Source organism: Pseudomonas cavernicola, from assembly GCF_003596405.1.
GTDB classification, from domain to species: domain Bacteria; phylum Pseudomonadota; class Gammaproteobacteria; order Pseudomonadales; family Pseudomonadaceae; genus Aquipseudomonas; species Aquipseudomonas cavernicola.
This window is the reverse complement of sequence record NZ_QYUR01000008.1, coordinates 512,695-570,365: the sequence shown is the minus strand read 5'-3', so window position 1 is coordinate 570,365 and position 57,671 is coordinate 512,695. Positions and strand designations below refer to the sequence as shown.

At 59.4% G+C, this 57,671-nt stretch carries 43 protein-coding genes, 6 pseudogenes and 1 other annotated feature (1 of these 50 running past the window's edge); of the genes and pseudogenes, 27 read left to right on the top strand and 22 right to left on the bottom strand.

Going from position 1 to position 57,671, the window contains the following annotated elements; translation table 11 throughout:
* Window positions 1-84: the final stretch of an FAD-dependent oxidoreductase gene (locus tag D3879_RS26845; RefSeq protein ID WP_218567867.1), read on the top strand. It extends 402 nt beyond the left edge of the window; only the last 84 of its 486 coding nucleotides appear in the window; its start codon lies off the left edge, out of view; it ends in the stop codon at window positions 82-84.
* Window positions 85-127: 43 nt separating this feature from the next.
* Window positions 128-1,078 (top strand): flavin-containing monooxygenase, encoded by a 951-nt coding sequence (locus D3879_RS26840; protein WP_218567866.1) that lies wholly within the window; start codon window positions 128-130, stop codon window positions 1,076-1,078.
* A 760-nt stretch (window positions 1,079-1,838) separates the two neighbouring features.
* On the opposite strand, the gene D3879_RS24655 is transcribed toward D3879_RS26840, so the two are convergent.
* From D3879_RS24655 to D3879_RS27350, 3 genes are all read right to left on the bottom strand, one after another.
* The gene (locus D3879_RS24655) at window positions 1,839-2,621 is read right to left on the bottom strand and encodes a FadR/GntR family transcriptional regulator (protein ID WP_119956810.1); all 783 of its coding nucleotides are present in this window, start codon (window positions 2,619-2,621) and stop codon (window positions 1,839-1,841) included.
* 813 nt (window positions 2,622-3,434) lie between these two features.
* On the bottom strand, window positions 3,435-4,370 hold the full coding sequence (locus D3879_RS24650) for an alpha/beta hydrolase (protein WP_119956809.1): 936 nt from the start codon (window positions 4,368-4,370) through the stop codon (window positions 3,435-3,437).
* A gap of 73 nt (window positions 4,371-4,443) precedes the next feature.
* Entirely contained in the window at window positions 4,444-4,647 is a 204-nt protein-coding gene (locus D3879_RS27350; protein WP_238474319.1) for a hypothetical protein, read from the bottom strand.
* On the opposite strand from D3879_RS27350, the gene D3879_RS27980 reads away from it, so the two are divergent.
* The 5 genes from D3879_RS27980 to D3879_RS24625 all read left to right on the top strand — a co-directional run bounded on the left by D3879_RS27980 (window position 4,567) and on the right by D3879_RS24625 (window position 9,904).
* Window positions 4,567-4,806, top strand: a complete 240-nt coding sequence (locus D3879_RS27980) for a LysR substrate-binding domain-containing protein (RefSeq protein WP_420800957.1) — start codon at window positions 4,567-4,569, stop codon at window positions 4,804-4,806. The two genes, D3879_RS27350 and D3879_RS27980, sit on opposite strands and share 81 nt — an antisense overlap.
* 314 nt (window positions 4,807-5,120) lie before the next feature.
* Window positions 5,121-6,343, top strand: a protein-coding gene (locus D3879_RS24640; RefSeq protein ID WP_119953679.1) for an IS3 family transposase whose coding sequence is annotated in 2 segments (ribosomal slippage) — window positions 5,121-5,406 and window positions 5,406-6,343 — 1,224 coding nt in all. Because the reading frame shifts where the segments join, the coding sequence is not laid out codon by codon here.
* Window positions 5,399-5,515 (top strand) — a sequence feature (AL1L pseudoknot). (Overlaps the previous gene by 117 nt.)
* 137 nt (window positions 6,344-6,480) lie before the next feature.
* A complete protein-coding gene (locus tag D3879_RS24635; RefSeq protein WP_119956807.1) occupies window positions 6,481-6,852 on the top strand; it encodes a nuclear transport factor 2 family protein in 372 nt (123 codons plus the stop codon).
* A 1,732-nt stretch (window positions 6,853-8,584) separates the two neighbouring features.
* The gene (locus D3879_RS24630) at window positions 8,585-9,022 is read left to right on the top strand and encodes a T6SS immunity protein Tdi1 domain-containing protein (protein WP_119956806.1); all 438 of its coding nucleotides are present in this window, start codon (window positions 8,585-8,587) and stop codon (window positions 9,020-9,022) included.
* Window positions 9,023-9,433: 411 nt separating this feature from the next.
* Window positions 9,434-9,904 carry a GNAT family N-acetyltransferase gene (locus D3879_RS24625; RefSeq protein WP_119956805.1) on the top strand — a complete coding sequence of 157 codons (471 nt, stop codon included), beginning with the start codon at window positions 9,434-9,436 and terminating at the stop codon, window positions 9,902-9,904.
* 485 nt (window positions 9,905-10,389) lie between these two features.
* Here the strand turns inward: D3879_RS24625 and D3879_RS26420 are convergent, their stop codons facing one another.
* The 5 genes from D3879_RS26420 to D3879_RS24605 all read right to left on the bottom strand — a co-directional run bounded on the left by D3879_RS26420 (window position 10,390) and on the right by D3879_RS24605 (window position 15,271).
* Complete coding sequence (locus D3879_RS26420; RefSeq protein ID WP_147411230.1) at window positions 10,390-10,671, bottom strand: hypothetical protein; 282 nt, start codon at window positions 10,669-10,671, stop codon at window positions 10,390-10,392.
* Between the two features lie 275 nt (window positions 10,672-10,946).
* The gene (locus tag D3879_RS24620; RefSeq protein ID WP_119956804.1) at window positions 10,947-11,684 is read right to left on the bottom strand and encodes a sulfite exporter TauE/SafE family protein; all 738 of its coding nucleotides are present in this window, start codon (window positions 11,682-11,684) and stop codon (window positions 10,947-10,949) included.
* Between the two features lie 24 nt (window positions 11,685-11,708).
* Window positions 11,709-12,458, bottom strand: coding sequence for a DUF3726 domain-containing protein (locus D3879_RS24615; protein WP_119956803.1), 750 nt, complete (start codon window positions 12,456-12,458; stop codon window positions 11,709-11,711).
* Window positions 12,458-14,179, bottom strand: coding sequence for a hypothetical protein (locus tag D3879_RS24610; RefSeq protein WP_119956802.1), 1,722 nt, complete (start codon window positions 14,177-14,179; stop codon window positions 12,458-12,460). Before D3879_RS24610 ends, D3879_RS24615 begins: the two co-directional genes overlap by 1 nt.
* Window positions 14,180-14,368: 189 nt before the next feature.
* Entirely contained in the window at window positions 14,369-15,271 is a 903-nt protein-coding gene (locus tag D3879_RS24605) for a LysR family transcriptional regulator (RefSeq protein ID WP_119956801.1), read from the bottom strand.
* A 93-nt stretch (window positions 15,272-15,364) separates the two neighbouring features.
* Between D3879_RS24605 and D3879_RS24600 the strand changes: the two genes are divergently transcribed.
* The 5 genes and pseudogenes from D3879_RS24600 (at window position 15,365) to D3879_RS24580 (ending at window position 21,152) form a co-directional block, all read left to right on the top strand.
* A complete protein-coding gene (locus D3879_RS24600) occupies window positions 15,365-16,807 on the top strand; it encodes an aldehyde dehydrogenase family protein (RefSeq protein WP_119956800.1) in 1,443 nt (480 codons plus the stop codon).
* A 13-nt stretch (window positions 16,808-16,820) separates the two neighbouring features.
* Window positions 16,821-17,805, top strand: a pseudogene (locus D3879_RS24595) (dipeptidase).
* A gap of 259 nt (window positions 17,806-18,064) precedes the next feature.
* Window positions 18,065-19,615, top strand: coding sequence for a BCCT family transporter (locus D3879_RS24590; RefSeq protein ID WP_119956799.1), 1,551 nt, complete (start codon window positions 18,065-18,067; stop codon window positions 19,613-19,615).
* A 61-nt stretch (window positions 19,616-19,676) separates the two neighbouring features.
* Window positions 19,677-20,048: a RidA family protein gene (locus D3879_RS24585; RefSeq protein WP_119954121.1), complete on the top strand. Its 372-nt coding sequence runs from the start codon at window positions 19,677-19,679 to the stop codon at window positions 20,046-20,048.
* A gap of 216 nt (window positions 20,049-20,264) precedes the next feature.
* On the top strand, window positions 20,265-21,152 hold the full coding sequence (locus D3879_RS24580) for a glutathione S-transferase family protein (protein ID WP_218567865.1): 888 nt from the start codon (window positions 20,265-20,267) through the stop codon (window positions 21,150-21,152).
* Window positions 21,153-21,191: 39 nt separating this feature from the next.
* Here D3879_RS24580 and D3879_RS27345 read toward each other — a convergent pair.
* The 3 genes and pseudogenes from D3879_RS27345 to D3879_RS24565 form a co-directional block, all read right to left on the bottom strand.
* Window positions 21,192-21,534, bottom strand: a pseudogene (locus D3879_RS27345) (catalase family protein); the annotation flags it as partial.
* Between the two features lie 178 nt (window positions 21,535-21,712).
* Window positions 21,713-22,075: a histone-like nucleoid-structuring protein, MvaT/MvaU family gene (locus tag D3879_RS24570; protein ID WP_119954123.1), complete on the bottom strand. Its 363-nt coding sequence runs from the start codon at window positions 22,073-22,075 to the stop codon at window positions 21,713-21,715.
* A gap of 132 nt (window positions 22,076-22,207) precedes the next feature.
* Window positions 22,208-22,543: a transcriptional regulator gene (locus D3879_RS24565; RefSeq protein ID WP_119956798.1), complete on the bottom strand. Its 336-nt coding sequence runs from the start codon at window positions 22,541-22,543 to the stop codon at window positions 22,208-22,210.
* A gap of 302 nt (window positions 22,544-22,845) precedes the next feature.
* Here D3879_RS24565 and D3879_RS24560 point away from each other — a divergent pair.
* The 7 genes and pseudogenes from D3879_RS24560 to D3879_RS24525 form a co-directional block, all read left to right on the top strand.
* Window positions 22,846-23,133, top strand: a pseudogene (locus D3879_RS24560) (hypothetical protein); the annotation flags it as partial.
* An 885-nt stretch (window positions 23,134-24,018) separates the two neighbouring features.
* Window positions 24,019-25,359, top strand: coding sequence for an NAD(P)/FAD-dependent oxidoreductase (locus D3879_RS24555; RefSeq protein ID WP_119956797.1), 1,341 nt, complete (start codon window positions 24,019-24,021; stop codon window positions 25,357-25,359).
* A gap of 84 nt (window positions 25,360-25,443) precedes the next feature.
* Window positions 25,444-26,490 (top strand): ABC transporter substrate-binding protein, encoded by a 1,047-nt coding sequence (locus tag D3879_RS24550; RefSeq protein WP_218567864.1) that lies wholly within the window; start codon window positions 25,444-25,446, stop codon window positions 26,488-26,490.
* A gap of 42 nt (window positions 26,491-26,532) precedes the next feature.
* A complete protein-coding gene (locus D3879_RS24545) occupies window positions 26,533-28,038 on the top strand; it encodes a M81 family metallopeptidase (protein WP_119956795.1) in 1,506 nt (501 codons plus the stop codon).
* Window positions 28,035-28,799, top strand: coding sequence for a FadR/GntR family transcriptional regulator (locus D3879_RS24540; protein WP_119956794.1), 765 nt, complete (start codon window positions 28,035-28,037; stop codon window positions 28,797-28,799). Before D3879_RS24545 ends, D3879_RS24540 begins: the two co-directional genes overlap by 4 nt.
* Before the next feature lie 54 nt (window positions 28,800-28,853).
* Window positions 28,854-30,287, top strand: coding sequence for an aldehyde dehydrogenase family protein (locus D3879_RS24535; protein WP_119956793.1), 1,434 nt, complete (start codon window positions 28,854-28,856; stop codon window positions 30,285-30,287).
* A 272-nt stretch (window positions 30,288-30,559) separates the two neighbouring features.
* Window positions 30,560-30,796, top strand: a pseudogene (locus D3879_RS24525) (IS110 family transposase); the annotation flags it as partial.
* Window positions 30,797-30,837: 41 nt separating this feature from the next.
* Here D3879_RS24525 and D3879_RS24520 read toward each other — a convergent pair.
* From D3879_RS24520 to D3879_RS24505, 4 genes are all read right to left on the bottom strand, one after another.
* Window positions 30,838-32,463 (bottom strand): fatty acid--CoA ligase, encoded by a 1,626-nt coding sequence (locus tag D3879_RS24520; protein ID WP_238474337.1) that lies wholly within the window; start codon window positions 32,461-32,463, stop codon window positions 30,838-30,840.
* 258 nt (window positions 32,464-32,721) lie between these two features.
* Window positions 32,722-34,500: an acyl-CoA dehydrogenase C-terminal domain-containing protein gene (locus D3879_RS24515; RefSeq protein ID WP_119956792.1), complete on the bottom strand. Its 1,779-nt coding sequence runs from the start codon at window positions 34,498-34,500 to the stop codon at window positions 32,722-32,724.
* Between the two features lie 58 nt (window positions 34,501-34,558).
* A complete protein-coding gene (locus D3879_RS24510) occupies window positions 34,559-35,248 on the bottom strand; it encodes a TetR/AcrR family transcriptional regulator (protein WP_119956791.1) in 690 nt (229 codons plus the stop codon).
* A 124-nt stretch (window positions 35,249-35,372) separates the two neighbouring features.
* Window positions 35,373-36,557: an acetyl-CoA C-acyltransferase family protein gene (locus D3879_RS24505; RefSeq protein WP_119956790.1), complete on the bottom strand. Its 1,185-nt coding sequence runs from the start codon at window positions 36,555-36,557 to the stop codon at window positions 35,373-35,375.
* 189 nt (window positions 36,558-36,746) lie between these two features.
* Between D3879_RS24505 and D3879_RS24500 the strand changes: the two genes are divergently transcribed.
* The 8 genes and pseudogenes from D3879_RS24500 (at window position 36,747) to acnB (ending at window position 48,177) form a co-directional block, all read left to right on the top strand.
* Window positions 36,747-37,760, top strand: a complete 1,014-nt coding sequence (locus D3879_RS24500) for an AraC family transcriptional regulator (protein ID WP_119956789.1) — start codon at window positions 36,747-36,749, stop codon at window positions 37,758-37,760.
* Between the two features lie 531 nt (window positions 37,761-38,291).
* Complete coding sequence (locus D3879_RS24495; protein ID WP_119956788.1) at window positions 38,292-39,032, top strand: GntR family transcriptional regulator; 741 nt, start codon at window positions 38,292-38,294, stop codon at window positions 39,030-39,032.
* Window positions 39,029-39,931, top strand: coding sequence for a methylisocitrate lyase (prpB, locus tag D3879_RS24490; RefSeq protein WP_119956787.1), 903 nt, complete (start codon window positions 39,029-39,031; stop codon window positions 39,929-39,931). Before D3879_RS24495 ends, prpB begins: the two co-directional genes overlap by 4 nt.
* Window positions 39,932-39,991: 60 nt before the next feature.
* The gene (gene prpC / locus D3879_RS24485) at window positions 39,992-41,119 is read left to right on the top strand and encodes a bifunctional 2-methylcitrate synthase/citrate synthase (protein ID WP_119956786.1); all 1,128 of its coding nucleotides are present in this window, start codon (window positions 39,992-39,994) and stop codon (window positions 41,117-41,119) included.
* Between the two features lie 268 nt (window positions 41,120-41,387).
* Window positions 41,388-43,979, top strand: a complete 2,592-nt coding sequence (gene acnD / locus D3879_RS24480; RefSeq protein WP_119956785.1) for a Fe/S-dependent 2-methylisocitrate dehydratase AcnD — start codon at window positions 41,388-41,390, stop codon at window positions 43,977-43,979.
* A gap of 148 nt (window positions 43,980-44,127) precedes the next feature.
* On the top strand, window positions 44,128-45,330 hold the full coding sequence (gene prpF / locus D3879_RS24475; protein WP_119956784.1) for a 2-methylaconitate cis-trans isomerase PrpF: 1,203 nt from the start codon (window positions 44,128-44,130) through the stop codon (window positions 45,328-45,330).
* Between the two features lie 17 nt (window positions 45,331-45,347).
* Window positions 45,348-45,528, top strand: a pseudogene (prpD, locus tag D3879_RS24470) (2-methylcitrate dehydratase); the annotation flags it as partial.
* Between the two features lie 48 nt (window positions 45,529-45,576).
* Window positions 45,577-48,177: a bifunctional aconitate hydratase 2/2-methylisocitrate dehydratase gene (gene acnB, locus D3879_RS24465; RefSeq protein WP_119956783.1), complete on the top strand. Its 2,601-nt coding sequence runs from the start codon at window positions 45,577-45,579 to the stop codon at window positions 48,175-48,177.
* 374 nt (window positions 48,178-48,551) lie between these two features.
* Here the strand turns inward: acnB and D3879_RS24460 are convergent, their stop codons facing one another.
* The 7 genes and pseudogenes from D3879_RS24460 to D3879_RS24430 all read right to left on the bottom strand — a co-directional run.
* Complete coding sequence (locus D3879_RS24460; protein ID WP_147411228.1) at window positions 48,552-49,172, bottom strand: hypothetical protein; 621 nt, start codon at window positions 49,170-49,172, stop codon at window positions 48,552-48,554.
* Window positions 49,173-49,430: 258 nt separating this feature from the next.
* Window positions 49,431-51,971: an efflux RND transporter permease subunit gene (locus D3879_RS24455; protein WP_238474318.1), complete on the bottom strand. Its 2,541-nt coding sequence runs from the start codon at window positions 51,969-51,971 to the stop codon at window positions 49,431-49,433.
* Window positions 51,972-51,987: 16 nt separating this feature from the next.
* Window positions 51,988-53,076 (bottom strand): WD40/YVTN/BNR-like repeat-containing protein, encoded by a 1,089-nt coding sequence (locus D3879_RS24450; RefSeq protein ID WP_119956781.1) that lies wholly within the window; start codon window positions 53,074-53,076, stop codon window positions 51,988-51,990.
* A gap of 151 nt (window positions 53,077-53,227) precedes the next feature.
* On the bottom strand, window positions 53,228-54,586 hold the full coding sequence (locus D3879_RS24445; RefSeq protein ID WP_119956780.1) for a DUF1329 domain-containing protein: 1,359 nt from the start codon (window positions 54,584-54,586) through the stop codon (window positions 53,228-53,230).
* Window positions 54,587-54,624: 38 nt separating this feature from the next.
* A complete protein-coding gene (locus D3879_RS24440; RefSeq protein WP_119956779.1) occupies window positions 54,625-56,547 on the bottom strand; it encodes a DUF1302 domain-containing protein in 1,923 nt (640 codons plus the stop codon).
* Window positions 56,548-56,687: 140 nt separating this feature from the next.
* Complete coding sequence (locus tag D3879_RS24435) at window positions 56,688-57,254, bottom strand: RBBP9/YdeN family alpha/beta hydrolase (protein WP_119956778.1); 567 nt, start codon at window positions 57,252-57,254, stop codon at window positions 56,688-56,690.
* 176 nt (window positions 57,255-57,430) lie between these two features.
* A pseudogene (locus D3879_RS24430) lies at window positions 57,431-57,661 on the bottom strand (PAS domain-containing protein); the annotation flags it as partial.
* Window positions 57,662-57,671 lie beyond the last annotated feature (10 nt).

The following is a 57,671-nucleotide window of genomic DNA, read 5'->3' as shown; positions in this document are numbered from 1 at the left end:
CTTTTACGCACTCGGTTTCAGCGCATCGAAATTACCTCAATATCGCGCTGCTTCCCTTTTCGCCCGGAACACCAACGCATTTAAGGGCCCGCAATGCACACTTCGCGCTGGCCGGACGGGCTGGAGCATGGAAGGAAAAAATCGCATTCTGGGCACTGGCTCTTCCGCAGTTCAAGTAATCGAGGCCGCAGCTCGTGATGCAGCGGAAGTCAAGATCTTCCAGAAAGAACCCAACTGGCTACTGCCCAAGGAAGCCCGCGATTTCAGCCCTCTCGAGAGAGAGTTGCATAAGTTCGCACCGGTCTATTGGTGGAAACGCTTTAAACTGTACTTTGACTACAACAACCGTCAGTTCCGGGCGCAACATGCAAGAAGCGGTTTCAAAGTCCACCAGGATCGCGCAGCAAAGTCTAAGGCTTTCTTGGAAAAATCCCTTGCAGACCGACCTGATCTGCTCAAGCTTGCTACACCTGACTTCCCCATCGAGGCACGTCGCACTGTAATTAGTGATACCTATTACGACACAATTAAGAATCCCAAGGTTACCCTTCTGCCACAGGGTGCCAAGGATCTAACGGAAAAGGGAATTATTGATGACGCCGGTAACGAGCATGAAGTAGACATGATTGTCTATGCAACCGGCTTTGATGCTGCGAACTACCTTGCTGGCTTTAAGGTTAAAGGCATAAATGGAAAAGATCTTCACGAGACTTGGGCTGGCGAACCTGAAGCGCTGCTCGGCTTGATGGTTCCAAACTTCCCTAATTTTTTCATGATGTATGGCCCAAACACCAACGCAATTCCCCTGGTCACTTACTATGAAGCTCAGGCGAACTTCTGCGCCTCGCTGATTTCTAAAGCCGTTCGTAAGCGCAAGCAAGTCATTGAGGTTAAAGAAAAACCTTTCCGCCGCTTCAATGATCGTATCCAGCAGACCCTCTCCAAGACAGTCTGGGCATCGACCACAAACTACTTCCAAGCCGGAACTGGAAAGATCGTTTCGCAATGGCCGTTTACTCCCACTGAGTACTTGATTTCGTTGAAAATCGCACGCTTTACTGCAGTACGAATGAAGTAATGGCTAGGGCTTTATGATTCAGAATGAAGTGAAAAATCGGTATCCGTCACTCTGACTCATCGCTGCATAACCTTTGGCGTTGCCCTGATTTTGGGGCAGCGCTTTTTTTTGGAGAGTTTTATCGTGTCTACCGCCGCTTAATTTGATAACGAAGACACCACTGCCTCCGCAATCGATGGCGAAGACCGCGATGATCTAGATGTCGCGAATAATTAGCTTGAGTTAACCGAGTGCATAGACCAGTAATAATAACTGCTTTTATCATGGCCCTGAGATCGGAGAATTCATCGACGGCGGAGTCCGGCTTACCTTGATTAGCCATTGCCCTCTCATTCGACTCATCACGCCACCAGACATTTGGCGCACTCCAGGTAAAGTTGAAAAGCACAGGCATCAGTGCCTAGCGGCGCCATCATTTCGCACTGAAGTATCTGGGGCGAAAGCTCAGCAAATTAGCAGGATGCCTCCCGGCGTTGAACCAGAGCGCTTAGGTTGTTGTCCCCGCCCAGCCACACGACCTTGGTGCAAGGCCAAGCGATTGGATTCTAGCGAGCCGAAGTGGCTGAAGTTCGAAGTTCTTGGCAATACCAAGTAGGTGCCCGGAGCCTGTAGGGCGAAATGGTGCAAGTTGGAAAACCTGCAGAGGATCCTTCACGCTGGAGCGCATTAGTGAGGTTAACTTTGCCTGATGAGCCTCTTGCACCTGCTCTGATGCGGGGGTGCGCTGTCGGGAGCGATACCGACAGCCTTAAACCTTTAACTATTTTTTGCGACGAGCTTTCGGCACCAAGTCTGTCAGGCTTTCCCAAGTAGCCTCGAGGTGTTGTCGCATTTTTTCAGCCGCGAGGTCAGGATCCTTTGCTTCTATCGCTTGCAGGATCTCTTGATGATGTTCATTTGCACGATCTTCTAGGCGACTGAACACTTTACCGACAGGAAGGAACATCGCTGCCCGCGAGTCTTCTACCGCCTTCAGGAGATATTCGTTCATTGAGGCCTCGGCGATGGCGAGATGGAACTCAGAGTCCCAAGCACCGAAACGCGATATGTTGGTGAGAACGGATCGGCTCTCAGCAGAAGCGCAAATTGCATCCATCGCGTCAACTGCCTTACGCATTTTTTCAAGGTGCGCGTCTGTTCGCTTAACCGCCGCTAAACGTGCGGCAGCAGCTTCATTAGCAATGCGGAATTCGAATAGGCTGTCCAGCAGATCCATTTGGTACTCAATATAAATCTCCACTTCAGCCTGGGTTAGCTTATTTTGCTGGAGCACTGTAAGCCCGCCGCCGGCCCCACGCTTCGTAGAGACGAGCCCCTCCCCCTCGAGCACGCGGATAGCCTCGCGAATGGTGGTACGCGACACAAGCATCTGCTCAGCCAGGTCACGCTCTGGCGGCAATTTGTCACCAGGCATGAAACGCCCCAGAAAAATTGATTTTCTGATCTGCTCAACGACTAGCTCATAAGCCGCCGTGGCTCGAACAGAGCCAATCAATTGTTCAGGTTGGGGGAACTGACTGGGATTTGCTTCTACGGGATGCATTGGTTTAGCGCTCAGATGTATGAAGTCCTGTCACACGCCAACAATGGCCTAAAGGTCTACAAAAATCAATGTATTTTTGCCTACCTTTCGTTGAGGGTGACTGGCAAGCGAGGCCCTCCCAACTCTTCCGCCCGGCCATCCTAATGGCCGTCGTGCCTAGCTCTCCAATGACCTCAGCAAGTGACAGATCTGCCCGGCTCAGCCAGGAGGCTGTCTATACAGAAGAACAAGTAGATAACAAACGATGGAGTACTTGGTTGGCTCCATCGACGTTATAGCAAGATACCTAACCGTAGGTTATGTGGCGAAGCGCCATGACGGTGCTCTCAAGCTGATGAAGTACACTCAGCGTCTCTAGCCACCCCTCCGCGCTTTCAAGTTCCACAGGTGGCCAGTTAATACTGAGTGAACCATTAATAAAAACGCGGCGGAATACAACTAAAAGATCGAATCTATACCTATCCAACCTAGTAACATCGTTACATGAATGCAATCCTATGGCATAGCAACATGGTGAATTCTGTCTTTTTTTGATAACCACTTCTTTGGCGAAAAGGGCGAAAAGGGCGAAAACTCAATGTTGAGTTATTTCAATATAGCGCATATTACTGATATGCATTGCTTGGCGTGAACTAGCCAAAAACGCCCAGGATCGCAACGGCTCATTGGTATGAGGCGCCCATCCAAGCACGGGTACTGCAACACTCGAATTGTCCGACTTTGTTATCAAGACCTGTTAGCGAAAGTAGGCAAGACGGAGCTAAAATATCCGCCTCGCGCACTTAACTGCTTTCGCTACTTTCCTGTGCAGACTTATTTCAGGGCCGACGCAAGCTTCATGGCACACCCAATTAGAGCGCTGTCCGCTTCAGCCAGCAATCCTCGCAGCGAAACAAAGCCATGAATCATTTGCCCATAACACTTGTACTCGACAAGGGTGCCGTGCTCTGCAAGCCTCGACGCAAAATTCTCCCCTTCGTCGCGCAGTGGATCATAACCAGCTGTAATGATATAGGCAGGTGGGAGACCAGAAAGATCTTTAGCAAATACCGGGGATGCCAATTCGTCCTCGGAGTTACCGTCAGGCCCGAGATAACTAGCTATATAAAACGGCATGCTATTCAGTAAGTAACCTTCGGAGAACAGACGCTTAGACTCAGTCTCAGTTGCGAGATCAGTCACCGGATAAATGAGCAACTGTAATCGAATGTTTGGCCCGCCATTGCGTTTTGCTTGCAGGCAGGCAGCGATTGCCATGTTACCGCCAGCACTGTCACCGCCAACTGCGATACGCTCTGGATCTATGCCAAGGCGATCCGCATTTGCGCTGACGTACTGAACAACGTCATACGCATCCTGGGCTCCTGCTGGGAATCGATGCTCTGGGGCCAACCGGTATTCAGCGGAGATAACGACGCAGCCGGACGAGTTGGCCAGCACGCGGCAAACGGAGTCATGTGTTTCGATGTCACCACGGATGAAGCCGCCGCCATGGAAATACACCAACGCGGGATTGGCTTGTGAAGTGGCTATTAGAGGCACATATCGCCGAGCCATCAGTACTGCCGACTTCGTCTCAATGAAAAAATCGACCAGTTCTCGCATTCGTGGGGCAGGCGCATCGACCGCCGCCATATCAGCTTTCCACTCTTCTCGGGCATCGTCCGGGTCTTGAACCTCCACCGGCACCGCATTCGGGTTTTCGGGTTGGGCAAGGATGTCCTTCAGGATAGGGTGCAGATCGCTCATTTTTCCCCCTCAGTGTGTAAGGTGAAGCCGGGCCGCGAAGCGGCAGTTAGGGTTAGCAGCTCCGGCCATACTTTCACAACCAAAAGGTACTTTCAATAGACCATTGGATTTTCTGGTGATTTATTGCCTTCACTATCCCTCCTCCTCCTCCTACACCCCGATGCGCGTGGCGTTCTGGAGCAATAACGCGGAAACGCTGTATCAGGCCATCAAGGGCGGCGCTGGCTGGGGTTGCATGTCTCAGTTTCTTGCGCATCAAGACCTTCTTGATGGTCATCTGGAATGTCTGCTACCGCAATTACGACTACCGCCTTACAACTCCGTCTGCATCGTCTACAGCCAGCGGGAGCTGCCACTTCGGACGCAGCTCTTTCTTGACTTGTTGCATAGCGCCGTGACTGATGATTTATGGTCCCCTGCACACCGACTTACGTAACTATGCCCCTATGGCTTGCGCTACGACGAAAAACAAAAAAATGTCATTGTTGAAGAAGCCAAAAAAGTTCGTGAGGTCGGATTCTACCGGTCGCGACAGGCAACAATCGGCCAAAAGCAGACACTGGCCAGACACACAGTGCTGTAGTAGCGTTGTGCCCATGCCTTCGTCGAATACCACGACAAACGACCGGCCTCATGCGTGACGTATAACACCCTTGTACCTCCACCGAACCGCTGTAATGTGTAGCCTAGACAGGGATAGTGAATCGCCCCGGGTTTCGTGGAGGCCTCAACTCTTGAGAAGATGAGGCCATGAGAAAGACCACGACCTACTCCCCCGAAGTCCGTGAACGTGCTGTACGCATGGTTCTGGAGCACCTGAACGACTATCCGTCCGAGTGGGCGGCCATCGAGTCCATCGCCCCCAAGATTGGCTGTGCAGCGCAAACCCTACATGGCTGGGTGCGTCGTTATCAGACCAACACCGGGCAGCGGCCCGGTCAAACCACGGAAGAGCATGAGCGCATCAAGACGCTGGAGCGAGAAGTGCGAGAGCTGCGCAAGGCCAACGAGATCCTGCGCCTGGCCAGTGCGTATTTTGCCCAGGCGGAGCTCGACCGCCGCACCAAGTCCTGAGGGCGTTTGTTGACCAGCATCGTGACCGTCTTGGGGTCGAGTCGATCTGCCGCGTCTTGCGGATCGCCCCATCCGGTTACCGGAAGCATGCAGCCCGGCTTCGTAACCCCGCACTGCGCTCCTGTCGTGCTCGGCGTGACGAGGTGTTGATCGCGGAAATCCAGCGAGTGTGGAATGCCAACATGCAGTGCTATGGCGCGATGAAGGTCTGGAAGCAACTCAGGCGAGAGCGCGTCGATGTGGCCAGGTGCACCGTGGAGCGTTTGATGCGTCAGGTCGGATTACAGGGCATACGGCGTGGTCAGGTCGTGCGGACAACGGTATCGGGCGACCAAACCGTATGCCCGCTGGATCGTGTCCAGCGTCAGTTCCATGCCGACCGGCCTAACCAGCTGTGGGTGTCGGACTTCACCTACATTTCGACCTGGCAGGGATGGTTGTATGTGGCCTTCGTGATCGACGTATTTGCACGCCGTATCGTCGGCTGGCGAGTCAGTACCAGCATGAAGACCGACTTCGTACTGGATGCCTTGGACCAGGCCCTGTATGACCGCCAGTCCAGTCGTACGGGCGGCCTGATCCATCACAGCGACCGCGGCAGCCAGTACGTCTCGATTCGCTACACCGAACGCCTGGCCGAGGCCGGCATCGAGCCCTCGGTCGGCAGCAAAGGCGATAGCTATGACAATGCCCTGGCCGAAACCATCAACGGGCTGTACAAGGCAGAGCTGATTCACCGGCAATCATGGAAGAGCCGCGAGGCTGTCGAGCTGGCCACCCTGAAGTGGGTGCACTGGTACAACCACCAGCGTCTGCTGGGCTCAATCGGCTATATCCCGCCGGCGGAGGCTGAGACAAACTTCTACCGGCAACAAGCCAGTCAGGCCATTGCGGCCTGACTTAAACGAAACGGCCTCCACAATAGCCGGGGCGATTCATAGACGAGAGAGTGAGGAATGTTATCCACCACGCCCGCAAAAGCTTTATCGCACCATTTGGTGTCTATTTATAGTTAACCGACACAAGGAAAGTACGGGTGAATCAACAATTACTTAGAACGCGAGAAAAATGGTATTCGGCTTTCATTGCCGGAGACGTTGGCACAATGCATGAAATCGAAGCCGAGTCTTTTACTGTGATAAACGACTTAGGCGCACAAAATAAAAATGAACAACTTAATAATATCTCCAAAGCAATTGATGGCGGCCATTGGTTTGCCCCTGGAAGTCGCACCCAAGACCTGAGCTTAGAGATATTACATCTTGGCAATTTTGCTTTTATTCATGGCCAAGGGCGCACAATATCTAAAAATAATGAAACGCCAGAAATTTTCTTTAGTGAGCTATGGCAAAACATTGAAGGGCAATGGTGTGTAATCAACTTACACTACACAACATGCCGTAACTAAAACGTCCTGCGCAATGTATCGGCTAACTAGTGGTTCAAGCCGTTCGCTTCGCTCACTCGGGACGGGCTAAAGCCCGCCCCTTAACCAAACGTTATCCAACAATAGGCCCCATCGGAGTAGGGAAACCGTAAATGGCAAGGATTCAGGTTGGCGAAAAATCAAAAAAGCAGCTATTACGCTGTATAGACACTCGGTGGAGCATAACGAAGTAATGCGCACACCGAGTGTCTATACAGCGGTGCGGTGCGATTTTTCGTTTTTATCCGACCTGATTTTTCGTTGCATTTACGACTCTGCTGCGCAGAGCAGGGAGTATTGTCGGATAACTAGTCGCTCAAGCACACACTCGCAAGAAGCACGCGAGCGGTGCTTAGCTCCGAATAGTTAGGCCATTACTCCATGACCAACCGCTCAAAATATACAATCGTAACTTTGGTCATCCTTTACGCGGTTTTATGGTGGCAATTTTATTCATTAAGCGCACATCATCATTGCCTTGAGCATGGCGGTTCATACCTCACTGGGGTTAAGGGAGTATGCGATGGACCTACGGATGAATATCTGCCCTTATGGAAATCTGCGGGACTATTTTCATGGTTAGTTCAGTTTCTTTTGCCCGCATTTGGTGTTGGGCTGTTCTACCTAGCATTTCGCGGCTTAGTTGTCCTTTATGGTTTAATTCGCCGCCTAACCCGTCCATCAAGCGGGACGCGCTAAAGCGCGCCCCTTATGTCCAACGTTAGGCGTTAACTTGTTTACGGGCCGCTCGGTGTAAATCCATGAAACTTATTAAAGCCTTGTTGTCGACAATACTCCTATTAATAACATTATTAATAATTCTGCTAGGAATTCGCAGCGAGAACTTTCCAAGCGCAAGCCACCTACTCGGAATTAGTATTTGCCTTATTTTTTCAGTTGTTCCATGGATTTTTTCAGGAAAACCGAGATCACGAGAGCTTGGCTTGCTCTTAATCCCGGTAACAATAGGCGTACTATTCTATTCATATCAAGTCTTCCTAGGATATTCCGATCCAAATTCAGATTGCTCAAGCCTCAAGAGAAAGGCGGCCTGCCTACTATTTAGCTGGCTGTACAACAATATCGGTCAGCAGTGGTTTGCGTTACTATTCTTCGGCTTAGGTTTATTCATTCTAATAGTTGCAATCAAATTAATATTTGCGGGAAAACCCAGCCTCACAAACGGTTGAAGCCGTTCGCTTCGCTCACTGGAACCGCGTTCCGCGGCCCCTTAACCTAAACGTTAGCTAATTATGCCCCGCACACTTAAAGTCATGTTTTTATTCGCGCTCCTCGCTCCTGCCATCTTCATGCTATGGGCAACACTGCTTCACGCATTCGACTCAACAGATGCCCCCATTAATCAACTGCTATCAAAGCTACCAAACACATTACTGGGAATAACATGGCTATCGGCCCCAGGCTGCGGCCTATACCTGGCCGCAAGAATATCGAACCGCTTAGTTTTTTCTATTATTTGCGCCTTATTGGTCTTGGCGTTTTCATTACTATTTAGCAAGCTCGCTCTCGAAACGCTCGGAGGCTTTGTTATTGGCGCATTAGTTATATTTGAGGGCATCATAGCGTTAATTTTGTTGCCTCTAGCATACTGCGCGAGCCCCAAAAGGAGCTAACATACGGTTCAAGTCGTTCGCTTCGCTGACTGGGACCGAGTTCCGCGGCCCCTTAACCTGAACGTTATGCGCCATAAGCCATGAATATCATCGAAGCAATAAAAGAATCGTGGAGCTGGGTCGGCATTGAACCAGAAGAAATTGTGGGCGAAAACGACTTCGGCAATCTCATAGTCAGGGACTATAGAGGCAGGTATTGGCGTCTATGCCCTGAAGATGCTTATTGCAAAGTTATCGCCGAGAATCGAAACGAGCTTGATGCCCTTTCGACAAACCAAGACTTCTTAGCTGACTGGTACATGGCTGCTTTGGCTGAGCAAGCTAAAGAAAAACTCGGCCCATTGCAGCCTGGGCGTAAATATCACTTGGTCATACCAGGCGTGCTGGGTGGCGAATACGGAATATCAAATATCCGTACAGTTTCTCAAGTTTCGCAAATACATCTTTCAGGCGAAATTGGCAAACAAATCGCCGAACTCCCTGATGGCGCAAAAGTACAGCTTAGGGTTATCGAGTAATGGCGCATAACAAATCGCTCAAATCGCTCACTTTGTTCGCTGGGACGGCGTTCCGCCGCCCCTTAGCTTAATCGTTAGGCAAGTGGGAGCCTGATTAAAGCGTTCACTTGGAAATTTCGCGCGGCTAAAAATGTACGTAACATCGGCGGTTCATCGCCACACCGCGTCGCCTGTAAGTAAGTGCCGTTATTTGCACCGCCAAACGGAGTTGGATTTATGTCATGTGCTACTGCAAATAACTTACTCAGTACACTCGCCGCATCGGTGGCGTCAGCCTTTTCTTTTTACGCTGCTACCACTACCGCGTTGTGCCAGGGCGGCCTAACATGCGGCTCAAATCGTTCGCTTCGCTCACTGGGACGGGCTAAAGCCCGCCCCTTAGCCAACCGTTAGGCCTCAGAAGGTATCGTTATGCGCGTACAACTAGAGCCCCCAAATCAGCCTGAAGTCATTTCGCTCATTGCGGAGCTGGACGCTTACCAGGACACCTTGTATCCAGCCGAAGCACGATACGCGCTGGACCTGATTACCCTGGAACAGGAAAACGTGTTGTTCGTCGTTGCAAGGGACAACGACGGAGCAGCCATTGGTTGTGGAGCGGTCGTTCTCGGTCGCGAGGCGGGGGAACTCAAGCGCATGTTTGTGCGCCCCGCTTTCCGCGCGCAGGGAGCGGCTGCACAGGTGTTGGCGAAACTCGAAGTCGAATCCTTTAAGCGCGGTTGCCGCCTTGTGCAACTCGAAACTGGGCCTAACCAGCCCGAAGCCCTGGCGTTCTACAGAAAGCATGGCTTTCAAGTCTGCGGCGCGTTTGGAGACTACCCTGAACATCCGTTTAGCGTATTCATGCAAAAGGGGCTCAGTGGTACTCAGTCTGCGGCCTAACCAATCGTATATGGACTCTCCCCCACAAGTAGTGAGCAAAGCTCTTCCAACCCTGTCGTCAGTGCGGTTGCATTCGTATATCCGGCCTGTAATGGGCGTCACCGCCCTGGCCACTCTGTAGTTCGCGCAACGGGGGGCCAAGCGCTCATAGACGAAGGCAGGTAACTTCCGAAGTTGAATGACCGCAGTGGGTCGACTGCTGCCGGTCGTGACAGGCCGAAGTCAACTCGAAGTTGACGCTCAGCATCATCAATATGGTGGTCACCGATTGTTTTTCGCACGGGGATCCCTTCTCTTAAAAACGAATTTTGATGCCAAAATTGGCTGTTTAAGCGGTTATTTGGCCATTATCTTTCGATGTTTTTCTTTTCACTCAGGTAGTTACGTGGGTCCGGCCCTCTACGACCAGCAAGTAGACAAAACAGGGCGCCCTACTACAAATGTCAAATGTAAGACCTGACCCCAACGTCATAACTCTCTATAAATTAAAGCTTGCATCCCATTTTATCCGCAATATCAAACTCACGTTGCCAACTTTGCCGAATTTCCTTGGCGCAATCAAAGCGAGGGTCAAATTCGAGTTTGCGAACCTTTTTTACCTGTTCATAACAGGCAGTGCCAGGCTTGTTATCATTAGTATTCCAGGCTTGATCTATTTGCGAGGGGTAGCATTTTCCATCTTCCTCGGCGGATTGAGCGGAAGCAATTAGGAAAATAACGCCAGAAAATACGAAAATAGTTTTTTTAAATTGACGTTCGCGCTGCATAGGTTTTCTCTCTCGACAATGGTTATCTAAACTTAAAAAACATATCAATCCTTCGTGCGCGAGCATCGGCCTCAATAGCCGGTCGGCGAAAAGGTGACTGATTTATTTATAGACCAGAAAGGGGACAGATTTAATTTTTTTCCACGGCCTGACCGGCCGCTTCGGGTCGGTTGCGGTCATTCGCGAAAGGCTGCTTTCGACCCGATACTCAATAGCTTCTACAAAATAGGGGCGATTCACGGCTCAACTCGAAAATGAGTCAATGAAGCAAAGATTTAGGTCTTAGCCCATAGTCTCCATAGGCTGACCGTTAAAAGCCCTCCAGCAGCAAGCAAGGAGAGCAGCAGCAACAATTGTCGCGGGCTGCGCTTGTCGATGCGTCCCTCCAGGCATCGCGCCAAGCCATAGCCGGCGACTACCCCGGGAGCCAACTTGAACGTCGCGCTCAGGTAGTCGAGTGGCATGCGCCCCTGGGAGAGCAGGAACAGCAAGGAGACTGGGGTGGTCAGTAGAAAGAAGGCCGCCAACTCATCGCGGGTGTTTACTCGGCTGCGCCCCTGATAGACCAGCGCCATGGGCGGGCCTCCCACCGAGGTCGCGGTGCCCATGAGCCCCGAGCAGAAGCCAGCGATGGCCAGGTTTTGCGGAGTGCAGCGCACCTCCAGCCAGCGGTAGCTGAAGATCGTCGCCAGCAGCACGGAACAGCCCAGCAGCAGGCCGAGCCATGTCGAGGACAGCCAGGCCAGCAGCAGCCCCCCGCACCAGGCGCCGGGCAGCCTTGCCAGGATCGCCGGCATGGGCCGGCGCCAGGCCAGCGGCTGGCGATTGCCGAGCCGCATGCAGAGGGCCAGGAGAAAACCCAGCAACAACACCGGCCCCGGCACATAGCGCGGCTCGAGCAGATACAGCAGGGGCGCCGCCAGCAGGGCGAAGCCGATGCCCAGCAGCCCTTGCACCAGGCTGCCGAACAGCACGATAAGCAGTGCCAGGCATTCGATGCCGCTGTAGCCCATGAGTGCTTGCCAGCGACTAGCGCTTCAGCGCCCGCCGGCGCCGCTGCGCGAGTGCTCGGAGTTTTCCACCAGTACCGCCTCGGCCAGGTGGTTGAGGCTCTGCCACAGCTCGTTCGAGATATCCATGCCGCCCTCCAGGGCCCCCTCGCCCGCACGGGCGAACTGCTCCGGGATGACCTGCCGATAGCCCGAGCGTTTGGCTCCTGCGCCGTGCAACTGACCCTGCAGGTCGATGCGGGTGCTGAACATCAGAGTCAGGGTCTGGCTATCCGCCGCCGTCCCCGAGTCCGCCAGCAGGGCTTCGCTGTAACTGGGATAGCTCGCCTCCGCCGCGATGCTGGCGACATGCTCGCTGGCCGGCTGTTTGCCGTTCTGCCAGTAGGCCAGCACGCTGATGCCGTGGCGGGCGCTGTCGACAAGCAGCTTGAGGATGAACTTGCGGTTGTGGCAGTTGCGCACCTTGACATTGACGCAGCCCTGCTCCAGCACCTTGGTCTGGGCCAGCTCGACTATGGTCGGCAGGCAGTTCAGGCCACTGCGCCCGTGACAGTCGAACAGCAGCGCCTGACTCTCCTCGGCGAGCAGCTCCAGTGGCGGGCGCTGGATGTCGGCGACATAGGGCAGCGAGCGCTGCAGTTCGGCAAACCCCTGTTCGCCATGCACCTGCAGCCACTTGACCAGGGCGGCGGCATCCTCGTAGTAGCCGATGGGATAACCCATGCCCTCGAACACCCGCTTGAGCAGGGCGGTCAATTCATTCGACGAGATCAACATCAGCGGGTCTCCAGGGACGGGGCCAGTGGCAGGAACCAGTCGTCCTCGAACGGCTGGCCGATATCCTCCAGCAGCGGCGCGCCCTGGAACATGGTGTTGCGCACCCACAGGCGCGAGCGCGGATCGAACTTGCTCACGCCGAAGAAGGCCAGCTTGCAGCGCAGCAGGTGCATCGGCAGCACCTGGCGATCCAGCAGGTTGGCCTGGATCTCGCCGTAGTGGGTCTTGGCCATGCTCTGGATGCGCCGGACGATGCCACGTTGATCGGGGTGGCGCAGGAGGAAGCTGGCGGTGCACTGTTGCGGGTTTTCGTCCAGGTAGACACAGAGCTGGCGATAGCACTGCTGCACCAGGTAGCCGATACCCAGCGGCATCTGCTTGTCGCGGCCAGTTTCCAGATTGCAGTTGCCCAGGCGCGGCTCCTGCTTCTCCTCGGAGCGGTACCAGAAGGTCTCGGTGGCGCCGTCCGTGTCGAAGTCGATGGCCAGCGCCCAGGCGTAATGCTGCTCGATCAGCGCGCGCAGTTGATTGGCCGCCATCTCCGGTTGCAACTCCAGCGACTCGACCAAGGCGAAGCGGTCTTCCAGGGCGTCCACCAGCTCCGGATAGAGTTCCAGCAGGATGCAGTTGAGCAGTTCCTGGCCTTGCAGGCTGAGCTGTCGCTCGGCCCAGGCGAGCAGTTGTGCCCAGTTGTCCAGGTGATGGCCGCCCAGCCAATCCTGCAACGCGGCGAAGTCCTCCAGCACCACGCGGTTATTGCCGGTCTGCCAGCCGTCCTCGGTGACGGTTTCCTCGATATGACGAATGCCACGGACGACCAGTGCATGCAGGCGCGCCAGACGCTCGGCCGTCACCTGACCGAGGCCGCGTACCCGTGCCAGGGCCAGCTCGCGCATCTCGATCCAGCGGCTGATCAGCTGCGGGTGATTGATCAGATAGGGCGCCATACCGAGGCCCGTGGAGTTGCCGATGCCGAAGTAGCGCTTGAGCGCCGGCTGCAACGGCGCCGCCGTCTCCGGCGCGCGCTGCCGGGCAATGTATTCGGCCTGCTGCAGGCTGAAGTTGCGCAGCATGAAACAGTTGAACATCTCGGCGGCGAAGGGTCGGGCGAAGTCCGGGTGCTTGCCGCTGACCTTCTCCCAGTCGGCCATGCCCAGCTTGCCACTGCCATAGACCGCGGTGGTGCGGTAGAGGTAGCCGACCCGGGCGATCTGCTCCACCGCCGGCTGCTGGCCGGCGCTCAGGGCCGCCACCACGCTGTCGAAGTTGCGCACGCTGCGATTGGCCCGCGACAGCACCATCACCCGCGAGTCGAGGCGCCCGGCTTCCTGCAGCGGCACGTTGCGCCGCAAGTATTCGACATAGTCGTCGTCCACCTCACCTTCGCACAGCGCCATGGTCAGGTCCCACTCGCTGGCGATCACCCGGTCGTTGCGCTTTTCCGGGTCCAGGTACTGGGAAAACAGCACGAAACTGAAGAGATCGCCGGTCGTTTGAACGCGGTAGACCACCGTGCCGTAGCCCTCGGCATCCAGCTCGAAACGCCGCGCCTTGATCTGCCAACCCTCGCGCATGATCTTGCGCACCAGGCTGCGCATGAAGCTTAGGCGGCTCTGATGCAGACTGCCGAGGCGTTCCAGGTCCATGACTACATGGGCCGGACGCATGCGGATCGCCTGTGCCCCGCGCATGCCGGGATCGATGCTTGAAGGGGTGTTCATACGCTGGCCCTCAACTGGCGGACACCGCAACCGCAATACGGCCTGTTAAGGGCCAAGAGGGATGCGGAGGATTGTTGTTGTCTGCCGCCGATGGTGGTCCACGGGCGCCTGCGGGGCAATTCAGATCGCCCTATCAGCTGATAAGTGAAACTTATCTATATGGTCTTCTTAATCAGATAATGGCTGTTTTCACCAATCGCCCGGCTCTAGTTCATTGTCGCGCAGGATGAACTCGAACAAGGCCTGCGCCGCCACGGGTAACGAGCGGTTGGCCTGACGCACGATGCCGATGTCGCGGGTCACCAGCGGGTCGCTCAGCGGAATGAAGCGCAGCTGGCCGTGTTCCGGCGGAAAGGCGAAACGCGGCAGGGTGGTGATACCCATCCCGGCCTCGAGCATGGCCAGCAGGGAGATCATGTTAGACATATAGAATTGCGAGTCGGCCACCAATTCCTCTGCCTCGCTGCCGGCCAGCAGGCGCGAGGTGCCATTGGCTATCAGCCGCTCGCCACGCAGCTGGCGCCAGCCCAATTGCGGCTCCTCAGCCAATGGATGGTCGCACCGGCAGACCACGCCGACGCTGTCTTCCCAGATCGGGATGAACTGGATGTCGCTTCCCGCCTCCCAGAGGCTGGCGATACCGAAGTCCACCTGCTGGCTCTCCACCATCGCCAGCACCGCTTCGGAGTTGTCGTCGAACAGGCTCACATGCAGGTCCGTCGCATCGCCGATGAAGCGGGTGAGGATGTCCGGCAGCAGGCGGCTGGCGATCGAGGGTACCGAGGCGATACGCAGGTGCCCAGACTTGTGCTGGGCGATCAGGTTCATATCCTTGACCACTCGATCGTGGTGCGCGATCAGTTCCTTGGCGTAGCCTAGGAACTGCACCCCGAAAGGCGTCAACTCCGGCCTGGCCACGCGTGCGTTGCGCTTCTCGAACAAGGATTGCCCGAGCTTGTTCTCCAGGTCGCGGATCGACAGGGAAATCGCCGGTTGGGTTCGGTGCGCTCTTTCCGCTGCCGCATGGAAACCATGCAGTTCGGCGACCCAGACGAAATGCCGTAGTTGCACGATCTTGAGGTCAGGCAGCATGGTAAGTTTTCCTTATCAAACAATATTTACTATTAATTTTAGTTTATTCGGAGCGCCGCCTACCATGCGATCACAGCATGAGAGGAGGTGCATATGCCCAGCGATATCTTCCGTAACTATATTAATGGCGAGTGGCTAACTGGCTCTGCCACCGTTGCTAACGTCAGCCCCGCCAACATCGCGGACGTACTCGGCCACTTCGCCCAGGCCGATGCCGCGCAGGTCGAGCAGGCCATCGAGGCGGCCAGCGCGGCTCAGGTGGTTTGGGAGCGCAGTGGGCTCGAACAGCGCTACCAGGTGTTGATGGCCATCGGCGATGAGCTGATTGCGCGCAAGGCCGAACTGGGTGAACAACTCGCCCGCGAGGAAGGCAAGACCCTGGCCGAGGGCATCGGCGAGGTTTATCGCTCCGGTCAGTTCTTTCATTACTACGCTGCCGAAGTGCTGCGCCAGATGGGCGAGACCGCCGATTCGGTGCGCCCGGGTGTGGAGATCGAAATGCGCCGCGAGCCGGTGGGTGTGGTCGCCATCATCACCCCCTGGAACTTCCCCATGGCTACTGCAGCCTGGAAGATCGCCCCGGCACTGGCGTTCGGCAATGCGGTGGTGTTCAAACCGGCCAACGCAGTGCCGGCCAGCGCCTGGACACTGACTGAAATCATCTCCCGCCAGGGGCTGCCGGCCGGTACGTTCAATCTGGTGATGGGTAGCGGCGCCATCGTTGGCGACCGCCTGATCCACTCGCCGAAGATCAACGCCTTGAGTTTCACCGGTTCGGTCGACACCGGGCGCAAGGTCGCGGCCGCCACGGCCGTCAATTTTGTTCGCTGCCAGCTAGAAATGGGCAGCAAGAACGCCCTGATCGTGCTCGACGATGCCGACCTGGAACTGGCCGTGGACTGCGCGCTGAACGGTGCCTTCTTCGGCACCGGGCAGAAGTGCACCGCCTCCTCGCGGCTGATCGTCACCGCCGGGGTGCATGACCGCTTCGTCGCGGCGCTGATCGAGCGCATCGGCCAACTCAAGGTCGGCCACCCGCTGCGCGAAGGCGTGCAGATCGGCGCGGTGATCGACGAGAAGCAGCTCAACCAGAATCTGCGCTACATCCAGCAGGCCCAGGCCGATGGCGCCCGCCTGGCCTGCGGCGGCGAGCGTATTAGCGAGGAGCAGGAAGGCTTCTATATGCGCCCGGCGCTGTTCGTCGACACCCGCAACGACATGCAGATCAACCGCGACGAGGTGTTCGGCCCGATCGCCTGTGTGATCAAGGTCGCGGACTACGAAGAAGCCCTGGCCACCCTCAACGACACCCGTTTCGGCCTGACCGCCGGGATCATCACCCAGTCGCTGAAGTACGCCAGCGACTTCAAGCGCCGCGCCAAGACCGGCTGCGTGATGGTCAACCTGCCAACCGCGGGAACCGATTACCACGTGCCATTCGGCGGTCGCAAGGATTCCAGCTTCGGCCCGCGCGAACAGGGGCAATACGCCCGCGACTTCTACACGGTGGTCAAGACCACCTACGTGCGTCCCTGAACCGGAGACCGCCATGCACGAGCTTCTGATGATCGATGGCCTGCAATATTCCAACTGGAGCCCGGAGATTTTCCGCCAGATGCAGGCCGGTGGACTGAGCGCGGTGCACGCCACCATCGCTTACCACGAGAATGCCCGGGAAACCCTGTCGCGAATCGGCGAGTGGAACCGCCGGTTCGAGGCCTGGCCCGAGCTAATCCGCCCGGTGCACCACGCCGCGGATATCCGTCTCGCTCACGAGGAGGGACGGGTCGGAATCTTCTTCGGATTCCAAAATTGTTCGCCCATCGAAGATGACATCGATCTGGTGGAGATCTTCCGCCAGCTCGGCGTCTTCATCATGCAACTTACCTACAACAACCAGAGCCTGCTCGCCAGCGGCTGCTATGAGAACGAAGACAACGGCATCAGCCGCTTTGGCCGGCAGGTGATCCGCGAGATGAACCGCGTCGGCATGCTCATCGACATGTCCCACAGCGCCGAACGCAGCACCCTGGAAGCCATCGAGCTGTCGAGCGGCCGGTGATCGTCTCCCATGCCAACCCGTCAGCTTCCACGCCGCCAAGCGCAACAAGTCCGATGCGGTGCTGCGGGGCATCGCCGAATCCGGCGGGCTGCTCGGTTTCAGCACCTACCCCTTCCACCTCAAGGGCGCCTCCGCCTGCACGCTGGAGGAGTTCTGCGACATGGTCGCGCGTACCGCCGAGCTGATGGGCGTCGAGCACATCGGCATCGGCACCGACCTCTGCCAGCAACAACCGCTGCAAGTTCTGGAATGGATGCGCAACGGCCGCTGGAGCAAGGACAAGGACTACGGCGAAGGCTCGGCGGACAACGCCAACTGGCCAACGCCCCTGCAATGGTTCCGCGACAGCCGGGATTTCCCGACCATCGCCCAAGGACTGCGCACCCGCGGCTTCGCCGAAGACGAGGTGCGCAAGATCATGGGACTCAACTGGCTGCGCCTGCTGGAAAGCTCCACCGCGCCGCAAGCCTGACTCCCGATACCCACCGTGAGGGCAGCATGAACAATAATAATTACGCCTCGTCCATCTCCTCGTCCGGAGACGGCCTGTGCCGGCAGCACTGCCACCAGCGATTTCACCCTCCCGCGCAACGAGCCGATCGCAGCGGCCCGACGGCGAATGCCGCACCGTTCTGACCAGGCGGGCCTGCCCCGCTTCGTATCCCGATCGTCAAACGCTCCGCAGCCCTGACGGGCAGTACGGAGCCCCGAGCGCATACCTTGGAGGCGTCATGAAACTCTCCACTACCCAACAAGTCGTTAGCGAGCCGCTGAGCTGTGCAGCCCTGAAAGGCATCGACTGGCCGCTGTTCATCATCAGCGGCGGTTTCCTGCTGGCATTCCTGGTGGCGGCCCTGGTCGACATCGACAGCGTGTCAGGTCTGGTGAACACGCTGTTCGCCTGGTCGACGAAGTTCTTCGGCCTGTATTGGCAGGTTCTAATGCTGCTCACCTTCCTGGTGAGCCTGGGAATCTGCTGTACGAAATGCGGTCGCGTGCGCCTGGGTGGCGTCGACCAGAAGCCCGATACCAGTACGTTCAACTGGATCGCGGTCATCATGTGCGCCCTGCTCGCCGGTGGCGGCGCCTTCTGGGCTGCGGCCGAGCCGCTGATGCACTTCGCGAGCCCGCCACCGCTGTTCGCCGGGGTGCAACCGCACACCGAAGCGGCAGGGTATGCGGCGCTCGCCCAATCCTACGTGCACTGGGGATTCCTGGCCTGGGCGGTACTCGGCAGCCTGCTGGCGATCGTGCTGATGCATCTGCATTACGACAAGGGCCTGCCTCTGGCTCCGCGTACACTGCTCTACCCGCTACTCGGCCAGCGCGCACTGAAAGGGCCAATCGGCACGCTGGCAGATGCCACCTCGATCATCGCCGTGGTCGCCGGCACGATCGGTCCGATCGGATTCCTCGGCTTGCAGATCAGCAATGCGTTGCATGCCGTCTTGGGCATCCCGAACGACATCACCACCCAGGCCATCACCATCATCCTGGTGACCGTGATGTACACCACCTCGTGCCTGGTGGGGCTCAAGGGCATCCGCTTCGTCAGCGAAATCAACGTGTGGCTGATGATCGGCCTGGCCGTCTTCATGGTCGCGCTCGGGCCGACCGCCTTCATCCTGGGCGGTTTCCCGAAGGCTTTCGGCTTGCACCTCGAACACTTCATCCCGATGACGCTGTTCCGCGCCGATCCGAAATGGCTCGACTGGTGGACGGTGTTCTACTGGGGCTGGTTCATTGGCTACGCTCCAATGGTGGCGCTCTACGTTGCCAAGATCTCGCGCGGACGCACCATCCGCGAAATCATCCTGACACTGTCGATCATCGCCCCGATCGTGACCATGTTCTGGTTCACCGTGGTCGGCGGCACCGGCATCGGGCTGGAACTACAGACCCCAGGCATAGTCACCGCCAATGGCGCCGGGCCCGAGGCCCTGCTGCTGGGCGTGACCCAGAGCCTGCCACTCGGGGGCGTGATCTCCGCACTATTCCTGTTCCTGAGCTTCATCTCGGTCGCTACCAACGGCGACGCGATGGCTTTCACCGTGGCGATGGCGATGTCGGGCAACGACAAGCCGAAGAAGTGGCTGAGAGCGTTCTGGGCAATCGGCATGGGGCTGGCTGCGGTGGTGCTGATCACGATTGGTGCGGGCGGCGTGACGGCGCTGCAGTCTTTCATCGTCATCACCGCCGTGCCGGTTTCCCTGCTGATCCTGCCGTCGCTCTGGGATGCGCTAAGAATCGCCAGGCGCATGGCGGTGGAGCAGCAAATCTAGGTTTTGAGGGAGCGCGGTACCCGCCGCCTCCCTCTTTTTATTTCTAACTCCGGAGTAGTCGATGAAACAGGCAGTCAAAACCCAGTTGTTCCCGTCTAAAGCCCCACTGGAATGGGCAGTTATCGGCAACGGCACCCTGTACACCGCGCAGATCCCTATCGATGCGCAAGGCCAGGTGGTACCCGGCGGCATCGAGGCACAGACGCGCCAGACCCTGGACAACCTCAAACACACGCTGGAGGCGGCCGGCCTGGGCATGGACGCGGTGACCCAGGTGCTGATCTACGTGACCGACCGCTCCTACCTGGCCACGGTCAACGCGGTCTATGGCGAATACTTCGCTGCGCCTTACCCGAATCGCGCCGCCATGGTCATCGCCGGCCTGGCCCGCGAGGAGATGCTGGTGGAGTTGGTGGTATACGCCGCCGCCTGACCCTCTCGTATCCACTGCACGCTTGAACGGCAATCCCGGCTAGTGGCCTGTTTGCTTAGTCCGTTAACTTGAAAGCGAGCGAGGAAGCACTGGTTTTCCTTCTCCCGCCGGGAGACGACTGCATGGCTGCAGGAGGTAAGGCAGTGCAGAATCCCAAAGCTGAGGGATCGGGGTGAGGGAAACGGCGGGTCGTAGGCTGGGTAGAGCCCTTTTTTGGTGAAACCCAGCGTGGTAACAGGGGCATCGCTGGGTTTCGCTTCGCTCTATGCCAGCCTACAGAGAGACCACGATATTAACCAGAGGGACACTAGAATGTTATCCACCAAGCCCGTGAAAGCGTTATCACACCACTTAGTGTCTATTTATAGTTGGGCCCTCAACTTATTTTTTGGAAACAAGAAGACTGTGAAACCCAGATTAATAAGCTTCAAGCTGTGCCCATTCGTGCAAAGAGCGGCAATCGCGCTGCAATATAAGACTGTTGAATATGACATCGAATATATAGATTTGGCCAACCCTCCGGAATGGTTTCTAAAAATATCTCCCCTCAAGAAGGTTCCGCTGCTTCTAGTGGGGGATCATGTCATATTCGAATCGACAGTCATCAACGAATATATTGACGAGGCATATCCCAACAAGCTTCATCCGAGCGATCTCATCTTGCGTGCACACAATCGGAGCTGGATAGAGTTCGGTAACGGCTGCACATGGAGTGCTTTTCATTTGAGCGTCAAAGAAAAAGAAGAGGACTTTAACAACGTCCTGGACGATTTATTGAATAAGTTCGATCAAATAGAAAAGGCAATTGGTGGCGCCCCCTTTTTTAATGGTAGTAAATTCTCGTTAGTTGATTCCAGCTACGCGCCCCTATTTCAGCGATTGGAGTACCTCAATGAATTAAGGCCCGGAATATTGGATAAGAAGAGGCACCCACGAATAAATGCTTGGAAAGAGAGCCTCCTGACGCTCAATGCGGTTCAGCGGTCGGCTGTTCCAGAAATTAAGGAGCTTTACCATGAACTGCTGTGGAAGAGACAGGGATACATATCTCAATTCTTGGATGAGGAGAAGTACGGAAAAAAGAGCGCAAAAAGGATTTACTAAATTAAAAATGACCCAACAACTCATTCCAGCGAACGTGCTAATGGGTATGTAGTGCGGTGGGTTTTGCCGTTGTACTTGCAAGGCAAAACAGGCCGGAACGCGGTCAATGGAGAGTTGTTGATAGAGCGCGCTGCATAGGAAGTTGGGTAAGTCCTGATTTTGCTTGGGTAACTCGTAGTTTGGGCAATTTTCCGGGGCCGGATGACGCGGTATTTGATGTTGCTTGGCCCGAGCTTGAATGGGGCGATAGAGTTGTAAGTCGTCGCCACCGGGCTTTCCGGCACGGGGCCAGCGTATTCAGGGCGATGATCAGGTGGCGCAACTCCCAGGTGCGTGGGTCCCAGCAGGGAAAGAAGGCCAAGACTTTTTTGCCGCTGGCTTGGATCGACGGTAGGAGGACATGTACGCCTGATGACCAAGCCGGGTGGGTCGCACAGGCTTCCATCGACACTCCCGACTGACCTATATTGGGTCGTTCTGAGCCGGTCGTGGCCGGCTCAGTTCGGGCATAATTTGCTCTACCAGAAAACCTGTAAAGGGGCTTTGAGGCCCAGTTTGGATCAAGCCTGAAGCCAGGACTCCACGGCCAGAGCCCCGTACTGCTCTTTCCAAGCCTTAAGAACCCGGTGATTGCCACCTTTGGTTTCGACCACTTCACCGGTTTGAGGATTCTTATAAACCTTGACCACACGTGGACGGCGTTGCGGTGCACTGATGGACTTTGACTGGTAAGAAGACCGCTTGGGATCAAGAATGGCGATAATGTCCCGTAAGCTCTTGCCATAAGAGCCCATGAGGGCTCGCAGTTTTCCTTCAAACTCAATTTCTTTCTTCAGTGCCCCGTCATTTTTTAACGCGTCAAGCTGGGCCAACTGCTCCTGCAAGGCCTTTTCGATAGCACGGAACTCAGCGAGTTTTGACAAGGTAATGCTCCTTTGGGAAATAGCTGGGGGACTGTAGATTTAACCAATCCTAGCAAACTAGATTGAAGGTAGCAGCTTGACTATTCGCTTTTCACCAGAGGCAGTGCGACGCATGCGATGCTCTCCTCGTGACTAGCGAAGCGAAGAGACATCCGCGCGGAGCGCTCGGGAATTTGCCTCTTCCGTGTACTCCTTCAGCCACCTCAGCACTTGTACTGCCTCCCAGCGGCTCGGGTCATACAGGGCGTATATCAAACCCTGGTAACCCACCACATCTAGCGGGCGGTGATAACCGGCGCGTCGAAACAATGCCTCGATTTCTGCAAAGCACGTATTGAAGTGCAAACGGGTAAACGGCGTCCTGCCTTCGGTTACCAAACCGTCGAGACTCAGCTCACTGGCCGCCGCGCGCACTTTCTCGATCGGCATACGACTTACCGAGTATTTCAATTGCTCGACATTGACCATGAGTGCTTGCTCCTTCTTCTTTCCATCATCATTCAATAGCGCTGTGAAACTGTTGTTACCTCGCGCACCGCTTCCCAGACAGCCTACCTGTACGTTCGCCTCCATTCCGGTCCGCGGTGAAGAGCGCCCCTGTGTCTTGTCTTCGCTAGTCGACCCGAACCTCGTTATGTGCAGCTCGTTTACAGACAGCCAATGCCGCAGCCGCTCGCTGCTGCCGAGGATGGTGAGCGATATGGTGGACCACCCAAATAATACTGTACATCCATACAGATTACAGCACACTGCCTGCTTGGCAATACACCATGGATAAAAGGTCGTCGTGGAGCGATGGCCATTACACACCAGGACTCTTACGAGTGCATCGATTGCTCGCCCTGATCTGCCTCTTGCTCGTCACCGCCATCCAGGCGGAGCCCCATCCACCGCGTACCTTCAACGAAGCCAAAAAGATCGCTTGGGACCTCTACGCACAGCAGTCCGTCGAGTTCTATTGCGACTGTCGCTACCAGGGCAACAGGGTCGACTTGGCCAGCTGTGGTTACCAACTGCGCAAGCAGCCGCAGCGCGCGGCACGGATCGAGTGGGAGCATACGGCCAACACACGTGAACCTCATATAAACGTCGTCATAATAGCCAAGCCAAAGATGCTGACAGGCTTGTACCAAAAGGTATGCGGCCAGGTAGGGAGTCTTGATACCCCCATCCTGGATGTGGCACCGCCGGCGAAATCGAGGGGCTCGACCCGTTCGGAAATCCATGTGAAACAAGGTAAGCCCGTAGCGCTGCCGGACACGGCAGGCTAGCTGTGAACCAAGCTGTTGGTGCTGCGGGTAAAGTAATGTGGAGAAAGCGAAGGCCGTCCTGTAATGGGGGTGGATACCAGATGAAACATTACTGGGCACGAAAGTGAGCTGACTTCCACGAGGTTAAGGATTTAGTGTAATCACAGCCTAATCATCAGCAGAAAGCCCGCCATGTGCGGGCTTTCTGCTTTCTGTCCTTCCCAGCTTCGGCCTTTTGTCGGCTAGTGGGAAAACTCCGGAGTTCTCGGGGCGGTTCAAAAGGGTCATGCCTTATCAATCAGGTTGAGCTATTCAGGTATACGAGAGCGGCGGAATGTTTATTCCGCCAGGCTGAGCAGAAATCTTTGAAGTGAATCCCCCGGATTTTCTAGACGCTCTCCCGGCTTGTGTCACTGAGATTTCGAACGCCCTCCCACGATGATCCCGACATCGATCAATTAGCTGGCCGAGTATGCGTAGAAATCGAAACGGCCCAAGGCCCGGGCACTGACTGAAAAGTGTTCGCCCTTGGGTTAGGCAAGATCACTACCCTCCCTTGCCTTAATCAGCACTACCTTCCGCTTATCCAATTCCCACGAGGGAGGCCTTGACTGCTTCGTTTTTTTGCATTTATCTTATTTATCATGATAAATACAATAATTGACGCAAAAAAGCGTCTACGAGGAATACAGCATGTACGACCCGCTGGTTTCAGCCCATCCCGGTCATGGAGAACCGCACACCTCCTCCTACTGGGCCGCAAGCGCCGGCATTCAGCCCGAGGATGACGGCCCGGTCCGCGGTGCTACCGAGGTCGAAGTAGCAATCATAGGTTCCGGCTACACCGGGCTTACGACCGCTTATTTCCTGGCTCGCGAGCATGGGATCAAGGCGGTCGTGCTGGAGGCTAACCAGATCGCCTGGGGTTGCAGCGGGCGAAATGGCGGATTTGCCAGAGCTTCCGGCGGGCACCTGTGGCCCTCGGAGCTGATCGCGCATTACGGCAAGTCGATGGCCCGCGCGTACTTCGAAGAAACCCGCGACGCCTTGAAGACCCTGAAGCGCCTCATCGCCGAAGGCGGCATCGACTGTGACGCACAGCCTGACGGAGTGATCAAGACCGCCCATCTACCGAGTCGGATGGCGGGGCTGGAAACAGAAGCGCAACTGTTCAACGACGAATTCGACTTTCCCGTCGAGACCCTCTCCCCCCAGGCGCTGAGTCATTACCACAAGGGCAACGAAGTCTACGGCGGCATCCGCCTGCCGGAAGGTTTCGGCATGCATCCGCTGAAACTCGCCTGGGGTTACCTGCGCATGGCGCGAGCCGCCGGCGCCAGGGTGCATCCCGCCTCGCCCGTGGTCGGCTGGGAGCGCAAAGGCGGTCGTCACCTGTTGCAGACACCGGGCGGCGTCGTCAGCGCCCGCAAGGTTGTCATCGCCACCAATGGCTATACCTCACCGGAGCTTCACAGCGCGCTGCGCGGACGTTATATGCCGGTGTATTCGCAGATCATCGTCACCCGCCCGCTCACTGCAGCGGAAGCAGCCGAGTCCCTGCCCAGCAGCGACAGCATGATCGATACCCGTAATCTGCTGCATTACTACCGCCGCCTGCCCGACAACCGGATCATGTTCGGCGGACCGGGAGCGATCTCCGGGAAAGACGCCACGCACCCCCGGCACAAGCTGTCTCTGCTGCATGCGCTGGTCAACAAGTTTCCCGCCCTGGAGCAAGTCACCCTCGAACATGAATGGGGTGGCTGGGTGTGCATGAGCCGCGACGGCATTCCCCACGTCTACGAAGTGCCGGACAGCCCGAGCGTGTATTGCGCCTCGGGTTACTCCGGCAGCGGTGTTTCGTACACGACGGTGGCTGGACGCCGCCTTGCCGCAATGGCGGCGGGTAACCCGGATACCCCGCCTACCCCGCTTACACAAACACCACCCCCGCGATTCCCGTTCGCCACGTTCCTGCGCCTGGGCCAGCATCTCGCGTACCAGCTGTATCGGTACCAGGACGCCAGGAACTGATCGACATCACCACAACCATAGAAGGAACATCCCGTTCTCGACCCGTAACGTCCTCTTACCAACCACCCAATGAGAGCTATTGAAATGACAAGAATAAAATCCAGTCTAGTTTTCACCTCCATGCTGTCCATGGCCGCCCTTTTCGCCGGTGCCGCGCAGGCGGCGGACCTCACCATCATCTCGTTTGGCGGGGCGATCCAGAAGGCCCAGCGCGCGTCCTACTACGAGCCGTTTGAAAAGACCGGCGCGGCGAAGATCGTCGCTGGCGAATACAACGGCGACATGGCGAAGATCAAGGCGATGGTGGATACCGGGTATGTCACCTGGGACCTCGTCGAGATGGATGGCAACTCGCTCGCCCGTAGCTGCGAGGAAGGCCTGATCGAAAAACTCGACTGGTCGAAGATTCCGTCGAAAAAAGACCTGATGCCTGAGGCCGTCAGCGAATGCGGCGCCGGTACCCTGGTGTGGTCCGCCGGGATTGCCTACAACGCCGACAAACTCACCACAGCGCCGACCTCCTGGGCGGATTTCTGGGACCTGGAGAAATTCCCCGGCAAGCGCGGCCTACGCAAGAGCGCGGTCCACACGCTGGAGTTCGCCCTGCTCGCCGACGGAGTGCCAAAAGATCAGGTCTATAGCGTGCTGAATACCCCGGCAGGCGTGGAGCGCGCCTTCAAGAAGCTGGATCAGATCAAGCCCAGCATCCAGTGGTGGGAAGCCGGGGCACAGCCGCAACAATGGCTGGCGGCAGGCGACGTGGTGATGACCTCGGCCTACAACGGACGGATCAAGGACGCGCAGCGCGAAGGCATGAACCTGAAGCTGGTGTGGAACCAGAGCCTGTTCGACCTGGATCACTGGGCGATCATTCGCGGCAGCAAGAACAAGGCGCTCGCCCAGCAGTTCATCGAGTTCGCAAGCAACACCGCAAACCAGAAGGTCTTCGCCGGGGAAATTGCCTACGGCCCAACCAACATGCCTGCGGTGCAAAGTCTGTCGCCGGAGGTGACCGCCGACCTGCCGACGGCCCCCGCGAACCTCGAACAGGCGCTGGCGACCAATAACGAGTTCTGGCTCGACCACGCCGAAGACCTCGAAGAGCGCTTCAACGCCTGGGCCGCTCGCTGACGCGGCCCTACCCCACGCCCCTTTCGCTGCCAAGGACTTTGAATGCGCCTAGTCATCGCCCGAATGAACCATGAAACCAACACCTTCTCCCCGGTGCCGACACCGCTGGAAGCGTTCGCACCGCGCTGGGGCAAGGATGCACTGGACGCCGCCAGCGGTTCGACGACGGCAATGGGCGCCTTCCTGGCCTTCGCGCAGAGAGTTGACGCGAAAGTGATCACCCCCGTGTTTGCCACTGCCAACCCCAGTGGGCTGGTGGAAGACATGGCCTGGCAGGCCATGAGCGATGCTATCGTCGAGGCGGTGAGCGAGGGCTGCGATGCCGTGCTGCTAGACCTGCACGGCGCGATGGTCACCCGCAGCCACACCGATGGCGAAGGCGAACTGCTGAGCCGGGTCAGGGCCGCCGCCCCCACCACGCCCATTGGTGTAGCTCTGGATCTGCATACCAACCTGACCCGGAAGATGGTGGAAAACAGTGACGTTCTGGTCGGTTTCAAGACCTACCCGCACGTCGACATGGTCGAGACTGGCGAGCACGTCGCTCGGCTCATTGAGCGCATGCTCGAGGACAACCTCAGGCCCGCCAGGGCCTGGGTTCACCCGCCATTGCTCGCACACACCCTGATGATGAATACCAACACGCCGGGAGCCATGCGCTCGGCGATCGAAGCGGCACGCCAGGCAGAGGGCCAGGATGGAGTCCTGGCCGCCACGGTTTTCGGCGGTTTCCCGTTGGCGGACATTCCCGACGCCGGGATGTCCGTGGTCGTGGTTGCCGAAGATCATGCGCAGGCCCAGGCCGTCGCCACGCGCCTGTCTGCACAGCTTTGGGCCGAGCGCGAGCACTTCGTCTATCAGGAAACCGACCTGAAGGGCTCGATCGCCCATGCTCGCAACGTCGGCGAGGCCAGTGGTAGCGGTCCGGTGCTGCTGCTCGACCATGGCGACAACTGCATGTCAGGCGGCACCTGCGACACCATGGACGTACTCGCCGAGGCCCTCGCCCAAGGGCTCGATGACATCATCGCTGGCCCCTTCTGCGACCCCGGCGCCGTCAATGCCTTGATCGAGGCCGGGGTCGGCACACGCGTCAGCCTGGAGGTCGGCAATCGCCTGCCGCCCCTGGCAGCCATCGGCGCGCAGAAAAAACCCCTGCACATGAGCGGGATCGTCCGTGCCATCAGCGACGGCGAATACGTCGTCTCCGGCCCCACCTATACCGGGATGCGCTGCACCATGGGCAAGTCCGCGGTGCTGGATACCGGCACCGCCAAGCTGCTGATCAGCGAACGCCCGCATGAGCCATGGGATCTGGGGGTGTATCAGAGCGTAGGCCTGCAACCGGCGAGTTGCCGCTTCCTGATCCTGAAGTCGCGGATGTACTACCGCCCCGTCTTTGCTCCTCTCTCCAAGGTCATCATCGACTGCGCCAGTCAGGGCGTAACCAGCTCGGATTACCGACTGTTCAATTTCGAGCGACTGCCACGCCCCATCTACCCGATCGATCCCACCACGCCCTGGACACCCGAGAGCGAACCATCATGAGTAAGGTAAAAACCCGTGAACCCTTCCAGCGCCGCAAGATATCGGACATGGTGGCGGAAGATTTGCGCCGTTGGATAGCCCAGGAAAACCTCCAGCCCGGCGACCGGCTGCCCAATGAAAAAGCCCTGCTGGAGCACTACAGCTGCTCGAAGGGCACCATTCGCGAAGCCTTGAAGTCGCTGGAGGTTCAGGGGCTGGTGAAGATGTGCACCGGCCCCAACGGCGGCCCCGAGATCTGTACGGTCTCCCTCGATGTGATCATGCAACAGCTGCGCACCTTCCTGCATTTTCAGAAACTCGACTTCAAGCAGATCTACACCCTCCGCCAGAGCCTCGAAGTCATCCTCGCCAAGAGCGTGGTGGACAAACTCGGCGCCGAGCACCTGACGCAGCTGCAGGACAACATCGACACCTACGAACGCTATCGCGATCAGGGCGACCGCATCAGCGCACGCCGCACCGAACTAGAGTTCCACGACATCCTCACCAAGGTCTGCGACAACCCGATCCTGGCGTTCATGTGCCGCTTCATCAATGGCCTATTGCGCGACCTGGTGGAATACCGCAGTGACCAGTACGACGAACATGAGGCGTTCGGCAGCCACAACATCGACAGCCACCGCCAGCTCCTCGACGCCTATCAGCGGCGGGACGGCGCCACGGTGGAAAAGCTGATGAGCGAACATATGCATTGCGCCGCGTCCTTCATGCAGCGGCTCGACGCCCAATTCAGCAAAGACCTGCTCAGCGACAGCCAGTAACTCTCACTTACCGGCTGGCCGATTCACTTGTATTCCGTTCGAGGACTGATCGACATGGACCAAACGACCCTCAACAATGCCTTGAAGTTTTACATCGACGGCGAATGGACCGACCCGGTCATCGCCCGCACCGCCGAGATCATCGACCCTTCGACTGAACAGCCATTCGCCCGTCTGTCGATGGGCAGCGCGGAGGATGTAGAGCGAGCGGTGGCGGCTGCCAAGACCGCCTTCGCCAGCTACTCCCAAACCAGCCGGGAAGAACGGCTGGACCTGCTTAGAAAAGTGCTCGCGGCCTACCAGAAGCGTTGCGTTGCCGTGGCCCAAGCAATGAGCCGGGAAATGGGGGCGCCCGCATCCTTTGCCCTGAACCTGCAAGCCGGCATCGGCACCGCCCACATCAGCAAGATGATTGAGGTGCTCGAGAGCTTCGAGTTCCAGTCGCAGCGCGGCAGCACTCGGGTCGTCAAGGAACCTATCGGCGTGGTCGGACTGATCACCCCCTGGAACTGGCCGATCAACCAGATCGCCTGTAAGGTCATGCCCGCCCTGGCGGCAGGCTGCACCATGGTGTTGAAACCCAGTGAGATCGCGCCACTGAACGCCATCATTTTCGCCGAAGCACTGCACGAAGCCGGCGTGCCCAAAGGCGTCTTCAACCTGGTCAACGGCGATGGCCCTTCGGTAGGTCAAGTCCTGGCCAGCCACCCGGATGTCGACATGGTCTCCTTTACTGGCTCGACGCGCGCGGGCGTCACAGTGGCCAAGGTCGCCGCCGATACCGTCAAGCGCGTACACCAGGAGCTGGGCGGAAAGTCGGCCAACATCCTGCTGCCCGATTGCGACTTCCCCCACGCCGTGGCCCAGGGTGTGCAAGCCTGCTTCCTCAACTCAGGACAATCGTGCAACGCCCCTACCCGCATGTTCGTCCCCCGGGCGCGTTACCAGGAAGCCATCGACATCGCCCGGCGCACGGCCGAATCCATGAAGGTCGGCGCGCCCACGGCTGAAGGCACCGATCTCGGTCCGGTGATTAGCGCCGTGCAGTATGAGAAGATCCAGCACCTGATCGCCGCCGGCATCGACGAAGGGGCGGAGCTGGTTTGCGGCGGGCTGGGTCGCCCCGAAGGGCTGAGCCACGGCCACTATGTACGCCCCACCGTGTTCGGCAAGGTCACTCCGGCCATGACCGTCTCGCGAGAAGAGATTTTCGGCCCGGTCCTGTCGATCCTCACCTATGACTCGGTAGAGCACGCCATTGAAATGGCCAACGACACCGTCTATGGCCTGGCCGCGTACGTCCAGTCCGGCGATATCGCCAACGCTCGCCGGGTCGCCTCCCACCTGCGTGCGGGAACGATCTACCTCAACTACCCCGCTTGGGACCCCGCCGCTCCATTCGGTGGCTACAAGCAATCCGGCAACGGCAGGGAATATGCCGACTTCGCTCTCAACGACTTTTTGGAAATTAAGGGCATAGTAGGTTGACAGTGACGTTGTCCCGAAATTCCAGCACAGCTTATATAGAAAGGCTGCATCGAAGACGCCATGCAGAGTCTTGAGGGCCCCTACTCAGCTCCCCAGTTTTCGACCTGGAAACCAGGAACGCGATTAAACTCACGCTCATTGTTCGTGACGAGGATCCAGCTTGCCGAGCGCACATGCGCAGCCAACCAGAGGGAGGGTATAAATTAACAAGATGCCCCCCCTCACATCCTGCGAGGACTACGCTCTAGCAGAATGTTTTCTTGGAGGCCATCATGAGCGATTTAGCACGGGTAGGTATTGATCTCGGTAAGCACACTTTCCATCTGCATGGTCAGGACCGGTCAGGTCGAGAAGTTTTTCACAAGAAATTCTCTCGCCAGCAAATGATGCGTTTCTCCGGCAAACTGCCGGCCTGCAAAGTGGTCATGGAGGCCTGTGCAGGCGCACATTTCGTCGCACGTGAACTGATGGAGGGTTGGCCGGGATTCGCGCTAAATTCTCCAAAATTCAGTTAAGCTTATGATTTAAAACCTAAAACTGAATTTTGTAATCAGCTCAACAGTGCGCGGACGAGCTTCTTGTTGATCTTGCCGACGCTGGTTTTAGGGATGTCCGCAACGAACTTGATCTGTTTGGGGATCGCCCACTTGTTTATGTGCCCACTGTCCACAAACTGTTGCAGATGGGCCTCCAGAGCCTGTTGATCAATGTTTTTTCCGGACTCGCAAACCACCAGAGCCATGGGACGTTCGCCCCATTGCTCATCAGGAATCCCTACTACCGCGACAGAGATGACAGCCGCGTGCTCGCTGATCAGGCTCTCCAGTTCCAACGAGCTGATCCACTCCCCCCCAGTCTTGATCACGTCTTTGATTCGGTCCTTGATTTCCACCCCGCCCCAGGGGTCGATAGAGGCTATGTCGCCAGTATGCAGCCAACCATCTTCCCAAAGCTCAGCCCCCTTTTCAGGCTCCTTCAAGTAGCCTTGAGTCAACCAAGGGGCACGTACCACGATCTCGCCCAGGGACTCACCATCGTGAGGTACGTTATTGCCGCTGGCATCGATGATTCGCAGATCTACCATCGGCACTGGAACCCCGGTCTTGATGCGAACGGCTAACTGCGCATCCATGGAGTGTTCAAGCTCCTCCGTACGCAGGTAAGTAGTACAGAGCAACGGACAGGTCTCGGACATCCCATATCCGCTGTGCACACGAATACCTTTTGCCGTCGCTTGGCCGGCTACACCCAGTGTCAAGGCACTACCACCCAAGAGCATTTTCCAGCCATTGAAATTGGTCTGCGCAGCTTCGGCGCAGCCCAGGATCATCTGCAGGATGGTGGGCACGCAGTGGGAAAACGTTACCTTTTCTTCACGATAAAGTCTTACCAGGCTATTGGGCTCGTATCGACCGGGATAGACCTGCTTGATCCCCATCAGGGTCGCTACATAGGGCACGCCCCAGGCATGCACATGGAACATCGGCGTGATGGGCATGTAGACATCGTCGGAACGTAACAAGGGCAAGCCTTGGTAAACGCCCAAAGTGCCGACTGCATTCAAGGTATGCAGCACCAACTGGCGGTGAGTGAAATAAACGCCTTTCGGGTTTCCGGTAGTACCGGTTGTGTAGAAGATGGTTGCCACCGAATTTTCGTCGAAATCGGGAAAGTCGTAATGGCTGGCAGCCTGAGACAGCAGCTGCTCATATTCCCCCACCACCGGCAGCCCGGTAGAGCGCGCGCCGTCGTCACTGAGCTGGATATAGCCCTTAACGGTCGTTAGCTCATCATGAATCTGCTCGATCAAAGGCAGGAAGTCATCGTGCACCAACACCAGGTCATCCTCGGCGTGGTTCATGGTGTAGAGAATCTGCTCAGGGGAGAGGCGGATATTCACCGTATGCAGCACCGCACCGATCATTGGCACCGCGAAGAAACACTCCAGGTAGCGATGGCTGTCCCAATCCAGCAGAGCCACCGTATCCCCGGCCTTGACCCCAGCCGCCGTCAGGGCGTTGGCCAGCCTCTGGATTCGCTCGTTGAGCATCCGGTAGCTGTAACGCAGTTTGTCGGCATAAACGATCTCCTGCTCAGGTTCGTATCGCACACCCGACAGCAACAGGCTCTTGATTAACAGTGGGTAGTCGTAGGCGCCTTGCGCCGACGGAATTATTTATGTTGTCACCATGGTTGTTCTTCCTAGTCCTGTTAGTTGGAGGTGTTGGCTAGCGTCTTCAACAAGCCAGCACACACGACCCGCCTTTAAGACGCCGATGACGCCCTTGGCTACAACATTGCACTCGATGCCTCAACCTCGCGTTACCTGCCGTTCATGGGCCGGAGAACCGGCTGAGGTTGGCTCCATGTCGCAGTGGTGAAAGCCAGGCGCCCGGGCCACAAGTGACGCTAGGCGTGCCTTGCCACATAGCGATCAGAACTGCGCAGCGTCCAGCAGATAGAGGCTTTCGCTGCCGGCCTTGACCGACGCGCTCAGCGAGTGGATGCGTGGCAGGATGCGGGCGAAGAAGAACCGCGCGGTGCCGAGTTTGCTGGCGTAGAAGTCGTCCTGACCTTCCTTGCCCAGGGCCGCGCGCGCCATCAATGCCCACATATAAGCGTAAGCGGTGTAGCCGAACACCTGCAGATACTCCACCGAGGCAGCGCCGATTTCGTTCGGGTTGGACATGGCCCGTTCCAGCAGATCGGCGGTTATCTGCTCCAGGTTGGCGATGGCGCCTCTCAGCGGCTCGACGAACTCAGTCAGGGAGGCGTCGGCCGAGTCGGTGAAGGCCTTGATCTCTTCAGCGAAGTGCTTGTAGAACGCACCGCCGCTGCCAATGACCTTGCGCCCGACCAGGTCGAGGGCCTGGATGCCGTTGGTGCCTTCGTACATCTGGGTGATGCGGCAATCGCGCACCAGCTGCTCCTGGCCCCACTCGCGGATGAAGCCGTGGCCGCCGAACACCTGCTGGCCATGGATGGTGGTTTCCAGACCGAGGTCGGTGAGGAAGGCCTTGGCCACCGGGGTGAGCAGCGCCACCAGTTCTTCGGCGCGCTTGCGCACGGCGGAGTCTTCGCTGAATTTGGCGGTATCGAGCTGCATGGCGACATAGCTGGAGAAGGCGCGGCCGCCCTCGTTCAGCGCTTTCATGGTTAGCAGCATGCGGCGCACGTCCGGGTGCACGATGATCGGGTCGGCGGCTTTGTCTTTGGCCACCGGGCCGGTCGGCGCGCGGCTCTGAATTCGCTCGCGGGCGTATTCGATGGCGCTCTGGTAGGAGCGTTCACCGGTCGCCAGGCCTTGGATACCTACGCCCAGACGCTCGTAGTTCATCATGGTGAACATCGCCGCCAGGCCTTTGTTCGGCTCGTCGACGATCCAGCCGGTGGCGCCGTCGAAGTTCATCACACAGGTGGCCGAGGCCTTGATGCCCATCTTGTGCTCGATCGAGCCGCACGACAGGCTGTTCTGTTCGCCTAGCGAGCCGTCGGTATTGACCATGAACTTGGGCACCAGGAACAGCGAGATGCCTTTCGGGCCCGCCGGAGCGTCCGGCAGTTTTGCCAGCACCAGATGGATGATGTTGTCGGTGAGATCGTGCTCGCCGCCGGTGATGAATATCTTGGTACCGCTGACCTTGTAGCTGCCATCGGCCTGCGGTTCGGCCTTGGTACGGATGATGCCCAGGTCGGTGCCGGCATGCGGCTCGGTCAGGCACATAGAGCCGGCCCAGACGCCGGCATACATGTTCGGCAGATACTTTTCCTTCAGCTCTTCGCTGGCGTGAGCGTTGATTGACAGGCAGGCGCCAGCGGTCAACATCGGGTACAGGCCGAACGACAGATTGGCCGAATTGACCATTTCCTCGACTTGCGCAGAGATCACCTTGGGCATGCCCATACCGCCGAATTGCGAATCGCCGCCAACGCCGACCCAGCCGCCTTCGGCGTAGGTCTTGTAGGCTTCGGGGAAACCGCTCGGGGTCTTCACCGCGCCATCGCTCCAGGAGCAGCCCTCTTCGTCGCCACTGCGGTTGAGCGGCGCGATGCTGCCCGCAGCAACCTTGCCGGCTTCCTCGAGGATGGCATTGGCGGTGTCCTCGTCCACCACCTCGGCCAGGGCCGGCAGTTCGGCCCACAGCTTGGATACTTCGAACACTTCGTTGAGCACGAAGCGCATATCGCGCAGGGGAGCTTTGTAGTCAGACATGATTGAATTACTCAGGCAATGGGCATTGACCATGCCCCGATTAATAGAAGTGTCGGCTTCACAGGCTTGCGCTAAGGACTCGCAATGGGACTATGGTTGCGGTATCTCCAGTTGGTGTCGGCTGCTTGATCACACCGGACAGAGAGCCCAAGACGATCCCGCTGATCACCTCCTGCTTCTCCGTCGGGTTCAAGCCGGACTGATTCAGCCAGGACGGCAGATTGTTCAGCAAAGCGACGACACTTTGGACAGTCGCCTTGAGCAAGGGCATGTGGCCTGTTGCCCCAGCCTCAAGCAGCCGCGTCAATAGCCTTTCCTCATAGCGTCTGCGCATCTGCTGGATATGATTCTGGTGTTGCTGCGAGAGACAGCGAAACTCATGCTCCGCCATTAGAAAATGCAGACTGCGACGTTCGTGAAGGGCTATATGTGCCCGCAACAGGGCTTGTAGACGGTTGTAGGCGCCGCCCTCAACCGTGATGAGAGCTGCTTCGAGCAGATCCTCGTAGACCTCCTCGATCAGTTCGAACAGCAGGTTCTCCTTGCTTTCAAAATGGTGATACAAGGAGCCCGCGCCGATATCCAAGTGCAAAGCAAGCTCGCGCATACTGACCCGAGCGAAGCCACGCTCGGCAAACAGTTCAAGAGCCTTGTTGCGGACCTGCTCAAGTCGCGAGACGGGCGCTGGGTCGGGAGATGAAAAGCGCTCCCTGGCGGAACCGCCGGCGAGTAAGCCTTTGCTATTCAATCAACACCTTCCCCGGACAGAACAATGGCAACCTGGGCATACCAAGATCCGCTCTGGGCCATCCGGCCAAGCGACCCACCATGCCGATGCGCCCACTGTTCATATTCAACTTTCTGAGTTTGATTCAGACGCGCTCGAAGATTGCGGCAATGCCCTGACCGCCGCCGATGCACATGGTCACCAAGGCATAACGGCCTTGAGTGCGGTGCAACTCATGGATGGCCTTGGTGACAATGATCGCGCCAGTGGCCCCGACCGGATGGCCGAGGGAAATTCCAGATCCATTAGGGTTGACTTTGGCCGGGTCGAAGTCGAGTTCGCGGGCCACAGCACAGGCTTGAGCCGCGAAGGCTTCGTTAGACTCGATCACATCCAGGTCGGAAACTTTCAGCCCGGCCCGCTTCAATGCCAAGCGGGTTGCCGGGATAGGGCCCAACCCCATCAGCTCGGGCTCGACACCGGCATGGGCATAGCTCACCAGACGGGCGAGCGGGCGCAGGTTGTCTGCCTGTATCACCGCGCCTGTGGCCAGGACTACCGCCGCCGCGCCGTCGTTGAGTCCCGAAGCGTTGCCGGCGGTTACCGTACCGCCCTGCTTGAACGCCGGCTTCATTCGCGCCAGTTGGTCGAGCGACATGTCAGCCCGTACATGCTCATCGACATCGAACAGCTGAGTACCTTTGCGGGTCTTGACCTCAACCGGCACGATCTGGCCGAGGAAATAGCCCTGAGCTATGGCTCGGGCAGCACGCTGCTGACTCTCCAGCGCCAGGGCATCCTGAGCTTCACGGCTTATGCCATGGAGCTCGGAAATATTTTCGGCGGTAATGCCCATATGAATACGATGAAAAGGGTCGTGCAGGATACCGAGCATATAGTCGACGGCTTGCATATCGCCGAGGCGTCCACCCCAGCGCGCGCCGGGCAGCAGGTAAGGACCGCGACTCATGGATTCGACACCGCCGCCAATGGCGATCTCGGTTTCGCCCAGCAGCAGGCTCTGCGCCGCGGAGATGATCGCCTGCATGCCGGAACCACAGAGGCGATTGACATTGAACGCGGGGGTTTCCTTGGGAATACCGGCATTCATCGCGGCTACCCGCGCGACATAGGCGTCTTGCGGCTCGGTCGGAATGACATTGCCCAGCACCACATGACCGATGCGTTCGGCCGCGCAACCACTGCGCTGCAGGGCGGCGTGCACCGCGGTCGTGGCCAGCTGGGACAGCGGGGTATCCTTGAGTGTGCCGCCGAAGGAACCGATTGCAGTTCTTGCAGCGCTGACGATATAGACTTCGGGGTTAGGCATAGGAGACTCCGCGGACATTGAGATCCAGCTGATGCGCCTGGTGAGTAAGCGGCGCAAAAGCTGTGGCGGCGCACTGGGCGCACCTGGATTAGTCTAGAGAGCCGACGAACCCCGGCCTATGCCGAAAATGACCAGCTTGGCTGATGTTTTTTGCAACTCCTGGCGGGTAATCCGCAATAAGCGAGCGCTATGCAAGAGAAGGATTCGGTGGCCGTGTATTTTGCCCAGGCAGCGCTTTACGGGCTGCGCGGGCAGCCAGAGCGGATTGAAGCAGTCCTGGCGCAAGCGGGAATTTCCGAACGACAGCTGGCCGACAGCTCTGCTCGGGTAGCGGCTACGGCCTTCGCCAAACTGTGGCTGGCAGTCGCGCGGGAGCTGGACGATGAGTTCCTTGGCTATGATTCGCACGGCATGCCGATGGGCAGTTTTGCCCTGATCTGTCGGGGGCTGATCCAGACAGCCACTCTCGGACAGGCACTGCGTCAGTGCCTGAGCAGTTTTCGTCTGTTCCTCAGGGATATCCAGGCCAACTTGTCAGTGCGCGGTGAGCGTGCAGTGATTACGCTGCAGAACCGCCAGCAAGACTTGTTCGCCCGCAGCGTCGCCGAGGAAACCTTCCTCACGGCGGTGATTGGCCTGCTGTGCTGGCTTGCGGGCCGGCGCCTGCCTATCGATCGTTCGCAATTCGGTCACCCACGACCGGCGCATGGCGACGACCATCTGTTCTGGGGGCCGAACCTGACGTTCGAGGCCACCCATACCGAAATCGAATTCGCTGCCAGCTACCTGAATCTGCCTGTTGTGCAGGATCTGGCCTCGCTGAAAGTCTTCCTGCGCACCTCACCGCAATGGCTGATCGTGCGCTTCAGCAATCGCCAAGGGCTCAGCAGCCAAGTCTTCAAACAGCTGCGCAATTGTCATTACGAGCACTGGCCTACCCTGGCTGACATGGCCGACGAACGCGCCCTGAGTATCGCCAGCTTCCGTCGCCAGCTGCAACGGGAGGGCTTCTCCTTCCAGGAACTGAAAGATGAAGTGCGCCGCGCTATTGCCTTCGAGTATTTGCGCAATACGGATTTGAGCATCGCGGCGATTGCCGAGAAGGCCGGCTTCCGCGAGGCGAGCGCGTTTCACCGGGCGTTCAAGCAATGGACGGGGGAGAGCCCCGGCCATTACCGGATGAAGCAGCACATTAGCGACTAGGCGGGCAGGAGCAACCATAGGTCCGCCATGGTGGTACGGGCAGCCTAAGCTTGCTGCCACTGATGCCCCCGCCCGGTATCGCGATAGAGTGATGCAGCCAGCCTATCGACAGTGAGGGGCCTCCTGCTCGCAGATAGCTCCTGGCGAGAACTGTCGACAGTTGCACACCAACACGTGAAACGAGCTGCGTGGATTTCTTTTCCGTCGGGCTCCCGGGACGACGTCCGCATCGCCGATGTGGCTCGGACTGGCCCCTGTCGCCGCCTGAAGAGTGCGCCCCTGAAGCCAGGGGCAATCTGTTCAGAGCTACCTATTCCCTACTCCAGGGGGCAGCCTGCTTGATATCAATAAGCGCCCCGATCTTGAGCAGTAGCCACTCCATCCCGACAAGATTCGGACGAGCAGCCTGCCACTCAGGGCTTCCCTTTAAATAGCGCTAAAATCATAACTGTCGACAATGCTCATTATTTTTATTGACCAATGCCGTTTTATTGAGTATTTTTCGATCACAATCACAAATGTGTTGACACTATGCTTGATACCGTCAAACCTCCTAGCACCGTTCAAGATGACTCCGAGACGCTTTCCAAGCATGTCTTTCGCCGTATTCAGGCAGCCATCGTCAAGGGCGAGATCGCCCCGGGCAGCAAAATCTCCGAGCCGGAGTTGGCGCGCACCTATGGCATCAGCCGCGGGCCGCTGCGTGAAGCCATCCATCGTCTTGAGGGGCAGCGGCTGCTTGTGCGGGTGCCGCATGTCGGGGCGCGCGTGGTTTCACTGAGCCATGCCGAGTTGATCGAGCTCTACGAAATTCGCGAATCCCTGGAAGGCATGGCCTGTCGTCTGGCCGCCGAGCGCATGAGCCAGGCCGAAATCGATGAGCTACGCCGGGTACTCGATACCCATGAGCGCGATGCGGCTTTCCAGGCGGGTGTCGGCTACTACCAGCAGGAAGGCGACTTCGATTTCCACTACCGCATCATTCAGGGCAGCGGTAATCGTACCCTGGCCCAGATGCTCTGCGGCGAGCTGTATCAGTTGGTGCGCATGTACCGCATCCAGTTCTCCGTCGTGCCGAATCGGCCACGTCAGGCCTTCGCCGAGCATCACCGTATTCTCGATGCCATCGCCGAACGTGATGGCGAAATGGCCGAGCTGCTGATGCGCCGCCACATCGGTGCCTCAAAACGCAATATCGAGCGCCATTACCAGGAGGCTGCCGGCAAGCAAGGCACCTCCGTCAAGACAGCCACTCCACGAGGTGAGTCATGAGTCAGAGTTCTTCCAATCAGAACACTCCAGGTCAGCGTTTCCGCGATGCAGTGGCCAGTGAACGGCCATTGCAAGTGGTCGGCGCAATCAATGCCAACCATGCGCTGCTGGCCAAACGTGCCGGTTTCAAGGCGATCTACCTGTCCGGCGGCGGCGTTGCGGCCGGTTCCCTGGGGCTGCCGGACTTGGGCATCACGGGGCTGGATGATGTGCTCACCGATGTACGCCGGATCACCGACGTATGCGACCTGCCGTTGCTGGTGGATGTCGACACCGGCTTTGGTTCTTCGGCATTCAACGTCGCCCGCACCGTTAAATCGATGATCAAGTTCGGCGCCGCGGCGATCCACATCGAAGACCAAGTCGGCGCCAAGCGCTGTGGCCACCGGCCGAATAAAGAGATTGTCTCGCAGCAGGAAATGGTCGACCGGATCAAGGCCGCCGTCGATGCGCGCACCGATGACAGCTTCGTGATCATGGCGCGTACCGATGCGCTGGCGGTGGAGGGGCTGCAATCGGCGCTCGACCGCGCGGCGGCCTGCATCGAGGCCGGCGCCGACATGATCTTTCCGGAGGCCATCACCGAACTGGCGATGTACAAGACCTTCGCCGAGCGGGTGCAGGCGCCGATCCTGGCCAACATCACCGAGTTCGGCGCCACGCCGCTGTACACCACCGAAGAGCTGGCGGCGGTCGACGTGTCCCTGGTGCTCTACCCGCTGTCGGCCTTCCGCGCCATGAACAAGGCGGCGGAGAACGTCTACACCGCTCTGCGCCGCGACGGCACCCAGAAGAATGTGATCGACACCATGCAGACCCGCATGGAGCTGTACGAGCGCATCAACTATCACGCCTTCGAGCAGAGCCTCGATGCGCTGTTTGCACAGAAGAAAGGCTGATCCAGCGATTTACGCAGTTGTCGTTTCCAGAACAAATTCAAGATGATGAGGAACCCAGCCATGGCTGAAGCAAAAGTACTGAGTGGCGCCGGCCTGCGTGGCCAGGTTGCCGGGCAGACTGACCTGTGCACCGTGGGCAAGACCGGTGCCGGTCTGACCTACCGCGGCTATGACGTGCGCGAACTGGCCTCCGGGGCGATTTTCGAAGAAGTGGCTTACCTGCTGCTGTACGGCGAGCTGCCGACCTGGGCACAACTGAATGGCTACCTGAACAAGCTGCAAGGTCTACGCGACCTGCCGCTGGCGCTAAAGGAAGTGCTTGAGCGCATTCCGGCCGATGCCCACCCGATGGACGTGATGCGCACCGGCGCCTCAATGCTCGGCAACCTCGAGCCCGAGACCAGCTTCGAGCAGCAGCGCGACAAGGCTGACCGTCTGCTCGGCGCCTTCCCGGCGATCATGACCTACTGGTATCGCTTCAGCCATGAAGGCGTGCGTATCGACTGCGCCAGTGAAGAAGCCACCATCGGTGGGCATTTCCTCGCTCTGCTGCATGGCAAGAAACCGAGTGAGCTGCACGTCAAGGTAATGAACGTCTCGCTGATTCTGTACGCCGAGCACGAGTTCAACGCCTCGACCTTTACCGCCCGCGTCTGCGCCTCGACCCTGAGCGACATCTTCTCCTGCGTTACCGCGGCCATCGGCTCGCTGCGTGGCCCGCTGCACGGCGGTGCCAACGAAGCGGCAATGGAGATGATCGAGAAATTCAGCTCGCCCGAAGCGGCCACCGCCGGCACCCTGGCCATGCTCGAGCGCAAGGACAAGATCATGGGCTTCGGCCATGCGATCTACAAAGAGTCCGACCCGCGCAACGAGGTGATCAAGGGCTGGTCGAAGCAGCTCGCCGAAGAGGTGGGTGACAAGGTCCTGTTCCCGGTCTCCGAGGCCATCGACAACGTAATGTGGGAGCAGAAGAAGCTGTTCCCCAATGCCGATTTCTATCACGCCTCGGCGTACCACTTCATGGGCATTCCGACCAAGCTGTTCACCCCGATCTTCGTCTGCTCGCGGGTCTCCGGTTGGACCGCTCATGTGTTCGAGCAGCGTGCCAACAACCGCATCATTCGCCCGAGTGCGGAATACACCGGCGTCGAGCAGCGTCCGTTCGTGGTTATCGACAAACGTTAACTGACCCAGGTCTCTCCCTTCCGGGAGTGGGTTAGGGAAGGATAACTGTCTCGGAAAGGTGGCCCGTCCCCAGCCCTCTCCCGGAAGGGAGAGATGCACATTTCACCCCAGCATCGAGTTAGCACCATGAGCGCCAGGGCCGAGCTGAACCACCGTTCTGACTATCCGTTACTGGACAAACGCTGATTGGAAAAAGAGGAGTAGGCCGTGACACGTGGCTCTCCCCGATCTCGCCCCTCTGAACATGACTCGATTGAGTGCGTACGCCATGAACACTGCAAACCGCAAACCTCTGCCAGGCACCCAGCTGGACTATTTCGACACCCGTGCCGCGGTCGAGGCGATCCAGCCGGGCGCCTACGACACGCTGCCGTACACCTCGCGGGTGTTGGCGGAAAACCTGGTGCGCCGTTGCGATCCTGCGACGCTGAATGCTTCCCTGAGCCAGCTGATCGAGCGCAAACGCGACCTCGACTTCCCCTGGTTCCCGGCCCGCGTGGTGTGCCACGACATTCTCGGACAGACCGCCCTGGTGGACCTCGCCGGCCTGCGTGACGCCATCGCCCTGCAAGGCGGCGACCCGGCGCAAGTGAATCCGGTGGTGCCGACTCAATTGATCGTCGACCACTCCCTGGCCGTGGAACGCGGCGGCTTCGATCCGGAGGCGTTCGAAAAGAACCGCGCCATCGAAGACCGTCGCAACGAAGACCGTTTCCACTTCATCAACTGGACCAAGAAGGCCTTCAAGAACGTCGATGTGATCCCGCCGGGCAACGGCATCATGCACCAGATCAATCTGGAGAAAATGTCGCCGGTGATTCAGGTGCGCGATGGCGTGGCCTTCCCCGATACCTGCGTCGGCACCGACAGCCACACTCCGCACGTCGATGCCCTGGGCGTGATCGCCATCGGTGTCGGCGGTCTGGAAGCTGAAAGCGTCATGCTTGGCCGCGCGTCCTGGATGCGCCTGCCGGAAAGCGTTGGCGTCGAACTGACCGGCAAGCTGCAGCCGGGCATCACCGCCACTGATATGGTGCTGGCGCTGACCGAGTTCCTGCGCCAGCAAAAAGTGGTCGGTGCCTGGCTGGAGTTCTTCGGTGAAGGTGCCTCGGCGCTGACCCTGGGCGACCGCGCGACCATTTCCAACATGGCCCCGGAATACGGTGCCACCGCGGCGATGTTCTATATCGACCAGCAGACCATCGACTACCTGAAACTCACCGGCCGCGAAGACGAGCAGGTACAGCTGGTCGAGAATTACGCCAAACAGACCGGCCTCTGGGCCGACAGCCTGAAGGGCGCGCAATACGAGCGTGGACTGAGCTTCAATCTGTCTTCGGTGGTGCGCAACATGGCCGGCCCGAGCAATCCTCACGCCCGTGTGGCCACCTCGGACCTCGCGGCTCAAGGTATCTCTGGTCAGTGGGACGACGTTCCCGGCCAGATGCCGGACGGCGCGGTGATCATTGCCGCCATCACCAGTTGCACCAACACCAGCAACCCGCGCAACGTTATCGCCGCCGGCCTGTTGGCGCGCAATGCCAACAAGCTGGGGCTGGCTCGCAAGCCATGGGTCAAGTCGTCCCTGGCGCCCGGTTCGAAGACCGTTGCGCTGTACCTGGACGAAGCCGGCCTGACCGATGAACTGGAGCAATTGGGCTTTGGCGTGGTGGCGTTCGCCTGCACCACCTGCAACGGCATGTCCGGTGCGCTCGATCCGGTGATCCAGCAGGAAATCATCGATCGTGACCTGTACGCCACCGCCGTGCTGTCGGGTAATCGCAACTTCGACGGTCGTATCCACCCGTACGCCAAGCAGGCGTTCCTCGCTTCGCCGCCGCTGGTGGTGGCCTACGCCATTGCCGGCACCATCCGCTTCGACATCGAAAAGGATGTGCTGGGCCTGGATGCCAACGGCAAGGAAATCCGCCTCAAGGACATCTGGCCGAGCGACGAAGAGATCGACGCGGTGGTCAAGGCCTCGGTCAAGCCGGAGCAGTTCCGCCAGGTCTACATTCCGATGTTCGCCATCCACGAAGACACCGGTCCGAGAGTCGAGCCGCTGTACGACTGGCGCGAGATGAGCACCTATATCCGTCGTCCGCCGTACTGGGAAGGCGCATTGGCCGGGGCTCGTCCGCTCAAGGGCATGCGCCCGCTGGCGGTGCTGCCGGACAACATCACCACCGATCACCTGTCGCCATCGAACGCGATCATGCTCGACAGCGCCGCCGGTGAGTACCTGGCGAAAATGGGCCTGCCGGAGGAGGACTTCAACTCCTACGCCACCCACCGGGGCGACCACTTGACCGCGCAACGCGCGACCTTCGCCAACCCGAAACTGTTCAACGAAATGGTGCAGGAAAACGGCAAGATCAAACAGGGTTCTTTGGCGCGCGTCGAGCCGGAAGGCCAGGTCATGCGCATGTGGGAAGCCATCGAAACCTACATGGAGCGCAAGCAGCCGCTGATCATCATCGCCGGCGCCGACTACGGTCAGGGTTCGTCCCGTGACTGGGCGGCCAAGGGCGTGCGCCTGGCCGGTGTCGAAGCCATCGCCGCCGAAGGCTTCGAGCGTATCCACCGCACCAACCTGGTGGGCATGGGCGTGTTGCCGCTGGAATTCAAAGCGGGCACCGACCGCAAGACTCTGGGCATCGACGGCAGCGAAACCTTCGACGTGATCGGCGAGCGTACCCCGCGCGCCACACTGACCCTGGTGATCACTCGCAAGAACGGAGAACAGGTTTCGGTGCCGGTCACTTGCCGTCTCGACACCGCCGAAGAAGTCTCGATCTACGAAGCCGGTGGCGTGTTGCAGCGTTTCGCCCAGGACTTCCTTGAATCGGCAATGGCTTAAGCGTAACTCGGGGCTCCAGGCTTTTGTGGGAGCGGCTTCAGCCGCGATGCCTTTCGCGGCTGAAGCCGCTCCCACAGGGCCCGAGCCAGGCAAAGTCCAAGCGCGCGGCGCAGGCCTGCGCTGCGCAGCCTAATCAGGGCAACATTCCATGACCCACGTACCTCAGATCAAGATTCCCGCCACCTATATGCGCGGCGGCACCAGCAAGGGCGTGTTCTTCAGCCTGCAAGACCTGCCTGAGTCCGCACAAGTCCCAGGCGCAGCGCGCGATGCCCTGCTGCTGCGCGTGATCGGCAGCCCCGACCCTTACGACAAGCAGATCGACGGCATGGGCGCGGCGACCTCGAGTACCAGCAAGACGGTGATCCTGGCCAAAAGCACCAAGGCCGACCACGACGTCGATTACCTGTTCGGTCAGGTCTCCATCGACAAGCCGTTCGTCGACTGGAGCGGCAACTGCGGCAACCTGTCCGCGGCAGTCGGCTCGTTCGCCATCAGCAGCGGCCTGGTCGACGCCAGCCGCATCCCGCACAACGGCGTGGCCACCGTGCGCATCTGGCAGGCCAACATCGGCAAGACCATCATCGCCCACGTGCCCATTACCGACGGCGCCGTGCAGGAAACCGGTGACTTCGAGCTCGACGGCGTCACCTTCCCCGCCGCCGAAGTGCAGCTCGAATTCCTGGACCCGGCCGCCGAGGAAGAAGGCGCGGGCGGCTCGATGTTCCCCACCGGCAACCTGGTGGACGACCTCGAGGTGCCGGCCGATATTGTGAAAGGCGGCACGCTCAAGGTGACGATGATCAATGCCGGCATCCCGACCATCTTCGTCAACGCGCAAGACCTCGGCTACACCGGCACCGAGTTGCAGGACGCCATCAACGGCGACCCGAAGGCCCTGGCGATGTTCGAGACCATCCGCGCCCACGGCGCCCTGCGCATGGGCCTGATCCAGCACCTCGATGAAGCCGCCAAGCGCCAGCACACGCCCAAGGTCGCCTTCGTCGCGGCGCCCGCCGATTACCTCGCCTCCAGCGGCAAGCCGGTGGCCACCGGTGACGTGGACCTGTTGGTGCGCGCGCTGTCCATGGGCAAGCTGCACCACGCCATGATGGGCACGGCTGCCGTGGCCATCGGCACCGCCGCGGCGATTCCGGGCACGCTGGTCAACCTCGCGGCTGGCGGCAGTGCGCGCAGCGCGGTGCGCTTCGGTCATCCCTCGGGCACCCTGCGCGTGGGCGCCGAAGCCAGCCAGGTCGACGGCGAATGGACGGTGACCAAGGCCATCATGAGCCGCAGCGCCCGGGTGTTGATGGAAGGCTGGGTGCGCGTACCCGGCGATGCATTCTGAGGGTGCGCTACCGCTGAAAGCGTTCCATCACCAATGCCGTGCAGGTGTTCGTTCTTAGCTGACGGCACCGCCACCGAGAACGTGGAAGTGGAATGCCCGATCGACCAGTGCAGCGCCGAGATACTCAACCTGTGCAAGGATCAAGCGAAGCTTGAAGCCACGCCGGTTAACCGCTTTATGGATCTGTTCGAGATCTGATTTAACTGCCAAGGCCCCGCTCTGCGGGGCAACCCAGGGGACAACGCCGTGCTTGAAACTTATCTTAAACACGTAGCAGAACGTGCCGAACAGAACCTCCCTGCCCTTGCTCTCACAGCAGAGCAAACCGCAGGCCTGGTTGAGCTGCTGAAGAACCCGCCCGCTGGCGAGGAAGCTTTCCTCGTTGACCTGATCACCAACCGCGTTCCGCCCGGTGTGGACGAAGCCGCCTACGTCAAGGCCGCCTTCCTGTCGGCCCTGGCCAAGGGCGAAGTCAGCTCGCCGCTGCTGGACAAAAAACGCGCCGTCGAGCTGCTCGGCACCATGCAGGGCGGTTACAACATCGTCACCCTGGTCGAGCTGCTGGATAACGCCGAACTGGCTCCGGTTGCTGCCAACGAGCTCAAGCACACCCTGCTGATGTTCGACGCCTTCCACGACGTTGCGGAAAAAGCCAAGAACGGCAACGTCCACGCTAAGGCTGTACTGCAGTCCTGGGCCGATGGCGAGTGGTTCAAGAACCGTCCGACCTTGGCCGACAAGATCAGCCTGCGCGTGTTCAAGGTTACCGGCGAAACCAACACCGACGACCTGTCCCCTGCTCCGGATGCCTGGTCGCGTCCGGACATCCCGCTGCACGCCCTGGCCATGCTGAAAATGGCCCGCGACGGCATCGTGCCGGATGAGCAAGGCGCCATCGGCCCGATGAAGCAGATCGAAGCCATGCGCAACGACGGCTTCCCGATCGCCTACGTCGGTGACGTGGTCGGTACCGGCTCCTCGCGTAAATCGGCGACCAACTCGGTGCTGTGGTTCTTCGGCGACGACGTGCCGTATGTCCCGAACAAGCGCTCCGGCGGCTTCTGCTTCGGCAGCAAAATCGCTCCGATCTTCTACAACACCATGGAAGATGCCGGCGCCCTGCCGATCGAGTTCGACGTCTCCAAGCTGAACATGGGCGACGTGATCGACCTTTACCCCTACGCAGGTAAAGTCACCAAGCACGACAGCGACGAAGTTCTGGCCACCTTCGAAATGAAGACCCCGGTGCTGCTCGACGAAGTTCGCGCTGGTGGCCGTATCCCGCTGATCATCGGCCGTGGCCTGACTGAAAAAGCGCGTGCCGAGCTGGGTCTGCCGGCGTCCGATCTGTTCAAGAAGCCTGAAGCGCCGGCTGAAAGCACCAAGGGTTTCACCCTGGCGCAGAAGATGGTCGGCAAGGCCTGCGGCGTAGCTGGCGTTCGCCCAGGTACCTACTGCGAACCGAAGATGACCACAGTCGGCTCCCAGGACACCACTGGCCCGATGACCCGTGACGAGCTGAAAGACCTGGCGTGCCTGGGCTTCTCCACCGATCTGGTGATGCAGTCCTTCTGCCACACCGCGGCCTATCCGAAGCCGATCGACGTCACCACCCACCACACCCTGCCAGACTTCATCATGACCCGCGGCGGCGTTTCCCTGCGTCCGGGCGACGGCATCATCCACAGCTGGCTGAACCGCATGCTGCTGCCGGACACAGTCGGCACCGGTGGCGACTCCCACACCCGTTTCCCGATGGGGATTTCCTTCCCGGCCGGTTCCGGTCTGGTCGCCTTCGCCGCAGCCACTGGCGTCATGCCGCTGGACATGCCGGAATCGATCCTGGTGCGTTTCAAAGGCAAAATGCAACCGGGCGTCACCCTGCGTGACCTGGTTCACGCCATTCCTTACTACGCGATCCAGGCCGGCCTGCTGACCGTAGAGAAGAAAGGCAAGAAGAACGCCTTCTCCGGCCGTATCCTGGAAATCGAAGGCCTGGACAACCTGAGCATCGAGCAAGCGTTCGAGCTGTCCGACGCCTCCGCCGAACGTTCCGCCGCCGGTTGCACCATCAAGCTGTCGAAAGAGTCGATCACCGAGTACCTGAGCTCCAACATCACCCTGCTGCGCTGGATGATCGGCGAAGGCTACGGCGATGCTCGTACTCTGGAGCGTCGCGCTCAAGCGATGGAAGCCTGGATCGCCAACCCTGAGCTGATGGTTGCCGATGCTGATGCCGAATACGCTGAAATCATCGAAATCGACCTGGCCGACATCAAAGAGCCGGTGCTCTGCGCGCCGAACGACCCGGACGACGCCCGTCTGCTCTCTAGCGTGGCTGGCGAGAAGATCGACGAAGTGTTCATCGGTTCTTGCATGACCAACATCGGTCACTTCCGCGCTGCCGGTAAGTTGCTGGATCAGGTCAAGGGTCAGCTGCCAACTCGTCTGTGGCTGTCGCCGCCGACCAAGATGGACGCTCACCAGTTGACTGAAGAAGGCTACTACGGCATCTACGGCAAGGCCGGCGCGCGCATGGAAATGCCGGGCTGCTCGCTGTGCATGGGTAACCAGGCTCGCGTTGAGCCGAACTCCACCGTGGTCTCGACCTCGACCCGTAACTTCCCGAACCGCCTGGGCGATGGTGCCAACGTGTACCTGGCTTCGGCTGAGCTGGCATCGGTGGCTTCGATCCTCGGTCGCCTGCCGACCGTCGAGGAGTACATGGAGTACGCCGGTAAGATCGACAGCATGGCTGCCGACGTTTACCGCTACCTGAGCTTCGACCAGATCGCCGAGTTCCGTGAAGCGGCAGCGAACGCCAATATCCCGGTGGTTCAAGCCTAATAGAACCAATGCAATAGCGTGGATGTGCCGGATCGCATCGGCACATCCACTGTTTACGGCGACTGGTAGGTGGCGATCAAGGGATTGCCCGATGTCCATATACCTGCCGGGATGTTTCTACCGGCGCTCTGCCGGGGAAGGCGTCCATACCATTTGAATTACGACCAACTTGCACGTAAGACGGCAAGTGTTGTTCAAAAGTCAGACGATTACACAATCAGTCCGCAAAGCCGACCGCTGTATCCAATGTGCCGCCCCAGAAAGGCATGCCTGGAGGTGTTTTCCCAGCATTACGGATGCATCGCCCCTGCGTTCGCCAGCATGAGCTGGATATAGCCTGACTATGAAAGATCATCGGTATGCCCCATCGACTGTCACCTTCGGCCATGAGCCACAGGGTGGGCGGGCGACCCAGACTGCCAGTGCGGCCTGACCAATGGTCCTGCCGCATGCCGCAAAACGCCAATCTCGTCCCATACGGCCTCGACCAGGCGGGGGCGACGGTCATACAGGCGCAGCCCCACGCCCAGAAAGATTGGTGCCTCGCCAAAAGGCACCGGCAACACTTCGAAGCGCCCCTGGAACTCCGGCAAGGCAAATAGCTGCGCGACCTGGTAATCATGGTCAATCGCCAGGCTGCCGCGCCCCTTGAACAACATATGCGCCAGTTGCGAGGAAGCCCTCGCCGTATCGATCGCAGGAATCCCCATACGCGCGAGAAGCGCCTTAAGGGTCGTACGTCCCGACAGATAGAGCACTGGTTTAGCAAGCCCAGTGAAGCGTTGCCCATCCCACCCGGCCAGGCTGCCCAATGGGCGGTAGACCACTAGGCGGGTGATACCCAGAGCACGCCGTTGATCCGGTTGCCCGGAGCTGTTCGGAAAGGCCATGAAGGCCAGGTACTCAGGTGTAGCGGCAACCCCGGCGACAGCACTGAAGGAGCCCTGCTCCACACCAGCCAGACAACGGCGCCAGGGCAAGGCGACGAACTCCACACCCCATCCATGGTGCTCCACAGCCAGGCGAATAAGCCTCTGGCTATCGCCCTCACGGCTGGGAAAAGTGAAGGGGGGAAATGCTTCATCGCTGACGCAAACCGAAAAGGTCCCTGCTTGAACCGGAGCAACTAGGAAAACCAACATGCACAGCAGGCCGGTAAGGTGCAACCAAATCCGCTCTATAAAACGGCTTAACTCACTCCCCACAAGATAGGGCATCACACCCGAGTAACCAGTCAAACTCACATCGGATACTTAGGCTTCCGGGGACAAAACGACGGCTTTAGAAGGGCTTGAACCAGGTAACGAAGACCCTGAAGCCAACTCTTTCTCGCTCTGGAAAGCCCCCTCCCTTGAGAGGGGGGCTGGACTATGCAGCAAGAAGTGCGACAGCGCCGGAATCAGGATCAGCGCGCCGAGCATGTTCCAGATGAACATGAAGGTCAGCAGGATGCCCATGTCGGCCTGGAACTTGATCGGCGACCAGGCCCAGCACACCACGCCAGCCGCCAGGGTAATCCCGACCAGTCCCACCACCCGACCGGTGAAGGCCACCGCGTTCCGGTAGGCGTCGGACAGCGACATGCCTTGGCGCTGGTAGTGCAACTGCACGCTGAGCAGGTACAGCGCGTAGTCCACCCCGATGCCGACACCGAGGGCGATCACCGGCAGGGTCGCGACTTTCACGCCGATGCCCATGGCCACCATCAGGGCCTCGCAGAGGATCGAGGTGAGGACCAGCGGCAGCACGGCCACCAGGGTCGCGCGCCAGCTGCGGAAGGTGATCAGGCAGAAGATGGTCACCGCCAGGTAGACGTACAGCAGCATGGTGCGGTTGGCCTCGCGCACCACGATGTTGGTCGCCGCCTCGATGCCGGCGCTGCCGGCGGCCAGCAGGAACTGGCGGTCCTCGCTGCTGTTGTCCCGGGCGAACTGGTCGGCGATGGCCACCACGGCGTCCAGGGTCTCGGCCTTGTGATCCTTGAGGAAGGCAATCACTGGCATCAGCGAGCAGTCGGTGTTGAACAGCTCCGGGGCATTCACCGAGGCCTGCTGCGTGGCATAGTTCAGCACGTTCTGGTTGCGCTGGATGCTGTTCAGCTTGGGGTTGCCCTCGTAGGTGCCGGCGGTGATCTGGCGTACCGCGTTGACCAGCGACACGGTGGCCTGCACCCCCGGGTGCTGCTGCAGCTCCCAGGCCAGGCGATCGGCCAGGATCAGGGTCTGGTAGTTCAGGCAGCCTTCCGGGGCGGTCTTGATCATCACCGCGAACAGGTCGCTGGACAGCGCATAGTGGCTGGTGATGTAGGCGTTGTCGCGGTTGTAGCGCGAGTCGGCACGCAGTTCCGGGGCGCCGCTGTCGAGGTCGCCGATCTTCAGTTGCAGGCTGACCATGAAGCCGCCAACCCCCATCAGCAGCGCCACCAGCGAGGCGCCGGTGGCCCACTTGCGCGTGGTGAAACGGTCGAGCAGATCCCACAGCTTGCCGAAGCCGCGGTGGGCATCGGCACGGGTGTCGATCTTCAGCGCGCGCTCGGCGGCCTTGCGCCCGACGCCGATATAGGACAGCGCCACCGGCATCAGCAGCAGCGAGGTGAAGATCAGCACGGCCACGCCGATGCTGGCGGTGATGGCCAGGTCCTGGATCACCGGGATGTCGATCAGCATCAGCACGGCGAAGCCGACCGCGTCGGCCAGCAGCGCGGTGACCCCGGCGAGGAACAGGCGGCGGAAGGTGTAGCGCGCGGCGATCAGCCGGTGGGTGCCGCGGGCGATGTCCTGCATGATGCCGTTCATCTTCTGCGCCGCATGGGACACGCCGATGGCGAAGATCAGGAACGGCACCAGCACCGAGTAGGGATCGATGGCATAGCCCAGCCAGGCGACGATACCCAGCTGCCAGACCACCGCGATCAGCGAGCAGCCGACCACCAGCAGGGTGCTGCGCACGCAGCGGGTGTACAGGTAGATGATCACCAGCGAGGTGACCACGGCCAGGCCGAAGAACATCATGACCTGGATCAGGCCGTCGATCAGGTCGCCGATCAGCTTGGCGAAGCCGATCACCCGGATCTTGTACTTGCCCGTGCCCTCCTCACCCGCCTTGCGCGCGGCGCTGTCGCCGGCGAACTCGATCTTGTCGCGCAGCTGTTCTTCGAGCAGCTGGGCGAACTGATGGTAGTTGAGGCTCTTGCCGGTGGCCGAGGCCTTGTCCAGCAGCGGCACGATCAGCATGGTCGACTTGAAGTCGCTGGCCACCAGGCTGCCGACTATGCCGGCACGGTTGATGTTCTGCCGCAGCTGCTCGATGTCGGTCGCGCTGCCCTGGTAGCTGTCGGGCATCACCGGACCGCCCTGGAAGCCTTCCTCGGTGACTTCGGTCCAGCGTACCGCCGGGCTCCACAGCGACTTCATCCAGGCGCGGTCGACGCCCTCGGTGAGGAACAGCTCGTCGTTGACCTGCTTGAGCACGGCCAGGTACTCGGGGTCGAAGATGTCACCCTGGGTGTTCTCCACCACCACCCGTACCGAGTTGCCCAGGCCGCGCAGCGACTGGCGGTTCTCCAGGAAGTTCTGGATGTACGGCTGGCTCTGCGGAATCATCCTCTCGAAGCTGGGCCGCAGCTCCAGACGGGTCGCCGCCATGTAAGCCAGCAGCAGGGTGACCAGCGCCATGACCAGCATGAACAGCGGACGGTAGTTGAACACCAACCGTTCCAGCAGGTTGCCGGAGCGCCGATCGAAATCACGCAAGTCGCGGATCACCGGCATGGTGTCTTGCTTGATATTGCCCATGTCAGGGTACTCGCTCTTATTTTTTTAGGTCTTGTTCGACGGACAGCACACGTGTACCACGGCTACCGGCCAACACCAGCGAACCATCGGCTGCCAGGGTGGCGCCGGCCACCGGCGACTGCTCCTGTTGCGGCACCAACTGCAGTCGCGCGCCGCCGCCCTGAGCGACCAGCATGTGCCCGGCCTGGGTGAACAACCGGTAGTGGCCGTCGGCGTCAACGGTGGCGGCGGTGATGCTGACCTGCAGGCCGCTATCCAACTGACTCCAGGTGTAGCCACCGTCAGCGCTGCGGAACACATGGCCGCGAAGGCCGTAGGCGAGCACTTCGCCGGGCTGGCCGACGATGCCGAAGTAGCTGCCTTCATAGGGCGTTGCGAGGGCGATGAAGCGCTCGAGGCGGTCATCCCACTTGCGTAGCAGGCCCTGTTCGCCGGCGATGTACAGCGCGTCGCCGGTGAAGGCGATGGCATTCAGGTGCAGGCCCTGGGGGTTGTCGGTGCGATCCTGGAATGGCGTCCAGCTCTGCCCGCCATCGGTGGTGCGCAGGATCAGGTTGAACACGCCGACCACATAACCGAGCTGGTCGTTGGCGAACCAGACGTCGAGGAACGGCTTGTCCGCGCCCTCCTCGATCAGCCGCTGGCCTTCGCCGGCGAGCGTGGCCCACTGCTCGTTGTCCGGCTCGGCGGCGGCCAGGGCGCTGTAATGCTCGAGCACCAGCTCACCGATCTGCCGACCATCGAGCTGCTTGCTCCAGGTCACGCCTGCGTCGCTGCTGTGCAGCACCACGCCGTCGTTGCCCACCGCCCAGCCCTGCTCGGCGGACGGGAAATGCACGGCATTCAGATCGGAACTGACCGGCACGGCGGCCTGCTGCCAATTCTTGCCGGCATCATCGGAATAGAGAATGTGGCCACGCTGGCCCACGGCAATCAGACGCTGGCCGGCCCGCACCAGGTCCAGCAAAGGGCTGCGCGGCGCCAGGGCGCTCGGCTTGGCCGGCAGGTCCAGCACGTCGACGTAGCCGGCGGCCTGGACCACTCCCTGCAATAGCGCCAGCAATACGCCCACCGCCAGCAGCGCGCGCTTCTTGAATGAACACATACCGCGTCCTCTTGAGAAAACAGCGCCGGGGTACACCCAGGGTGCAGCCCGGCGTCGAATCAGGTATCCGAGCCGATCGGTCGGCGACCGAGTAGCTGCCGGTCGCTGCAGGATCACTGCGATGACCGGCCTGGACTCCTATCACACTGATTTAGCGGATACCGGCTCCCGCCAGGGACTCCGGCGACCACTGCGCCTTAGACAGCGACTCGCCGTACTTGATACCGCCGTGCGGGCCTACCATACCGTTGATGTTGTAGGAGCCACCGACCAGGTCGTAGATCATGAACGGCGAGGCATCCGGGGTCTGCTTGTCGTAGCTCTGGCTGAGGAAGGCGAACGAGCCCCGATAGAGCTGACCACGCGCATCGTACTGGTCGGAGGCCAGAGCCATCCAGCTGTCCTCGTCCAGGTAGAAGCGACGCTTGGCGTAGATGTGGCGCGCGCCCTCCTTCAGCGTGCCTTCCACGACCCACACGCGGTGCTTCTCCCAACGCACGAACTCCGGCGCCAAGTGATTCGGCGTGGTCAGCGCCTTGGCATCGGGCTGGTAGGTCAGCGCGTAGGTGTTGTACGGCACGATCATTTCCTGCTTACCCACCAGCTTCCAGTCGAAGCGATCCAGCGCGCCGTTGAAGACGAAGACGTCGTCGTAGGTGCCGGCACCGGCGGTCCCCGGGTTGGGCGTGTCGTAGGCCAGGTTCGGTGCCAGTTTCACCCGACGCTGGCCGGGCAGGTACTGCCAGGCGCGACGCGGCTGTTCCAGCGGGTTGGCCGCATCGCGCAGCATGATCGCCTCGCCGGCGCGGCGGGCCGGGCCGGTGTAGTACAGCTTTATCTGGTAGTAGGTGTCCTTGCCCGAGATCGGCTTGGACATGTCTTCGTAGATGGCGTAGTTGATGAAGGACTGACCGGCAACGGCCAGGGCCGGCACGCCAGCGGAGTCGACGTTCCAGGATTCGTACTTGCTCGCGATGTTCACTCCCTGGTAACGCAGCAGGAAGTTCCACATGGCCTCGGCGCCCGACTGCGGGATCGGGAAAGGAATGCCCGGCAGCACGTTGTCCACGGCCAGACCGCCTTCCAGCGGCTGGGCGTTGGTCGCGTTCTTCAGGGTGTTGTCCAGCACGGCCTGCGGCAACGCCACGCTACGGTGGGTCGGGTAGACATCGACGCGGAAGCTGGGGAAGCGGGTCGCCAGCTCGACGGTGGTGGCGGTCAGCTGATTCTTGTACTGGGCGACGTTCTTGCCGTCGATCACCAGCAGCGGCTTCTCGCCGGCGTAGGGGTCCGGGCGCATGCTGTCGCCCGCCTTGAAGCCGGCCGGCGCGGTGGTCAGGCCACCGGTGTAGGCCGGGATGGAACCATCGGCGTTGGCGGCCATCTCGGCACCGACCCCAGTCAGGCTGCTGCCCAGCTTGGCGGCTTCATCAGCGGATACGGCGGCCTGGGCCTGACCGGCAACGGCCAGGGCGAGCGAAGCGGCCAGCAGTGTGTGCACGAATTTCATCTTGTTGTTCTCCAGCTCAGTGGCTAAGAAATCGTGAATCAGAAAGTGGTTTTCAGGGTCAGGTACATCGCGCCACGGTCTTCCGTGGTGGCCCCGCCGCCCGAGAAGGAGGAATACCCCCCGGCGAAGCAGGTGTAGCGCTCGGCGCCATCCAGTGCGTTAGGGGTGGAGCCATCGGTGGCACCGTTGACGCACTTGTCGGCGTCGCCGAAGGAGTCGACGTACTTGAGGTCGACGAAATACTTGTTGTAGATGGCGGCGCCAATGCCGACGGCGTAGTTGCCGGTATCTTCGGCACCGCCGCCCTGGACCGGGGAAACGCCGTCGAGGCCGAGGTTGATCGACATCGGTGCGCTCAGATCGACACCCGGGAAAACCTGGTACCAGGTCGGGGTGAAGTTGACCGCCAGGCCCCAATTGTCGCGGGTCGCCTTGTCGATGCCGCGGTAGCTGTCCTTGCCCTTGTAGAGCGCCTCGTTCTTGCTGTCGAGGCTCAACAGGTTGCTGTAGTACAGCTCGCCCAGCAGGGTCGCCGCGTCGAACAGCGGGGTATCGCCGATCGCCATCAGGCCGTTGACCGTCCAGTGCAGGGTGTCGCCGGTGGCGCCGAAGCTGTCGCCGTCGTCCGGCATCTGCGCGACTGTGCCGGTGGCCGGACTGCGCGCCGGCAGGCCGAGGCCCGGGATGCCGGTGGCCAGCGCCGGACTGACCACCATCGGGATGCTCGCCAGCGGCATGCCGTGACGCACGTTCAGGTCGCTGGCGACGCTGACCCCGCCGATGTCCTTGGACAGACTGATGCCGTAGATGTCGATGTCGTCGACGTAGCCGAAACTGTAGGAGGTGGTGGCGATCGAGTTGCGCAGCGCCCCTACCCCGGCGCCACCAACCAGGCCGTTGGTGGTCAGGCCGCGGCCGTCGAGCACCGCCTGCGGGAGGATTTCCGAGGTGTTGCGGTAGTAGAAGCCGAGGGTGCCGTCCAGCCATTCCGGCGACCATTTGGCCATGAGGCCCCAGTCACCCTGGTCGTCCGGCTCGAAGTCATCGCCGCGGCGGACGGTGGTCAGGCTGCCGTTCGGCCCGGCCAGGCCCGGCCCACCGGTGTGACCGAGGAGGAACGACTGGGCGCCTTCGCCGACCAGGTCGGAACTGCCGTAGTAGGTACCGGCTTCCGGCAGACGGGCGGCGTCCCAGCGGAAGAAGTACTGGGCGGCCAGGGTCAGCTCGGGGTTGACGGTGAACGAAGTGGAGATCTGCTCACGCGGGACAAACAGCTCCTTGGCCTCGGTGCCCGGCGACGCCGCCAGTTTGGCCAGGTCCAGCCCGGACTGGCCGTAGCTGATCGCATGCACCGGGTTGAGGATCGTCTCGCCCCAGTAGACGTTGTGCTGGCCGGCCTTGACGCTGAACAGCGACTCCTCGCCGACCTCGGTGCTGTAGAACACGAAGGCGTCGAGGATCTCGCCGGACGGCCCGCTGTAGTAGCGCTGGGCATAGTTACTCAGGTGCGGGCTGCCGAACGCCGGGTTGCTGGTGCTGGGCTGGCCGACGATGCTCGAGAAGTCGTCGTTGCCGTTGACGAAGGGGTTGGAATTGGAGCCGGTGTTGTCATAGGCCTTGTCGTACCAGCTGGCCGCACTGACGCGGAAACCCATCTGGTTCTGGTAGACCACATCCAGTTCGGTCAACAGATCGACGCGGTTGGTGATATTGGTGCCGGACCTGCGGAAGTTGTAGTCGCCGTCATTGTTGTTCGGCGTACCCAGCATGCGCTTGTCAGCACTCTCGGTGCGTACGCCGTAGTTATATTTGACCGTATTATCGAAGCGCACCGCCCAGTCTTCACTGCCGGTGTCGACTTCGATGGCATGGGCGGCGGGCATGGAAGCCGCCAGGATGGCCGAAGCCAGTAAGCTGCGACGCAAGGGCCTGAGGTTGTGACTGTTTTTATTGTTGTACATGCGTTGTCTCCGCTTTTTATGTTTGTGGCTCTAACACTCACATCAGGTATAGCAAGGGTGCGAGTTTTTTTACTGATCCGACTCAGCCAGGGACTGGCTACTACGACCGGGGCGCGCGATCCGGTAAGAGTAGCGACCGTTCAGTAATCCAGTTCGCGAATGAAGTCCTCGGCTCGCACCCACTCGCCATAGCCAGAGGCCGGGTTGAGGTGGCCGACTGCGCCGAGGTTGACCAGCTGGCTCCCCCAGCCCTCGGCCAGGTGGCAAGCCGCCTCCAGGCTGGCCAGATGGTCGTTGCTGCTCGCGGCAATGATGCTGGGGAATGGCAGGCGCCCAGTGGGCAGCGGGTCCCAGCCATTGGCGCGCAGGCTCTCCGGGGTTGGATAGCCCTCCGGCCAGCTGGCCTGCAGATCCGGCGGTGCGGCCAGCAGAGCGCCCTTGATCGGGCGGCTGTATACGGCGGCCCAGTGCGCCACCATCAGCACCCCGGCGCTGTGTGCGACCAGGATCACCGGACCATCAATCTGTTCCAGCTCGCGCTGAATAGCGTCGACACGGGCCGCGCAGCTGAGCTTGTCAGCCTCCAGCGGTGGTACCGAACGCACCTTGCTCAACTTGGCTTCGAGCAGAGTTTGCCAGTGTTGCGGCACATGCTCGCGCAGGCCGGGAACGATCAGCACAGTGGCATGGGTTTGCAGCTTGTCCACATCGACACCTTTGCAGTTGGACCCGGCTCTACAGATAGCCGGATAGTCATTGAGGACAACAGTAAAGAGCGCTCACCCACACCGCTTCACATTTCACGTCAGCCATTTTTCATTTGATGACACGCGGCAAATGCCTCGATGACAGCCTTTCCGAGCGACCTAGCGGTAACGCCGCACTTGCCGGCCTTGAGGTACTCCCACATCTGCGCGAAGACCTGCGCCGGCATCTCCGGATGACGCACCAGATTGTGCGGACTGCCGATCAATTGCTCGCGACTGAAACCGCTGACGGCGACAAACTCATCATTGCAGTAGGTAATCCGGCCCCGGGTATCGGTGCTGGAGATCAGGCGCTGATCGGCTGGATAGATACACTCTCGACCACTGAGCGGCATGTTGATTCGCATCGTTACTCCT

Coding starts and splice junctions, on each gene's coding strand:
- D3879_RS26840 (WP_218567866.1), top strand. CDS start 128: ATGGAAGGAAAAAATCGCATTCTGGGCACTGGCTCTTCCGCAGTTCAA.
- D3879_RS24655 (WP_119956810.1), bottom strand. CDS start 2,621: ATGCATCCCGTAGAAGCAAATCCCAGTCAGTTCCCCCAACCTGAACAA.
- D3879_RS24650 (WP_119956809.1), bottom strand. CDS start 4,370: ATGAGCGATCTGCACCCTATCCTGAAGGACATCCTTGCCCAACCCGAA.
- D3879_RS27350 (WP_238474319.1), bottom strand. CDS start 4,647: ATGACCATCAAGAAGGTCTTGATGCGCAAGAAACTGAGACATGCAACC.
- D3879_RS24630 (WP_119956806.1), top strand. CDS start 8,585: ATGAATATCATCGAAGCAATAAAAGAATCGTGGAGCTGGGTCGGCATT.
- D3879_RS24625 (WP_119956805.1), top strand. CDS start 9,434: ATGCGCGTACAACTAGAGCCCCCAAATCAGCCTGAAGTCATTTCGCTC.
- D3879_RS26420 (WP_147411230.1), bottom strand. CDS start 10,671: ATGCAGCGCGAACGTCAATTTAAAAAAACTATTTTCGTATTTTCTGGC.
- D3879_RS24620 (WP_119956804.1), bottom strand. CDS start 11,684: ATGGGCTACAGCGGCATCGAATGCCTGGCACTGCTTATCGTGCTGTTC.
- D3879_RS24615 (WP_119956803.1), bottom strand. CDS start 12,458: ATGTTGATCTCGTCGAATGAATTGACCGCCCTGCTCAAGCGGGTGTTC.
- D3879_RS24610 (WP_119956802.1), bottom strand. CDS start 14,179: ATGAACACCCCTTCAAGCATCGATCCCGGCATGCGCGGGGCACAGGCG.
- D3879_RS24605 (WP_119956801.1), bottom strand. CDS start 15,271: ATGCTGCCTGACCTCAAGATCGTGCAACTACGGCATTTCGTCTGGGTC.
- D3879_RS24600 (WP_119956800.1), top strand. CDS start 15,365: ATGCCCAGCGATATCTTCCGTAACTATATTAATGGCGAGTGGCTAACT.
- D3879_RS24590 (WP_119956799.1), top strand. CDS start 18,065: ATGAAACTCTCCACTACCCAACAAGTCGTTAGCGAGCCGCTGAGCTGT.
- D3879_RS24585 (WP_119954121.1), top strand. CDS start 19,677: ATGAAACAGGCAGTCAAAACCCAGTTGTTCCCGTCTAAAGCCCCACTG.
- D3879_RS24565 (WP_119956798.1), bottom strand. CDS start 22,543: ATGGTCAATGTCGAGCAATTGAAATACTCGGTAAGTCGTATGCCGATC.
- D3879_RS24555 (WP_119956797.1), top strand. CDS start 24,019: ATGTACGACCCGCTGGTTTCAGCCCATCCCGGTCATGGAGAACCGCAC.
- D3879_RS24550 (WP_218567864.1), top strand. CDS start 25,444: ATGACAAGAATAAAATCCAGTCTAGTTTTCACCTCCATGCTGTCCATG.
- D3879_RS24545 (WP_119956795.1), top strand. CDS start 26,533: ATGCGCCTAGTCATCGCCCGAATGAACCATGAAACCAACACCTTCTCC.
- D3879_RS24540 (WP_119956794.1), top strand. CDS start 28,035: ATGAGTAAGGTAAAAACCCGTGAACCCTTCCAGCGCCGCAAGATATCG.
- D3879_RS24535 (WP_119956793.1), top strand. CDS start 28,854: ATGGACCAAACGACCCTCAACAATGCCTTGAAGTTTTACATCGACGGC.
- D3879_RS24515 (WP_119956792.1), bottom strand. CDS start 34,500: ATGTCTGACTACAAAGCTCCCCTGCGCGATATGCGCTTCGTGCTCAAC.
- D3879_RS24505 (WP_119956790.1), bottom strand. CDS start 36,557: ATGCCTAACCCCGAAGTCTATATCGTCAGCGCTGCAAGAACTGCAATC.
- D3879_RS24500 (WP_119956789.1), top strand. CDS start 36,747: ATGCAAGAGAAGGATTCGGTGGCCGTGTATTTTGCCCAGGCAGCGCTT.
- D3879_RS24495 (WP_119956788.1), top strand. CDS start 38,292: ATGCTTGATACCGTCAAACCTCCTAGCACCGTTCAAGATGACTCCGAG.
- prpB (WP_119956787.1), top strand. CDS start 39,029: ATGAGTCAGAGTTCTTCCAATCAGAACACTCCAGGTCAGCGTTTCCGC.
- prpC (WP_119956786.1), top strand. CDS start 39,992: ATGGCTGAAGCAAAAGTACTGAGTGGCGCCGGCCTGCGTGGCCAGGTT.
- acnD (WP_119956785.1), top strand. CDS start 41,388: ATGAACACTGCAAACCGCAAACCTCTGCCAGGCACCCAGCTGGACTAT.
- prpF (WP_119956784.1), top strand. CDS start 44,128: ATGACCCACGTACCTCAGATCAAGATTCCCGCCACCTATATGCGCGGC.
- D3879_RS24455 (WP_238474318.1), bottom strand. CDS start 51,971: ATGGGCAATATCAAGCAAGACACCATGCCGGTGATCCGCGACTTGCGT.
- D3879_RS24450 (WP_119956781.1), bottom strand. CDS start 53,076: ATGTGTTCATTCAAGAAGCGCGCGCTGCTGGCGGTGGGCGTATTGCTG.
- D3879_RS24445 (WP_119956780.1), bottom strand. CDS start 54,586: ATGAAATTCGTGCACACACTGCTGGCCGCTTCGCTCGCCCTGGCCGTT.
- D3879_RS24440 (WP_119956779.1), bottom strand. CDS start 56,547: ATGTACAACAATAAAAACAGTCACAACCTCAGGCCCTTGCGTCGCAGC.